We start from the raw sequence: 57671 nt of genomic DNA, 5'->3' as shown, positions 1-57671 counted from the left end.
TTGAGTGTTTCATAAAAATACTGCAAAGGTATGGAAGATGAAAATTATTCATCAACAAATAAACAGTAAATAAATGGAAGGTAAGTCTTTGGTCAAATTTAGTAATGAGGAATGCCAGCTTTACATTATTTTTTTTCTTTTCAGTAAATAAGCCTTAAGAATGGTATGAAATTCTTTGCGGATGTCTGCTTCAACATAATCAATCGCAAATTGTCCGCACAAAATCTCTAATTCTGTAAAGAACTCTTTCTGCTTTTGACTGTATAAATTTCTAATATCCGAAGGATTTAATTTTATGCTTTCTCCTGTTTCCAAATCAATAAACTGACTGGGGTGATTTGCAAAATTAAACTCATTTTCGAATTCTTTATCCCGAATAGAAAAGAGTAAAACCTCGTGCTTATTGAAGCGTAAATGCTGTAACGATTCCAAAATCTCCTTAGGCGTTTCATCCCCCATAAAATCAGAAAAAACAATTACGAGTGAACGCTTATGCAATCCTTCGGCAAGCTTGTGTAATGTATCCGAAATTTTGGTTTCCCTATTTTTATCAATTCCTTCTCTGTTATAGAGTTTGCCTAAATGAGCATAAAGCAAATGTGCATGAGTATTAGAAAGTTTTGCCGGAGTAAGGATATCTATTTTATCGGAGAAGGTACACAAGCCAACTGCGTCTCGTTGTTTTCGCAATAAGTGAACCAAAGCGGCCGCACAAAGTACCGAAAATCCCAATTTGGTTTGGTGTTTTTGCTGATAAGGAAACAGCATTGAAGAAGAGGTGTCTACAACAATATGAGCCCTAAGGTTCGTTTCTTCCTCAAATTGTTTTACAAACAGCTTATCGCTTCGTGCGTATAGCTTCCAATCGATGTGTTTGGTTGACTCCCCTTTATTGTAAAGTCGGTGTTCAGCAAACTCTACCGAAAATCCATGATACGGACTTCGGTGCAAACCAATTAAAAATCCTTCAACAATCTGCTTGGCCAAAAGCTCCAGATTATCAAATTCTTCGAATTGTATCAGGTCTGAGAGTTGCTTCAAAAAAATCTATTTTGAATGTGAACAAAGAAAAAAAAGGCATAGAAAGAATCTCTCTATGCCCAAATATTTTGCAATCAACACTTACAATAAAGCGTCAATTTTTTCAGCAAGACTTGATTTTGGAACAGCACCAACTTGTTTGTCCACAATTTCACCACCTTTAAAGAAAAGAATAGTAGGAATATTACGAATTCCAAATTTTGCAGAAGTAGCAGGACTACTGTCAACATCCATTTTTGTAACTACAACTTTACCGTCGTAATCATTAGAAAGTTCGTCTACAATTGGGCCAACCATTCTACAAGGGCCACACCATTCGGCCCAGAAATCAACCAATACAGGCTTATCTGATTTCAACACAACCTCTTCGAAATTAGCATCGTTTACTGCAATTGTCATGGTAATCTATTTTTAATTGTTTTGAATTTTATTATTTACCCGTGCAAGTTAATTAATTTTGAATTCAATATCAGAATTATTTTTAAAATATTCGATCAATTCATTGGAAAGGTTTACCCTACAAGTTCTTGAGAACATTTTCACCCTCACATTTCTATCATCAGTGATTACAAAATTCACTTTCAAATTCCCCTTGTTCCCCTCCATACAACTTGCCATTTCGGTTACTAATTCATCTGAGAGACTGCTTACCGGAATCTCAATGGTAACCTCTTTCACCCGCTTCTCCATTACCTCGGAAAGCAGGTTTATTCCTTTAACTTTAAACTCCAATTCGGTAGAACCTCGTGGCCAGGACCGGGTTTGTACCCTCCCGTTTATAAATACCGATAAACCTTCAATAAAATAATTGCTGTATTCCACAAAATCTTTAGCAAAGAAAGCCATTTCAAACGAGCCTGTGAAATCTTCAATGTTAACAATTGCAAAAGGATTGCCGTTTTTTGTAGTTCCCCGACGAATGGCAGTTACCATTCCTGCAATATTTACATCCTTATCCTTAAAATTTACAATATCCGCTGACAACTGTGTTAAAGATGCATTACAGAAGGAATCAATTTCCAATCTGTAATCATCAAGTGGATGAGCGGACAGGTAAATTCCAATTAACTCTTTCTCCTTATTCAAGCGCTCCAGCTTATTCCACTCTGCACATTCAGGAATTTTTGGCGGTGTAACCACATAATCTTCTACATCGCCGAATAAAGTTTGCTGCGAATTGTCTTTTTCTGCCTGAAGTTTGTTTCCATACTTCACCAAATATTCCATAAAGGTAACATCGGTTTCATCTGGATGAAAGTATTGACTCCGCTTTAATCCGAAGCTATCGAAACCTCCCGACATGGCAAGATTTTCAAGAGTTCTCTTATTTACCGATCTTAAGTTTACCCGCTCTATAAAATCAAAAATATTTTTGAACGGACCATTTTTTCTTTCTTTAATAATATCATCAACAGCTTGCTCTCCAACTCCTTTCACCCCAGCCATACCAAAACGAATTGCACCTTCTTTGTTTACTGTAAACCGGGCATAGGATTCATTCACATCAGGTCCTAACACAGGCATTCCCATTCGCCTGCACTCATCCATAAAAATAGTCACTTTCGTGATATCAGATAAGTTACGGCTAAGCACCGCCGCCATAAATTCAGCTGGATAATGCGCCTTTAGGAAACCCGTTTGATAAGCGATATAAGCATAACAAACCGAGTGAGACTTATTAAAAGCATATTTTGCAAATGCCTCCCAATCGGACCAAATTTTTTCAATCAGTTTATCTGCCTTAACGTTATCGCCGCCAACGCCTTCCATAAACTTAGGATTGTCATGACATCCATTAATAAACTCTACCTTCAGCTTATCCATCATGGCAATCTGTTTTTTACCCATCGCCTTACGCAAAGTATCCGACATGCCTCGGGTAAATCCACCCAAAGCGCGGGATTGAAGCATCACCTGCTCCTGATAAACCGTAATTCCATACGTATCCTTCAGGTAATCCTCCATAATTGGATGATCGTAAGCAATCTCCTCTTCCCCGTTTTTCCTTCGGGTAAACGAAGGAATGTATTCCATTGGTCCCGGACGATATAAAGCATTCATCGCAACCAAATCTTCAAAACGGTTCGGTTTTAGAGCCCGAAGGTGTTTCTTCATTCCCGGAGACTCGAACTGAAATATAGCCGTAGTTTCTCCCCGGCTAAACATCTGGAAAGTCTCTTCATTCTCAAGATCTACATTGTTGATATCAACATCAATACCCTTAGACAGCTTTACATTGGCCAGTACTTCTTTAATGATGGATAATGTTTTCAGTCCAAGGAAGTCCATCTTTAGCAGACCAATATCTTCCACAAAACGACCATCGTACTGCGTTGTCAACAGATCTTCTCCTTTGGTAGGCATAACCGGCAAGTGCTCGTCCAGAGGATTTTTTCCAATCAAAATACCGCAGGCATGCACTCCGGTTTGTCTTACCGATCCTTCCAGAGACTCGGCAAATTTGATTGTTTGGGCGATGAGCGGATTCGGAGAATTTTTTTCATCCAAAAGAGCAGGCTCTTCTGCGTATGCTTTTTTAAAGCTCATCTTGGGCGCTTCGGGCACCAGTTTGGTCAGGCGGATGGCTTCTGCTAATTCTAAACCCAATACACGCGCTACATCCTTAATAGAACTTTTGGTAGCCATTGTACCAAAGGTGCAGATATGAGCTACTTTATCGTGTCCATATTTATCCGTTACATAATCCAACACTTCCTGTCGACCATCGTCATCAAAGTCAATATCCACATCGGGCATCGAGATACGATCGGGATTTAGGAAACGCTCGAACAGCAAATCATATTTTATGGGATCAACATCAGTAATACCAATGCTGTAAGCTACCACAGCACCGGCGGCCGAACCACGTCCCGGACCTACGATCACACCGTTATTTTTTGCCCAATTAATAAAATCCTGTGTTATCAGGAAATATCCGGGGAAACCCATTGTTTTAATGGTGTTCAACTCAAAATTCAGGCGCTCAATTATATGATCTTCCAGAGTATCGCCATAACGTTTTTTCGCACCTTCGAATGCAAGATGTTCCAGGTAGTCCGCCTCTAACTTAATTGGCAGCACCTTATCATAACCTCCAAGCTTCTCATAACGCTCCTCTTCAAACTCCTTAATAAGTGTTGTTTCGTCGTATTTCTCTTTATAGTCTTCCAGAGTGCCGAATTCTTCAGGTATGTCAAATGAAGGCATTATGGGATTGGAATTTAATTCAAAAGCCTCCACTTTTTCAGCAATCTCCATGGTATTTGCAAGTGCATCCGGCACATCAGCAAAGAGCTCATTCATCTCTTCGCTTGTTTTAAACCATTCCTGCTTGGTGTAACGCATGCGTGTACTATCATCGTAATCACGCCCTGTATTTAGGCACACAAGTACATCGTGAGCTTCGGCATCTTCGGGATTAACAAAATGGGAATCATTCGTGGCAATCACTTTAACACCAAGTTCTGCTCCCAATCTACGAATCACTTTATTCACTCTCACCTGATTTTCCCAAACATCGCTCTTTAAGCGTGGGTCATTGTTGGGATGACGCATAATCTCAAGGTAATAATCCTTATCAAAAACATCCTTAAACCAAAGAATAGTTTCTCTTGCCTTATCAATATTACCGCCCATGATGTGCTGCGCAACTTCACCACCCAGGCAAGCACTACTTACAATTAGTCCTTCGCTGTATTCTTCAAGTAAATCCTTGTCGATACGTGGTTTGTAATACATCCCGTCGATGTGGGCAATAGATGTTAACTTTAAAAGATTCTGATATCCTTTATAGTTTTTAGCCAGTAAAATAATGTGATAACCTGACCCATCCCCTTTATTTTCTTTTATTAAATGTCCCCGTCTTGCCATATAGGCTTCAACACCAATAATTGGTTTGATGCCAACTCTGCCACAGGCAACGTGAAACTCTTTTACTCCAAACATACTGCCATGATCGGTAATTGCAACAGCCGGCATACCGTCTTCCTTGGCTTTGGCTGCAATATCAGCTGTTTTGGCTGCTCCATCGAGTATGGAATACTGAGAATGAACATGCAAATGAACAAAAGCCTGTGGAATGATATTCTTTGCAGCCTCGTGTCTCTTGCGCTCTTCTTCTTCAATGGAAATTTCGTCGAAAGCAGTATTGACCTTAAAAGATTCGTATTCGATACCTACCAACTTAATAGCATCGGGATTGTTGAGTTTAAAGGCTTGAATCTGCTCCAAAGACATTTTCAGAAGTTCGGATCTTAGTCCGTCGACCCGAATCAACTCCAGAAAACAACGGGAAGTAGCCTCCACATCGGCAGCAGCATTATGAGCTTCAGCAAAAGGAACACCAAACAGCTTCATATGAAGTTCGGTAAGAGTAGGATTTTTTAGCTGGCCTTTGCGTTTCAAATCACAATATTCCTTACTGCCGGTCATTGTATCAAGAGCAGACACCGAAATAAGCTCCTGTTCGTTCATCTCACAACGCAGCAGTTCACAGCCTGCTATATTTATATCGAAGGAAACATTGTGTCCGACAACATACTTCGATTTCCTGACATCCTCCATAAAGTCAAGCAGGGCTTCATTGAGCGGAATTCCTTTTTCCAGAGCTATTTCAGTTGAAATACCATGCACCGCCACTACATCTTCAGGAATAGTAAAGCCTTCAGGTATGATAACATGATTTTTAGCAAAGAGAAATTTCCCCTCCATATCATGACATTGCCAAGCCAGCTGCACCATGCGCGGCCAGTTGTCAAAATCACTTAACGGTGCTTTCCATTTTTTTGGTAAGCCTGTAGTTTCTGTATCAAATATTAAAAACATCTCAGTATCAGAATTATTATAGTTATGCCTTTAAATGAGTGGCGATTTGCGAAGATTTAAGGAATTCATCCAAGCAAAATTAGTAAATATAGACGTACTATTCTTTCTAAATTACCAACATCTGTATAATATGGTAAAGGGCTTGTATGCAACATTCTTATATACATGAGTATTAGACTATGAAATAATCTTTTTAAGCGCTGTTTTTAATCAAAAATAAAATAGTATCTTTGTCGCGCTTATAAATCGTGGTATGTATACCACAACTTATTCATTTATTAAAATAAAGTTATGCCAGTAAAAATCAGACTAGCTAGACACGGTCGTAAAAGAAACGCATTCTACCACATTGTGGTAGCAGATAGCAGATCACCACGTGATGGTAAATACATTGAGCGTATTGGATCTTACAATCCAAACACCAATCCTGCTACAATTAACCTGGATTTTGACAAAGCTGTTAACTGGCTTGGAAACGGTGCTCAGCCTACTGACACTGCAAGAGCAATTTTATCTTACGAAGGTGTAATGATGAAAAGACACTTGCTTGCCGGTGTGAAAAAAGGAGCTTTTGATGAAGCTGCTGCTGAAGTAAAATTCGAAGCTTGGAAAAAAGAGAAAGAAGCAAAAATCAACGCTAAGAAAGAAGGTCTTTCGAAAAATGCTGATGATGCATCGAAAGCTCGTTTAGAAGCTGAAGCTAAAATTAGCGCAAACAGAGCAGAAGCTATCGCTAAGAGAGCTGCTGATGCTGAAGCTGCTGCCAAAGCTGAAGAAGCTGGAGCAACTAGCGAAGAGGCTGCAACTGAAGAAGGTTCAGAAGAAACTGAAGCTTAATATTGAATGCATGCTTAAAATAGAGGATTGCTATCTTGCCGGAACATTTACTAAAACTCATGGAGTTAAAGGCGAATTAGTTGCCAGGAAAAACAGCAACCTTCTTGAAAAAAATAAATTGGAATCAGTTTTTGTCGATATCGACGGAGGACTGGTTCCTTTTTTTATTCCTAAAAACGGAATTACTCCCCGAAATCATTCTACAGTTCGTATTGTTATAGAAGATCTGGATTCGGAAGCGAAGGCACAGCGATTTATTGGCTGTGATATTTACATTCCCATGAAGGATGCTCCGGAATTTATTGAAGAAGCGGATGATCTTGATCCGAATTTGCTGATTGGTTTCCTGTACATTGATGAGGAAAAAGGTGAATTGGGGGAAATTGAGGATATTCAGGATTACTCGGGAAACATTGTTTTGGTTATTTCGGTTAATAACCAGGAAGTTTTGATTCCTTTTGCCGAAGAAAACTTCATTGAAATAAATGAGGAAAATAAAACCATCACTATGGAAACTCCCGATGGTCTTATCGATATGTATCTTAGTGAATAAATCACTTCATGTTCTACTGCATTACAAAACTTATTTTCCTGTAACCTGCTAATTAAAAATCTGTTATCTGTATATTATTTAATTAACAGCTCTCCTTCGAACTCAAGAATTCTAATTTTTAAGGTTTCCGGAACTTTTATGCTTTCTCCTAATTTTTGACTGTAGGCTACCATTACCTGTGATGTTTTGGTTTTAATCTCGCCTGTTTTTAAATCGACAATATTCTGGTACATTCCTACACTTTTATTGCCAATCCGAAAAATTTTTGTTTGCACTTCAATTTTATCACTCAGGGTGATGGATGACAAATAATCTATCTCCAAATGAGCTACGATTAATGCTGATTCGTTCCAATCAATTACTTCCCCATATACTTGCTGAAAATAATCCATTCGTGCCAAATCGAGGTAGCTTAACTGCACTCCGTTATTCGCATGTCCGATTAAATCGATATCGCCAAAGCGGATTTGTATTTTCTTTTTGTGCTTGAATTCCATTGTGCTAATTTTTATGCGAATGTATATACAAATTGTGAAAAGAATCAATGAGATGCAGGTTTTTATGATTTTTTTAAGGTGCACTACTGTTCCTAAGTATACTTTGTATGTTTTAAACTTAGTTACTCGAATATTTAAAGCATTAAAATATTTCTTAGTGCAACTTTTCGCCAACTTGTTCGTCATTTATTAGAACATGATTTTTTATCTAAAACTAATTTATATGAACACAAAACGTATTACTTCCCTGCTGGCAGTTTTTGCTCTTGTTTTTAGTGGTAGTTTAGCCTTTGCCCAAAAAACAGAAACCCGGAATATTGGATCATTCGAATCAGTTAGTCTTGCCATTCATGCCAAGGTATTTATCACTCAGGAAAATTCTACTTCGGTAAAAATGAAAGGCGATGCTGATGATTTAGAAGAAATTATTACTGAAGTTGAAAATGGAACTCTGAAAATTAAGCGCAAAAAAAATAAAAGCTGGGGCTGGAACAATTCATTCAAAAATATTGAAGTGCATATTTCTTCCTCGCAAATAAAAAATTTAAGCATTTCCGGATCGGGTAACATTGTCGCCAAAAGCCCAATAGAAACTACCAATGCGAAATATGCAATCAGCGGAAGCGGCAATATTTTTATTGAAGATTTATCTGCCGAAAATGTTGAGTGTCATATTTCCGGTTCGGGAGATATTAATCTAAAAGGTAATGGATTGAAAGAACTTGAAATTCACATTAGTGGTTCGGGTGATGTTGATGCAGGTAATTTGAAATCTGAAAACGTAAGCGTTCGCGTATCGGGCTCGGGAGATTGTAAGGTGTATGCAACAAAAAACCTAAATGCAAGAGTAGCTGGCAGCGGTGACATTTACTACCGCGGAAAACCGGACTCCCTGGATTCAAAATCCGCAGGTTCCGGTCACATAAAATCAATTGGAATGTAAAAAATATATTCGTAGGGAAACAGAATACTGTATCCCTACGGTCTTATAATTTGAATCTCGCCTCCCAATCCAATTTTAATGATACTGGAAGCTTTGCATTTTTCCATATCCTCTTGCCGGTATTCCACAATATAATCCACCGCTTCTTTTATTTCATCACCAATCTCGTAAAAGTTGGCAGGCGAAACGTCTCCACTTCTATTTGCTGAAGTAGAAACAATGGGTTTCTTAAATCGTTGAATCAAATTTTGTGTAAACTCTTCATTGGTAATTCGAATACCAATGGTTCCATCTGAATTAATCAGATTTGGCGCCAGATTTTTCGCACCGGGATAAATCAGAGTCATCGGCTGATCATTCGTATCAATTAAATCCCAGGCAATTTCCGGAACCTCATCAACATAGGAATTCAGGCGATTGGGATTCTCCATTAAAACCAGCATGGCTTTGGAATCTTCCCTGTTCTTAATTTCATAAACTCTTTTTACCGCTTCAGGATTTGTTGCATCGCATCCTATTCCCCAGATAGTATCGGTAGGATATAGAATAACTCCACCAGCGTGAAGTACTTCCAAAGCTTTTTTAATGTCGTTGTGCATTTCTAATTTGTTAGTATTCTTTCAAATCATTAGAAACAAATGAGTAATCAACTTTCATTGATTACTCATTATTGATTTATTCATCATTAATTAAACTATACCGCTACATTGTATTCACGCAATGCATCGTTCAACGAAGTCTTTAAATCTGTTGATGGTTTTCTTTTTCCGATGATCAAAGCACAAGGAACCTGATAATCCCCTGCAGGAAACTTCTTGGTTCTTGTTCCTGGAATCACTACCGAACGAGCCGGAATAAATCCGCTGTACTCAACAGGTTCTTCGCCTGTTACATCTATAATTCTTGTTGATCCGGTAAGCACTACATTAGCTCCCAAAACAACTTCTTTTTCTAAATGAACTCCTTCAACAACAATGCAGCGTGAGCCAATAAAACAATTGTCTTCGATGATTACCGGAGCAGCTTGAATCGGTTCTAAAACACCGCCAATACCAACACCACCGCTAAGGTGAACATGTTTTCCAATCTGAGCACAAGATCCTACTGTTGCCCATGTGTCGACCATGGTTCCTTCGCCCACATAAGCACCAATATTAACGTATGATGGCATCATTACCACATCTCTGGCGATAAAAGCTCCGTATCGTGCCACTGCATGAGGAACAACCCGAACTCCCAGTTCAGCATAGTTGGTTTTCAATGCCATTTTATCGTGGAATTCAAATGGACCGACTTCAATAGTTTCCATTTTACGAATTGGGAAATAAAGTATTACGGCTTTTTTCACCCACTCATTTACTTGCCATCCATCTGCCAGTGGTTCTGCAGTGCGAAGAACTCCTTTGTCCAACAATTCAATTACTTCTTCTATGTTTTTTTGTACTGCAGGAGTACTCAAAAGTGACCGGTCGTCCCATGCAGCTTCAATGCTTTCTCTCAATTTCTGGTACATAATCAGTTGTATCTTATCTATTTTGGTTAATTAGCTAACAAAACTAGTCAAAAAGAATAAAAGTAGAAAGGTCTGCAAGAGCCTAAAAAGTCGAAAAGTAAAACAGTCTAACCAATTGTAAAATTGACTGTTCCAAAAATGAATCAAAATAAGATCTAAATTTACGCAGTCACCTGAAAAACAGCCAATATTCCTGCTGATGCAATTTTTAACTTATTATTATTAATTAATAATTGCATTTACTATTTTTGAGACTACAAAAACAATTATCAAAATGCATAAATCTACTTTCCTTTCTCAACTGTCAATACACCAAAGCTGGACTACTTTTCTATCAGAAGAAATTATTTGCTTGATTAAGGACATCGAAAAATCAATTCACATTGAAAAATCCACTCCAAAGTCAAATTTAACGCTGCGCTTTTTAGAAATGGATTTGAATAAAATACCGGTTGTAATTTTAGGACAGGATCCATATCCTCAAGCAGGAGTTGCTACCGGAAGAGCTTTTGAAGTGAATGGATTAAACTCGTGGCATGATAAATTTCGTAATGTATCGTTAAAAAATATTCTGCGCTGCATTTATAAGGCTGCAACGAATGAGGAACGTAAATATTCCGAAATTAAGAGTCAGCTTAACGAAGGTGACCAATTGGTGATGGATAATGATTTTAAGATACTCCCCCCCAATCAACTGTTTAAATATTGGTCGGAACACGAAAATGTACTCTTGCTAAATACAGCCTTTACCTGCGAAATAGGCAAACCAAATTCGCACACCAAACTTTGGGCTCCGTTTACTCAAAAATTACTGCAATTTATTGCCGCATCGAATCCTGAAATGGTTTGGTTCTTATGGGGTAACAACGCTCACCAAGTGGTAAAAAACATTAAAATTTCCAATAAAATAGAGACCACTCATCCAATGATGTGTTATCAACGTGAAAATGATATTCTTTATGGTCATATAAATCCGTTTCAAAAAACCAGCCAACTAGTCAACTGGACAGGCAGATAGATCGTTATCACAATATTAATTTGGGTTAAAGTCTGTTAAAAAATGTAACAATTTCAGCATTCATTAAGATTGAAACCTATCTTTAGCGTTAAATAAAAAAATCGACCCAATTGAAAACAAGTTTACTAACCCTATTTCTCACATTATTCTTTGCCTTCGGAGTCTTTGCTCAGGAAGAAATGAATGATGAAAGTTTTATTGTATCCGGAAAGGTAATAAATGCTGAAAATCTGGAAGGTGTTTCCTTTGCTAACGTAAATCTTCAAGGAACTAATTGGGGAATTGTATGTGACAGCGCCGGTTTTTTCCGCTTACGAATTCATCCCGATCAAAATTTAAGAATATCTGCTCTCGGATTTAAAGAACAATCTGTGAGTATTACTCCTCCACAAGCTGAAGAAGAGGAAGTTTTTCAAGAAATATTCATGGAACAGGGAAGTATTCTGCTTAATGAAGTAAGCATTTACTCATTGGGAACCTGGAGCCAGTTTAAAGAAAATTTTATTAAGACCGATGCCCCCGAAGAAGAAAATATAGCTGCGTCGTTTGATTTTGGAAACTTGAAACTTGCACAGGCGGAAGCCAATACGTTGAGCAGACAGGGTTTTGGATTCAATCTACTCGATGGAATTAGTGCAATAAAATCTATTGGACAGAAAAGAAGAGCTCGAAAAGGAATTGTAGAAATGACTGATTGGCAACTTCGGATTCTTCAGCAAAAATACAACAAAGAAGTAATTGCTGAATTAACTCACGAATCTGGTTTTAGATTAGATCAGTTAATGGAGTATATTAATTCGAAGCAGAATTTCACATATCAAACCAGTGAAATGTATATAGGAGTAAGAATTCAACAACTTTACACAGATTTTTTACAGGAAAAACCACAGTTTGAGAACGATCTGAGCTTTACTGATTCTTTAGGTACCATAAGAAACCATCTGCGCCCTTAAACAATGAATTAAACTCTTCTCATGAAATTAAAGAGGGTATTGTACATTTCATTAGTTCTAGTTCTTAGCTCCCGTTACTGCTCTTTTTCGGAAGACTCTAAAAGAGATTCCATTATCAGCATTTCCGGGCAAATTCTCCATTCGGAAAGTTTAACTCCTATTCCATTGGCCACCGTTAGTATAGAAAGAACACGCAGAGGAATTATCTGCGATAGCCTTGGCGTTTTTCATCTGCAAATTCAGCAGTACGATACACTTCGAATTAGTGCTTTAGGGTATAAAGCAATTGATTGGGCGGTTCCATTCATTTTTAATGTCGATTTTCCTCCATTTTTTCAAATTAAATTGGAAGACATTTCCTATTTATTAGATGAAGTGAATATTTATGCATTGGGAACCTGGGATGAGTTTAAGGAAGATTTCATCAAAACCAAACTGGAAGAAAAGGATCCAATTAATAAAAGCATTATGAAACAATTGGCTCCCTACAATACGAAAAAACCAAATATTGTTCCTGCTCAATACCGCCCCAAAAGAGATGGTAAAATGGGCGTTTTAGGTGCAATTTTTGCACCCACAGATTTTTTGTACAGCAAATTGAGCAAATCAGAAAAATCGAAAAAGCAATTATCCAAAATAATAAGAAACGAAGGCAAGACAAAAAAGATCAGTTCGAAATACAATGCTAAGATAGTGGCTGATGCAACAGGTTTAGAGGGGGAAGAATTACTGAAATTTATGGAATATGCAGGATCGGAGATTAAAGTGACTCCAAATTCTTCAGAGTACTACGTGATGAAACAAATCCTGTTTTTATTTAAAAGATATCAGGAAGAAACTACAAAAGTGGAGTAAATAACCGGGCCATTGATTCTTTCACTCTTTGACGTTTGGATCGATTCTGCCATTCCTGCAAATGCAATTCTTCGCTGTCTTCCAAATCAGCCAAAAAGCGCGCCCGCAATTCCAAAGTGGTCTCCTCATCGTAAATCAAGGCATTTACTTCAAAATTTTGTTCAAAACTCCTTACATCCATATTTGCTGTTCCAACCGTTGCCATTATTCCATCCACCATCATTATCTTGCTGTGATTAAACCCTCCTTTGTAAAAAAAGATTCTCACACCTGCCTCCAGCAATTCTTCAATGTAGGAAAGTGTTCCCCAATAGGTCATGAAAGAATCTGATTTATGAGGAAGCAATACACGCACATCAACCCCACTCATTGCAGAAGTTTTTAGTGCCATCAAAATACTGCCGTTCGGCATAAAATATGGCGATGAAATGTACACATTTCTCCTTGCCGAAGTAATGGCCGAGAAATACGCCTGCATGATACTTGCCCAGTCGGAATCGGCTCCGGACGCGGTAATTTGTAACAAACACTTTTGCTTTACTTTCTTGTAAGGAAGATATTTTTCGTCGAGCAAAACCTCTTGTCGAACAAAATACCAATCGATTAAAAATACAATTTGCAAACTGGTAGCTGCTTCGCCGGTAATTTTTAAGTGAGTATCGCGCCACGAGCCAATTTCAGGCAGACCATGAAGATAACGATCAGCAAAATTCAATCCGCCAACAAAGGCAGTTTTCCCATCAATCACAATTATTTTTCGGTGGTTTCGGTAATTCACCCGACTGGTTAAAATAGGGAAACGAACAGGAAGAAAGGCGTGTATCTTCACACCTGCATCTTGTAATAATTTCACATATTCCTTACTTAATTTCCAGCTTCCAACATCATCGTAAATCACACGAACCTCAACCCCTTCTCTTGCTTTTTGCATTAATATTTCGAGCAATTCCGATGCCAACTCTCCATCTTCAATAATATAATACTCCAAATGGATGTGATCCTTCGCTTTCCGCAGAGCTTTGAAAATAGATGGAAATGTTTCCTCACCATCGTTCAGAATTTTCACCCTGTTGTAACCGGTAAGCAATGCTTTTGAATTGTTCAAAAGCAAGGTCATCAAATTCTTTTTTTCATGAATCCGCTCATCCTTCAACCAACGGCTTTTATCCAAATGAAGTTTTTGATCCTGACTCATTACCTGCAGCCACTTCATATCACCCAACTCTTTCATGTTGAACATTTTTCGCTTCCGAAAACTTTGTCCGAAAACCAAATAGGAAATTAAACCAACAACAGGCAAAGAAACTAAAACGAGAATCCACGAAATAGTTTTTAGAGGACTTCTGTTTTCAAGAATTACAATAATTACCGTAGAGATAATGGTGATGACATATAAAACAGCCAACACCTCGAAAAAGTGCATCCAGAATTCTGACCAATTAATTGTTAACAGCATATATCCGACTACTTCAGAAGATTTGTATCTTTGTTAATTTAATAATTTTGAGATATTAGATGTGAGAAATAAGACGGTGATTTACTATTATAAGTAATCAATTACTAATTTTCAATTCCTCTACATTTAAAAGATTCAATTTTGAACCAATATTCTTACGTCAGATGACTCCATCAAACACAATACAATCTACAATAAATTACATAAAAAAAGAACTCGCGGAGTTATATCATGCCCGAGAAACAGAAAGTATGGCATACATTCTTCTTGAGTACGTTCTAAACTATTCAAAATCTCAAATTCAGTTGAATAGATCGGAAAATATTAGCGATGATGATTTTAAACAAATTGCTGTCTATACACAAGAACTTAAAACCAATAAACCAATTCAGTATATTTTAGGTGAAACTGAATTTTACGATCTTACTTTTAAAGTAAATGAGCATACCCTAATTCCCAGACCAGAAACTGAGGAGCTGGTTCATGCAATCATCAATGAGAACAGGCAAGAAGGTTTACACATTTTAGATATAGGAACCGGCAGTGGCTGCATTCCCATTTCACTGGCAAAAAATTTAAAAAATGCTCACGTTTCATCTGCTGATATTTCGGCAGAGGCAATTGAAAAAGCTAAAGAAAATGCCAAATTCAACCAGGTTGATGTTCATTTTTTTCATCGCGATATTCTAAACTGGAAGAATTTTGATTGGGACAATTTTGATATTATTGTGAGCAATCCTCCCTACGTTACCGAAGCAGAAAAGAGTAAAATGGAGAAAAATGTTCTGGATTATGAGCCACATACAGCACTATTTGTAACAGATCACGATCCTTTACTATTTTACAGAACCATCGCAGAACTGGCTCTTCTGCATTTAAAAAAAGGCGGGAAACTTTATTTTGAAATCAACGAAAGTTTGGGAAACGAAATGGTGATACTTTTGAAACAAAAAGGATTCAACAGCATACGTCTAAGATCAGACATCAACGGAAAAACCAGAATGATATCAGCTATAAAACCGCAATGATGGATTACAAAAAGAAGAAAAGGGAAGTCAGCGCCGAATCTGCTTTATCAAAAGTCATGTTTATTTGCAGCAGACAAGAAAAATGCTGCTTTGATATTCGTAAAAAGCTTTGCGAATGGGAAATCTCATCTGCCGATCAGGATCAGATTATTCAAACCTTAATTGACGAGAAATTCCTTAATGATGAACGTTACACCAATTTTTACGTTCGCGATAAATTCCGTTTTAACCGATGGGGACGAATAAAGATCGCTCATCATCTGAAACAAAAACAAATTCCGGAATACATTATCTCTGATGCAATAGATCAATTGGATGAAAGAGAATACACTCAAAATCTTCAAGACATATTATCCGGCAAAATAAAAACCATCCGGGAAGAAGATCCTTATCAACTAAGAGCCAAATTATTCCGGTTTGCACAAGGAAGAGGTTTTGAATCTCAGCTTTCACTTCAGATAATTGATCAATTAATTTCGAAAAAGGACTAAATTTTAAATTAACTTTGGCATCCTTATTGTTTACAATTATTATCTTTAAACTACAAAATTTCAAAATCATAAAAATGATTAAATCTTTACGCACCTTATTGCACTTTTCCATTATTCTTACACTTATAATGAGTTGCTCGCCAAATACGACAGCAGCCAAACGCAGACCTCCGGAATGGGTAAAAGAGCGTCCAATTTCATCAGAATATTATATAGGTATAGCTGTGGTTAAAAAAGATGCCAATGAAACAAGCTATATGCAACTAGCTAAAAATCAGGCTTTACAGGATTTATGTTCTGAAATTTCTATTTCTATTTCGTCCAATTCTGTTCTGCATCAATTCGAAAACAACACGAGTTTTAAAGAAGAGTTTGAAGCAGATATCAGAACATCTCTTGTTCAGGATTTGGAAGGATACGAAATAGTCGCTTCCTGGGACAATAAAAAAGAAGGAGAATATTGGGTTTACTATCAATTGTCAAAAAATCAGTATGCTCTGCTAAAAAGAGTGAAACTGAACAAAGCAAAAAAGCTGTCGCAAAGCTATTTTGAAGAAGGAAAACAATACGAAAACCAACTCGACCTTTTTCAAGCATTAAATTACTATGCCAAATCTCTGAATGCAATAAAAAATCATTTGGATGAAGATCTTAGCGTAATGACATTGGATGGAACTATCAATTTAGGAACAGATATTTACAATTCCATCCAAAACATTTTTAACAGAACTCAACTTACTCCTGAAAAAAAGGCAATTCAACTCGAAATCTCAACTTCACAAAAGGAACCTATTCTGGTAAAAGCTGTTTGGCTGGCCGACGAAGGTGAAAAATTAATTTCTCAATTGCCCTTAAAACTTGAATTTACAGAAGGAGAAGGTATTTTGAATGGAAACGTTTCTACAGACCAATTTGGTTATGCAACTTCTCAATTGTCTAAGGTAACTTCGCGCCAAAAACTGCAGGAAATTACTGTTTCTCTTGATCTTTCATCAATTTTGGATGAAAGCAACGAGAATTACGAATTAAACAAACTCTTCTTCACTGAAGAATCAGCACCTAAAAGTAAAATCATTTTAAATGTAGAGCGACTGAAGGCTTACCTGAATTTTAGCGAAAAAATATTTGGAGAAGATTCTAAACGAGGAATTTTAGAGAACAATTTAAAGAAAGAATTATCTGAAAATTTCTTCTCATTTACAAACAATAAAGATCAGGCCAAAGTTATTCTTGATATCAATACCAATGTAACAAAAGGTGAAATTAAAGAAGGCCGCAACTACAAAGTATATATTGTGTATCTGGATTGTTTTTTCTCGCTTACCGATGTTAAAACAGGCATGGAAATTTTTAACGATGCCATTTATGAAGTGAAAGGCATGAAACCCATTAGCTACGATTATGCAGTGAAAGAAGCTTACGAACAAGCTGTTGATGAAATAAACAACACGATTGTTCCCAAACTAAATCAACTTGATTTATAAGAATAGATTTGAGAGATCACATCTCCATTGAAATAAATTAAATAGTAAAATAATTTAAAAGATAGATATTGAGATTTTCAAAAGAGAAGCATTTGTCAACAATAAAAATCATCTCACTTCTCCCGTCTCATTTCTAAAATCTAAAGCAGAAAAATATGAAAACAAAAAAATTACACAAAAACTTATTCCTTGGATTAGGAATTTTACTGATTGCAGGAATGAGTTCTTGCGGATCGGCTGAAAAAGCAGTTAGTACTAAAGCACAAGGCGAAGAATTGATTGAAGTTTATTGCACCGGACCAGATTACCAAAGTGATAAAAACAATTTTAGAGCTTCTGCTATTGGCGAAAGTTTAGATCAGATGGTATCTAAAAAGAAAGCCGGCACCAATGCACGTGCCGAACTGGCGACACTAATTCAGTCGACAATTAAAGGAACTATTGACAACTACGTGAACTCAACGGAATTAAATAATGTTGAGCAAGTTGAAGAACGTTTTGAAGGTTTAACCCGCGAGGTGATCAACCAACAATTGAACAACATCAAAGTAATTTGCGAAAAGCAAACCAAAACCGGTGAAAACAAATACAAAACATACATTGCCATGGAGATGAGTTCAAAAGATTTGGAGGAAGCAATCAACCAAAAATTATCGCAGGATGACAAGTTAAAAGTTGATTACGATTACGAAAAATTCAAAGAAACTTTTAATGCCGAAATGCAAAAATTAGAGGCTCAGCAAAGAGGATTTTAATAATGAATAATGTTTAAGGATTAATGACTTAAACTTGTTAATACAAACAGCGTATGGATAATTTCATGCGCTGTTTTTATTTTACTAAAACAAAGGTTACTGTAATGAATGCATATAAACAACAACTGATCATTGCTAATTGCTAATTGCTCACTGTTGACTACCTTTACACTTTAATTAATAAATTTCAAAAATGATCACATCAGACCAGCTAAAAAGTTTAGCGGAATGCACAGAAGCGTCGAAAAAAGTGATCTGAGGTATCTTTGACATTGATGCCAAAACAATTCTGATTCCCTCCAATAAATCGGAGCCTTAAATCTTCATCTAAGTATTATTTCTTTTTCCTGAAAACAACATTACACCTTGTTTTCAGATTGTTCCTTCCTCTTTGTTTATTACCTTTACACTTCAATTAATAATTTACAAAAATGATGACATCAGACCAGCTAAAAAGTTTAGCGGAACGCACGGAAGCGTTAAGGAGGTATCTTTGACGTTGATGCCAAAATAATTCAGATACAGGAAGAGGAATTGAGAACCCAGGCTCCCGGATTTTGGGATAACCCCAAAGAGGCTGAAATTCAAATGCGAAAAGTAAGAGGGCTTACATCCTGGGTAGATTCTTACAAGGAAGCAAAAGAAGCAATTGACGACCTGCAGATATTATTCGATTTCGCCAAGGAAGACGAAGCATCACCTGAGGAGGTAGACGAGCAATTTGCAAAAACCCAAGACTTAATTGAAGCTCTTGAACTAAAAAATATGCTCCGGAAAGATGAAGACAAACTGGGAGCCATTCTAAAAATAAATTCGGGTGCCGGTGGAACCGAAAGTTGTGATTGGTGCGAAATGCTTTACCGAATGTATTTAAGGTACGGAGAAGCTCATGGCTACAAAGTAAGCTCTTTGGAATATCAGGAAGGTGACGAAGCCGGAATTAAATCGGCGACTCTCGAATTTGAAGGTGATTTTGCTTACGGATATTTAAAATCGGAAAACGGAGTGCACCGCTTGGTGCGTCTTTCTCCCTTTAATGCGGCCAACAAACGAATGACCACTTTTGCATCGGTCTATGTTTATCCTGCCATTGACGATACCATCGAAATAGAAATAAATCCTGCTGATATCAGTTGGGATACTTTCCGTTCGGGCGGTGCCGGCGGACAAAATGTAAATAAAGTGGAAACAGGTGTGCGGTTACGACATGCTCCTACGGGAATCATTATTGAAAATACCGAAACCCGCTCCCAATTTGGAAACCGTGAAAATGCACTTCGATTGCTGAAATCGCAGCTATATGAATTGGAACTAAGAAAACGTCAGGAAGAAACTGACAAGATTGAAGGTTCTAAAAAGAAAATTGAATGGGGTTCACAAATTCGTTCCTATGTAATGCAACCTTACAAACTGGTTAAGGATGTAAGAACAGGCCACGAAACCTCTAATGTGCAAGCCGTTTTAGATGGTGATTTGGATGGATTCATTAAAGCATTCCTAATGGAATTCAGCGAGGAAGAAAAAAAATAAAAGTAGGGATCTTGCATGCAAGATCCCTACTCTTTTGTTTGCTTTGGTTTAAACATCCCTCCTATCAGCACACCAAAAAGCAATCCGTAAGGAACCATGGTATACCAGTTGGCCTGAATGGGGCAAGTTCCTGAAACACAACCAACATATTTCCAATAAAGAAAGCCACCCAGCAGACCAAATAACCCTCCTATAATTTCAAATTTTCTTTTTTTTATCAAATTCTTCATGCTATTTTATTTGAATCTGTGCCAATGAATTTGAAATAGCCCAATGGTTTTACAGCCACCAAATAGATCAACACCTTAAAACTAATAAAGAAAATTAACTAATCATGTCTGCTGGATAACAAATAGATCACAAAAAAACCACCTCATTACAAGGTGGTTCTTTAATTAAAATATGTATGACCGCAAACACTTATTCACTAAATCTAAATTTTATCTCACCAATATCTTTAAAATTTCAATAAAAGCATCGTATTTTGATCATTATAGAAATGAATCCCATTCGTAGTTGTAACATTTAAACCTTCGGCAAAACTCCAACCGTCATAATCTTCATGAAACGTGCTTTCTTTCCATCCCCAATTTAGATGAATATAATTTGTTTTAAAAGCTGGATCAACAGGTTTCACGCCATCACTTATCATATAAGTTCCTACCGTTTTATATCCATCACAAACAAAAGCATGTCCCTTAATACCATCTCCCAACTTATCAACTCCCTGAACATAAATTGGTCTATTATCTTTTAATTCTACTTTTGCTTTTGCATAATCGAACAGATTTACAACTTCCGTATTGTATCCAACTTGCCCCATAAATGTTACTGCTTTTGAGAAGACTCCAGCAGAAGCGGCATCACTTGTTGATGTCATTATTTCAGGAAAAATTTTTGCTAACAATAAGTTTATTTCGATATAATTATCAGCAATAGCAGCACTTGCTGATTCCATTTTTGTCCAGTCAAAGCTCTCTTGCGATATCGGATCTACATAATACTTCTCGTAAGCTATTATCTGACCTAAGGCAATAGTCATACATCCCGCAGGATGCCCCTTATACAAACCATTTTTATACCAATCTAAAAAATTATTATAAGGAAAATACTGATGCCAAGTGAAATTGACAAGCAAAGAATTTACTTGTTCTTCAATAACATCCTCAAAAGAAATAGGGTCAGTTCCCCTCGATCCAGATTTTAGATTACTTTTTAAGTTTGACACTTCGTGAAATTCATCGTATTTTACAACAAACTGGTCTATAATATTAGTTAAAATCGGATTAAAATTGCTTTTATTTAGTTTATTGTCAGAATAAAACAAAACAGCAGGTGTAGAAACATCCTCCAGTGTATGCAATAAAACATAGCCCTTAGGTTTAAAACAGATTAATTTTAAAACCGTTTCGTCATCAGCATTTTTAATTTGATAAATCGTATCTGTATTTTGCAATGACAATATACTTCTTGTACTTTTTGTTTTAGAACTGTTTTCTACAAAAGTTTCATTAACAAAACCAATAGCATTTTCTATTCTCTGGTCGTTACCAGAATCTAATTTTTCATTTACAACTGTAGTATCAATTTCTTTTTCGCAGGAAAAAAGAAAAAATAATAACGAAATAAACAATGTAATTTTTCTCATAATCATTTAATTTGTAGTTTTATTTATCATCAACAATATAATTTATACGGTCATTTAAAATTAACTATAATAACGCAGGATGAAAACAGCAACCACTTTTTTATTAGTATTTTTTTTATGCTCACAATCAAATCTCTTTGCACAGGAAAACAGACTAAACAAAGAGGGAGAAAAGGAAGGCAGATGGAAAGAATATTTTAAGGATGGAAAACTAGCTGGAACTGGAGTATATGAAAACGGAAAAAAAGAAGGAAAGTGGACGGAATATTCCGATTGGCATCATATCACTATTAAAGTAAGGTATAAAAACGGAAAAAAAGAGGGAAAAGAAATTTGGTGCAGAAACCAAAAATTCTTTAAAACCCGTTTAAAACTTAAAAAAGTTAGTAAAATAGCAGGCAAAATAAGATTTAAAAATGGAAAAAGAAATGGGCGATCCATAAGTTATCATAAGAACGGAAAGCTGTCTTCCACAGGCGTATATAAAAATGGAACGCTAGAGGGAGAACACAAAATCTACTGGGAAAATGGAAACATAAATAGAAAGGAAATTTATAAAAATGGTAAACAAGAAGGAGAATGGCACTGGTACTCCAAAAACGGAAAGCTAGAGGAAAAAGGGACTTACAAAAATGGTGTGAGAGAAGGAGAATGGACTACCTATAATGAAGATGGAAGTGTGAATCAAAAAGCCATGTTTAAAAATGGCCGTACAAAAGATGAATATCCTATAGAGGTCATTAATACAGATAACACAAACCCCTAAATGTAAAATGGGAGAGTGTTCACGAAATAGTTTGATTTTTTTTAGTAGAATGACCTTGCCCTTGCAACAAAAAAGTGCATCCGGCTGGTCAAACGGACATTTCCAGTACAAGAAAAGCCCGTCCTGTTGATCGAAGGGGGTTTTCTGCAACTGGAAAATGGCATTTGAATGATCATACGCTGCTTTTTACCAAATGAAAAGCTCACCGGATGAGTCAAACGGCATTTTACTGCACCCGAAAAGCCTTCTTTTTAGTCGAACGGCATTTCCCGGATTCAGGAAGTGCGAACCGATTAGAAGAATGTAAATTTCCAGACTAATGGAAAGGGATTTGCGTGCTCTTACAAATAATCCGGCAACAGGAAGCAAGCCGGTTTTCAAATTTTCACTCACCTAAAGCCAGGTATTGCAATAAATAGGTGAATATCTTCAAATCTGTCTTTCCATTATCTGTAAAGCCGTATATTTGTATCACATTAAACAGTAAATCAGAAATAAAAATGTTGAAAATCTATCACAATCCGCGTTGCTCCAAAAGTAGAGCAGGTTTAAAATATTTACAAGACAAAGGCCTTGAACCTGAAATTCGTTTGTATCTAAAAGATGAGTTTACTGAAGCCGAACTTGCTGATGTATTGATGAGAATGGCGAAACAACCCTGGGAAATTATCCGCACTCACGAGAAATTATACAAAACCGATTTTAAAGGGAAAAATTTCAATGCCGATGAGTGGATCAAAATCTTAATTGAATATCCAAACCTGATTCAACGCCCTATTGTTGTAAAAGACCACAAAGCAATTTTTGCTGTGCCTGCTGAAAATGTAGAAGAGATTTTGTAGTTGATTTATTTCTGATTAATCAGTCAAAATTTAGATCATGAAATACCGGATAGAGTCTGACACAATGGGGGAAGTTAAAGTTCCTGCCGACAAATACTGGGGAGCACAAACACAGCGCTCTCTTGAGAATTTTCAGATAGGCCCTGTAGCTTCTATGCCTATTGAGCTGATCAGAGCCTATGCTTATCTGAAAAAGGCGGCGGCCTTTACAAATCACCAGTTGGGAGTGTTAAATGCTGATAAAAAGGAAATTATTTCAAGAGTATGTGATGAAATTTGCAGAGGCGAACTCGATGAACATTTTCCTTTGGTTATTTGGCAAACCGGATCAGGCACACAAACCAACATGAATGTGAACGAAGTAATTTCCAATAGGGCTCAGGTACTTATGGGCTTACAAACAGGAACAGGAAGTGCATTCGTTCACCCCAATGATGATGTCAACAAATCACAATCGTCTAATGACACATTTCCAACGGCAATGAATATTGCCGGTCTTATAAAATTACAGGATCACACCATTCCTTCCATAGAAAATCTTAGAAATGCTTTGGCCCGCCATTCCCATGCAATGAAAGATGTTGTGAAAATAGGAAGAACTCACTTAATGGATGCAACGCCGTTAAGTCTTGGACAAGAGTTTTCGGGATATGTTTCGCAATTAGATCATGCAGCGAAGGCAATCCGAAACAGTCTGGAGCATTTAAGTGAAATTGCTCTTGGAGGTTCTGCGGTGGGCACAGGCATCAACACGCCGCACATGTATGCTGAAGTAGTGGCTGATTATATTGCAGAATTTACTAATTTACCTTTTACATCAGCAAAAAATAAATTTGAGGCCATAGCCTCTCACGATGCAATTGTTGAATCGCACGGTGCATTAAAACAAGCTGCTGTTTCGCTGCTGAAAATTGCCAACGATATTCGCTTAATGGCATCAGGACCACGTTCGGGGATTGGTGAACTCATTCTCCCTGCCAACGAACCCGGATCTTCAATCATGCCGGGAAAAGTAAATCCCACACAGGTGGAAGCACTAAGCATGGTTTGTGCGCAGGTAATGGGTAACGATACAACAATTACCATTGCTGGATCAAGCGGTCATTTCGAGTTAAATGTTTTTAAGCCGGTAATCATTTACAACTTTTTGCAATCGGCTCAATTACTGGGCGATGCCTGTAATTCCTTTGCCAAAAACTGCGTGGAAGGAATTCTCCCCAACAAGGAACGAATCAAACAACATTTAGACAATTCGCTAATGTTGGTAACCGCTCTAAACACTCATATAGGATATAAAAAATCAGCCGAAATTGCTAAAAAAGCCTATTCGGAAAACAAAAGTCTGCGCCAGACTGCCCTTGAACTTGGCTACGTAAGCAATGAGGAATTTGACAAGTGGGTGAATCCAAACAAAATGATTCACCCTGATAGAGAATAATTAACAAAAGAAATTTTTCACCCATGCTAATTTCAACAATCACTAATAAGATGAAGCTTTTAGGCAAAATTTATTTGATCGTGGTATCGCTGCTATCCAGTGCCTGCGATCCTTTTCACACCAAAATAGGAACCGAAGTATCCTTATACGAAAGTTTGGAAAAACAAGAATCCGCCTTCCCGGATACCTTAAAAGTAATGACCTGGAACATTAAATTTGGTGGGGGAAGAATCGATTTCTTTTTCGATTGTCATGGCAATCGGGTCATCATGGAAAAATCAGAAGTGCTGGATAACATGAGCATGCTTTCTGAAAAAATCCGTGAAGTAAACCCCGATATCCTGTTTATTCAGGAAGCCGATGTGAATGCAAAACGAAGTGCTTTTGTTGATCAGGTTCAGTATTTGCTTGACAATACCGATTTTAATTATGCGGCTTACGCCTCACAATGGAAAGCCAAGTACATTCCCAGCGACGGCATCGGAAAAATGGATTCGGGTAATGCCATTTTATCCAAATGGAAATTTACCGATGCGAAACGAACTCCTCTGCCCCTTATTCAATCGCAAAATTTCATTGTTCGTTATTTTTATCTCAAACGAAATATTCTGGAAATAAATCTGGAACACAAGGGTGAAGCAATTAAACTTTTAACAACTCATCTGTCGGCCTATGCCAAAGATGATACCAAGAAAATACAGTTGGAAATTTTGAAGAATTACGTCGATTCTTTAAATCAAAAAGGACAAAAATTTATTTTAGGCGGCGATTTTAACTCTCTTCCTCCATTTAGTAAGCAAACCAGTAATTTCGAAGATTCAGCATGCACCGACGGCGATTTTGAAGCGGATAATTACAGCTCCGAAACAGAATGGATGATGCCTTTTTACGAAAGTTATACAGCAGCAATACCTTTGGAAGAATTTAAACAAAACAATTCGAAACATTTCACACACACAACAGATAAAAACGGGTACTGGAACCGAAAAGTGGATTACCTGTTTACCAATGGTCACTTTGTTCAAAATAGCGGAAATACACTTCAACAATGGATGCAGGCATCTGATCATGCCCCTATTGTTGTGAATTATAAATTCTGAGTCAGCAATTATTAATGGGTAAGTCATAAGACCTTAACTCATCATATAATTCCAGACAATTCCATTTTTAATTGACCGGAAATCCTGTTTTATTCATAAATCTTAATTAATAATTCCTAATTCGAACGTGTTTTAAAAGTATGATTAAGAACATTTTTTAAACCTTCCTTAAATGATAAAAAGGCCTTATTTTTAGGCTCTAATTTTTAAACAGTTACAGTTATGGCAGATAATAAACTTTTTAGTGACTTTGCTCCTCAATCTACACAAGAGTGGATTGACAAAATCACTAAAGATCTTAAAGGTGCTGACTTTGATAGAAAGTTGGTTTGGAGAACTAATGAAGGATTCAATGTGCAGCCTTTCTACAGACTGGAGAACATGGAAGACAAAGCCTTCATGAATACCTATCCTGGAGATTTTCCTTATGTTCGTGGTAATAAAAAAGACAATAACGACTGGTTAGTTCGTCAGGATATTATTGTTGAAGATGTAAAAGCAGCTAACGAAAAAGCTCTTGATGTTCTGAACAAAGGTATCGACTCAATTGGATTCGTATTGAATTGGAAAGACCTAAGCAAAGATGAATTAGCAACTTTGTTGGATGGTATTTTTCTGGATTGTGTAGAAATCAACTTCGAAAAATCTCACGGTTCTGTTGAATTAATTAAAAACCTACAGGCAATTGCAACTGAAAAAGGTATCGCTCTTGATAAATTAAATGGCGGGGTTTCTATCGATATTCTTTCAGGATTCAGTACTGTTGGCAACTTCTGTCAGTCAGAGGAAAGTTCTTTTAATTATTTAAAAGAAGCTATCGAAGCAGCAAAAGCTCTTCCTAACTATAAAGTTGTTGCAGTAGGCGGAAGCCTTTTTAACAACTCAGGATCTTCAATTGTTGAAGAATTAGGTTTCTCTTTAGCCGCTGGTGCTGAATATCTAAGCAAAATGATTGATGCAGGTCTTTCAGTTGATGAGGTAGCTCCAAAAATCCGTTTCAACTTTGCAACAAGCTCTAAATATTTTATGGAAATTGCCAAGTTAAGAGCCGGACGTATGGTATGGGCAAACATCGTGAAAGCATTTGGTGCTTCAAACGAAGAAGTTTGCAAAATGAATGTTCATGGCGAAACATCAGAGTGGAACAAAACTGTTTACGATCCTTATGTGAACATGCTGCGTACTCAAACAGAATCAATGTCGGCTGTTTTAGGTGGTCTTGATTCATTTACAGTAAAACCTTTCGATTCTGCATTTGCTGAATCTTCTGTTTTCTCTGAGAGAATTGCCCGTAACCAACAATTATTACTAAAAGAAGAATCGCACCTGGCTAAAATTGCTGATCCAGCTGCAGGTTCATACTATATTGAGTCATTAACTGAATCAATTGCTGACGAAGCCTGGAAACTATTCCTGACTGTTGAAGATAAAGGTGGATACCTGGAAGCTTTCAAAGCAGGATTCGTACAGTCTACAATCAAAGCAACAGCTCAGAAACGTGATTTCCAAATCGCTACACGTCAAGAGAATTTCTTAGGAACTAACCAATTCCCAAATTTTGGTGAAGTATTGGAAGCTCTTCCTGAATCAGTTCTTACTCCTGCAGATAAAACTGCTGCCGATGCTGTTTGCGAAACGCTTAAACCATATCGTGGTGCTCAGGCTTTCGAAGCACTTCGTAACAAAACCGATATTTACAGCAAAACAAATGGTCGTCCTAAAGTGATGATGTTCCCAATCGGAAACTTAAACATGCGTAAAGCCCGTGCTCAGTTTGCTTGTAACTTCTTCGCCTGTGCCGGATTTGATGTTGAAGATCACAACGGTTTTAAATCAGTAGAAGAAGGTGTAAAATTCGTAACAGAAAAAGGTGCGAAGATTGTTGTTGTTTGCAGCTCTGATGATGAATATGCAACTATCGTTCCTGAAGTTTACGAAGCTCTTAAAGGAAAAGCTGTTACCGTTGTTGCAGGTGCTCCGGCATGTGCTGATGAACTAAAAGCTAAGGGTGTTGAGAACTTTATTAACGTGAAGTCGAACGTTCTTGAAACTTTAAAACAATACCAAGCCGAGTTAGGAATTTAGTAAAGACGTAGCATGCTACGTCAGTACAGGTTAAAAAGAAAGAAAATGAAGCCAAATTTTAAAGATATAAATATCAAATCATCTTCAAGATCAACTGCTGCTGCTCAGGAATGGGAAAAAGAAAACGGCATTGAAAAATCGTGGATGACACCAGAACAAATTCCTGTTAAAACAGCTTTTAACAAGGAAGATTTAGAAGGTATGGAGCACCTTAACTATGTTTCAGGTTTACCTCCATTCCTACGTGGACCTTATTCAGCGATGTATCCTTTGCGTCCCTGGACTGTTCGTCAGTATGCAGGTTTCTCTACTGCTGAAGAATCAAATGCATTCTACCGTCGTAACCTTGCTGCTGGTCAGAAAGGTCTTTCTGTAGCATTCGATTTAGCTACTCACCGTGGATATGATTCAGATCATCCCCGTGTAATAGGTGATGTTGGAAAAGCGGGAGTTGCTATTGACTCAATTCTGGATATGGAGATCCTTTTCGATCAAATTCCATTGGATCAGATGTCAGTATCCATGACAATGAACGGAGCAGTACTTCCAGTATTGGCTTTTTACATTGTTGCAGGTTTAGAGCAAGGTGCTAAACTGGAAGAACTTTCAGGTACTATCCAAAACGATATCCTAAAAGAATTTATGGTGCGTAACACATACATTTACCCACCAAATTTCTCAATGAAAATTATTGCTGATATTTTCGAATTTACTTCGAATTTCATGCCTAAGTTCAACTCCATTTCTATCTCGGGTTACCACATGCAGGAAGCAGGTGCTACTGCAGATATCGAGTTGGCTTATACTCTTGCTGATGGTTTGGAGTACTTGAAAAAAGGTGTAGCTGCAGGTATGGATGTTGATACATTCGCTCCTCGTTTGTCTTTCTTCTGGGCAATCGGAATGAATCACTTCATGGAGATTGCTAAAATGAGAGCTGGTCGTTTACTATGGTCTAAGATTGTAAAACAATTCAATCCTAAAAATCCTAAGTCGATGGCATTGCGTACTCACTCGCAAACTTCAGGTTGGTCGTTAACCGAACAAGATCCATTCAACAATGTTGGACGTACTTGTATCGAAGCAATGGCTGCTGCATTAGGTCACACTCAATCTCTTCATACCAATGCATTGGATGAGGCAATTGCATTGCCAACAGACTTCTCTGCACGTATTGCCCGTAATACTCAGATTTTCATTCAGGATGAAACTACCATCTGTAAAGCTGTTGATCCTTGGGCTGGTTCTTACTACGTTGAGTCGTTAACTCAGGAATTAGTAAATAAGGCTTGGGCTCATATTGAAGAAGTTGAGAAATTAGGTGGAATGGCAAAAGCGATCGAATCCGGTATTCCAAAACTTCGTATCGAAGAAGCTGCTGCCCGTACTCAAGCTAAGATTGATGCGAACACTCAAACTATTGTAGGTACCAACAAATATCGTTTGGAGAAAGAAGATCCATTGGATATATTGGAAGTAGATAACACTGCTGTACGTATTGCTCAGATTGAACGTTTGGCTAAGCTTCGTGCTAACCGTGACGATAAAGCTGTTCAAGCTGCTCTTGAAGCCATCACCGCTTGTGCAAACGGAGGTGAAGGTAACTTATTGGATCTTGCTGTTAAAGCTGCACAATTACGTGCTTCCCTTGGTGAGATTTCAGATGCATGTGAAAAAGTTTGTGGTAGATATAAAGCTGTAATTAGAACCGTGTCAGGAGTATATTCATCAGAATCAGGACAAGATGCTGATTTCGCTGTAGCGAAAGAAAAAGCAAATCAATTTGCAGAAATGACAGGACGCCGTCCTCGTATCATGATAGCAAAAATGGGACAAGATGGTCATGACCGTGGTGGTAAAGTTGTTGCTACCGGTTTTGCTGATATAGGATTTGACGTGGATATGGGACCTTTGTTCCAGACTCCGGAAGAATCTGCTAAGCAAGCTGTAGAAAATGATGTACACATCGTTGGTGTTTCTTCATTAGCTGCTGGTCACAAAACTTTAGTTCCTGCCGTTATCGCAGAATTGAAAAAATTGGGCCGCGAAGATATCATGGTTACTGCAGGTGGTGTTATTCCAGCTCAGGATTACGATTTCCTATACGAAGCTGGTGTTGTTGGTGTATTTGGTCCTGGTACCAAAGTATCAAGATGTGCTATCCAAATGTTGGATATCCTAATTGAGCAATACAAAGACTAGTTCTTTTATTATCATTATATTTAAAGACAGGAACAATGTTCCTGTCTTTTTTTTGTGCTAAATTTCAGCTTAAACTAAAACTTCAAATCTTATGAAAAGACCAGCCATTCTTCTTCTTCTCTCATTAATCATAGGGAATATTTCGGCTCAAAACCAAACCAAAGAAGATTCCAGAATCAAAATGAATATTCTTTACGGACAAATTACTTTAGATGCATTTGACATGGATATTTGTTCCCCTTGGTACACGCCTGAGCACGATTCTTATCTTCCGGACACAACGATTCTAAAAGAGCTTCGGGAACAAAATCTAACGGATATTTCAATTCTCCTGATTATCGGTTCATGGTGTCACGACAGTCATAGAGAAGTGCCTCGTTTCATTAAAATACTGGAAGAAATAAATTTTCCGTTTGATCAATTAAATATGAATGCTTTAGACTCCGGAAAATCTTCACCGGATTTTGATGCAAAAGCCAATAAAGTTACCAATGTTCCAACAGCTGTCATCTACCGAAATAGTAAGGAAATAGGTCGGATTATCGAAAGTCCGAAAAAAACTTTGGAAAAAGATCTTTTACTAATAATCTCAAAAAATTAGTACCTTTATCCTTTAGACTAATCAACTCAATCATGGAACAAGAGCGCACAAATGCCGGACAAACGTTAGGAATAATTGGATTAATACTTGGTATCATAACTTTCATGATAGGATTTATTCCCTGTGTAGGAATTATTGCAATTGTTCCGGGAATTATTGCGATCATCTTAAGTGCAGTAGGACTAAGTCAGGCAAACAAAGATAATGGTGCCCGTGGAATTAATATTGCAGCTTTAATCGTTTCTATTATCGGGGTTTTAGTTGCATCGCTTTGGCTGATATTTGTTGTTGGGATTGCTAACCTAAGCGAAGATCAAATAGAGGGTTTTGTAGAAGATGCAATTGAAGAAGTGATTGATGAGTCTACTCAAAATGCTGACTTACAAGATGCTCTGCAGGAATTGGAAGAACAACTTGATGAAGTTTGTGTGGATTCAATTCATATTAAAACAGACAGCATCAACATCGAAATAAAAATTGATAATGAGTAATTCTCAATATTCGGCTAAACAGAATTACAAAATAATTAACCTCTCTTTAGCCGGAATTATTCTTTGCATTTTTATTTATTCTGCTCTGTTTTCTCCTAAAGAATGTAATCATCCCATACCCTCTTTTTACACCCAAATTACAAACGAAATAAGTCCGTCTACCGGTCTGTCCCGAAGCTTCTCAGCTATTGTCCGTGGCAATCTGCAACAGGCTCTGGCATTTAACCCTTTCGGCTTGCAAATATTTCTCTTTTTCGCTTTTCAATTCATTTTTAGGATTTTATCATTTTCTTTGATTAACGATAAATTTCAGTTGATAAAACCTACTATTTTAATGGATATCATACTGTCGCTAATAGGCTTTTATCTGGCCTTCAGACCATTAATCCTTTTCACATTAAAACTTTTTCAAAAATCCATCGTAAACTACGGGAGTTAATCTTTATTAAACAAATCCTTACACTATGTCAGCACTACTCGTGATTGTATTCCTTGCACTTCTGACCAGTATTATGGTTTTACATATCCACAATGAACTCAATCTTTCCAAAAGGATTATTCGAGCAGGATATTTTGTGCAGGAATTAATGGATCAACATGGAATTAAGCATCTTGATCTGGAAAAGAAATTTGAAACTTCGACTCTTACCACTCAACTTCGTGTACTGGAGTATTATTTGCACTCACTCAATTCATCCTACAAGGATTTTGGCACAAAAAAAACCATCTTTCAAAGGATAATAACTATCGAGCAGACTTTGGCAAATTACGGATACCAGAGCGAATTAAGTATTATTTAATATCAGTAAGCGAAAAACATTTGTCAACTTTTACACCTTTTGTAGTTTGCACCAAGCTGCAACACTCGTTTATTATATCGTGCTGAAAAAATAAGATATAATTATTCTCCACTGCTTCCTTCAGAAAAACCTCCTTCTCATGCAAAGATGCCTTTGGATTTAAATCGTAGCTGGCCAACCATTTTACAGGAACATTAGCTGTTGTAGGAATAAAATCTCCGGCAAATACAATGGTATAGTTTTCATTTTTAATAATAGAAACCATCAGACCTGGAGTATGACCATTAACCAACCGCACTTCAAAATCAGGAAACAACTCTCCATCTTTCTCAACAAACTTCAATTTTCCAGCCTCCTTTATTGGAACAATATTTTCCTGAAAATAGGCATCTGCTTCACGAATATTTGGATTTCTGAAATTGTCCCATTGCAATTTACTCACCCAATGTGTGGCATTCGGAAAAACCAATTCGAAACCATCTCCCTTTTCATTATGCTTTACGGCACCACCACAATGGTCAAAATGCAAATGAGTAAAAACTACATCTGTAATATCAGTAGGCTGAAAACCAATATTCGCAAGAGAAGACAATAAATCAGCCTCTCCATTTAAATGCTGGTGTTTAAAAAATTCAGCACTTTGCTTGTCTCCGGTACCATTATCGATCAGTATTTTTCGCTCCCCGTCAACAACAAGCATGCTTCTCATTGCACAATTGCATAAATTATCTTCATCGCTTGGGTATTTTCGACTCCAAAGAAGTTTTGGAACCACACTGAACATAGCACCTCCATCGCACTTAAAATTGCCTGTTTCTATATTATATATTTCCATTATTTTTAAGTAAATATGTTATCTTTAATCTTGAATCGCGCTGTAAATACAGCTTTACAGACCAATTCATTTAATACAGATCAAAAATACAATTTTTAAAAGCGAATACCAATGAGAGTACATTTTATAGCAATTGGCGGCAGCGCCATGCACAATCTTGCAATAGCACTGCATTTAAAAGGTTTTACTGTTTCGGGTTCCGATGATGAAATTTTTAATCCCTCAAAATCCCGTTTGGAAAAACACAATATACTGCCAAAAGAATGGGGCTGGTTTCCTGAAAAAATAAATACAGATCTCGACGCTATTATTCTTGGAATGCACGCCCGTATTGATAATCCTGAGCTTTTAAAAGCTCAGGAATTAGGCTTAAAAATCTTCTCTTATCCTGAATACATTTACGAGCAAACAAAAGACAAAACCAGAATTGTAATTGGTGGCAGCCATGGAAAAACAACTACAACATCAATGGTTATGCATGTTCTTAAAGAAAATGATATTGATTTTGATTATATGGTTGGTGCCCAAATTGAAGGTTTCGAAACCATGGTTAAGTTGACCAAAGAAGCTAAAATTGCAATCTTCGAAGGTGATGAGTATTTGTCTTCTCCAATTGACAGAAGACCCAAATTCCATCTTTATCATCCACACATTGCCTTACTTACCGGTGTAGCCTGGGATCACATCAATGTTTTTCCAACTTTTGAAAACTATGTTGAGCAGTTCGGGATATTCACAAATCTTATTCAGCCCAATGGGAGTTTAATCTATTTTGAAGAGGATGAACACATTCAAAAAATTCTCACTAAAAGAAGAAATGATGTGAACTACATTCCATACAATACGCATCCATTCAGACTGGAAAACAACCAAACCATTTTAACAACAGATGATAATGAATTTGCTCTTGAAATATTTGGGGAGCATAATTTACAAAACCTTATGGGGGCTTATCACATCTGCAAAAGTATTGGAATAAAAGACCTTGATTTTTACCAATCGATTCAAAATTTTTCCGGAGCTGCCCGTCGCCTGCAAAAGTTGGCTGAAAGCGATAACTGTAGTGTATTTCAGGATTTTGCTCATTCTCCTTCTAAATTAAAAGCAACGACCGAAGCTGTAAAAAAGCAATATCAGAATAGAAAATTGATTGCCTGTATGGAACTTCACACTTTCAGCAGCCTAAAGAAAGAATTTCTGCCTCATTATAAAAATACAATGAGTATGGCTGATCAGGCTTTTGTTTATTTTGATCCGAAAACAATTGAACACAAAAAACTGGAACCAATAACCAGCAAACAGGTGGAAGAAGCGTTTGGAGGAACTAATCTTAAAGTATATATTAATTCAGATCAACTAATTTCAGATTTACTTTCAATAGATTTTAAGAATACAAATGTTTTATTGATGAGTTCGGGAAACTTTACTGGTGTAAACCTCCCTCAGCTTGCAGAAAACATTATCGTAAATACAAAGTAAGCTAAAGTGCACTATTTCAAATCTCTTTATGTTGCCGAGAGATAAATTAATACTATTTTTACGGTATGATGAACCCCAAAGTCAGGACTGTTATGCTTTGTAAGCTTAAATATATTTTTTTAATTCTTCTTTTTTTCCCTATAACTTTGGTGTTGGGCGAATCTCAGGATCGAATTCTGAAGGTCGAAGAATTATTAAAAAGTACTGAAGGTGGTGAAAAAATTGCTTTACTTAAAGAACTATCGAGCTTATATATTGATATAGATCCTGACAAAAGTATCGACTACGCAAAGGAAGTTGTCATTCTCAACTCTGCAGATCCTGCTGAAAAATCAGCTTCATTATACAATCTGGGAAATTTATATCGTCGGGTTAACAATTTTAGACTGGCGCTCGATTGCCACAAACAGGCTCTGGAAATCCGAAAAACGATTAATGACCTGAAAGGGACTGCCAGTTCGTTGAATAACATTGGAGAAATATATAAAATACTAAATAAATACGACGAAGCCCTGATTCACCTTAACCGGTCGCTTGAAATAAGGGAGAAAAATGGAACTCAAAAAGAAGTTGCTTACACCTTAAATAATATCGGAAGTGTTTTTTGGCTAAAAAAAGATTACGCCAGCTCCTTAGAATTTTATCTTAAATCGCTGGAAATAAGATCTGATTTAGGCGACAAATCAGACATATCATCCTCTCTAAACAATCTTGGGAATGTATATAAGAACCTTAATAAACCGAACAAAGCACTCGATTATTACACCAAGGCTCTTGAAATTAGAGAAGAAATAGGTGACAAAACCCTTATTGCGTTTTCGCTAAATGATATTGGAGGAATATATTGGAGATTGAACAATTTCAATGAATCTTTGGCCTACTACAACAGATCTCTTGAAATAAGAAAAGAAATAGGAAATAAAATATTTATTGCCGCTACTCTCAAAAATATAGGAACGGTATACAAGGATCTAAATGAATTGGATTTTTCTTTAAAGAACTACAATGAAGCTTTAAAAATTTACGATGAAATTAATGATCAAAAGGAACAGGCAAATGTCTTTTCGTTAATTGGGAATCTATACGAGAGCTACAATAATTTCGACAAGAGTCTGGAATATCATAAAATATCACTTAGTCTTCACCGCAGAATTGGAAATAACAAAGGAATAGCATATTCCTCGAACAGCATTGGAGAAATATTAATGAAATATTACCAAAGCGAGGAAGCCAAAGACTATTTGCTTTCAGCATTCGATCATGCTAATCTGTGCAAAGACAGAAGCCTGCAAAAAATTGCATCGGAGAATTTGTTCGAGTATTTCTCTAACCAAGGAGATTATAAGAAAGCATTGGAATACTTCCGTGAATACTCGAGCACCCAATACGACAGTATTATAGATCAGATTGATAAAGATAAAATATCTGAATTTGAGGCTAATTATCAAATTTCAAAAAATAAAGATGAAATCAAGAGCTTAAAAGCGTACAATCGCCAGCAAACCATTGTAATCTATCTTTTTGTAGCCTTAATAATACTTGCAGGAATAATAGGTTATGTCGCAAACAGGAACATCAAAATAAGAAAGGAAGCTACGCAAGCCTTAACGGATAAGAATGATGAACTGGAAGAAATGAACTCCAGATTAAAAGAAACCGAAGTAACACTCAAGGATTTGAACCTTACAAAAGATAAAATATTCAATATTATTTCGAACGATTTACGAACCCCTTTTATTGATATGAAGCTTATGAGTTCAAAACTTCTTGATAGTTTTAACCAGGCTAAAATTGAAGAACAAAAGCATTTATCGAAAAACATCAGAGACTTGTCTTTCCAAACTTATGATCTTGTTGAAAATATTTTACTGTGGTCTGCCTCTCAGTCCGGCAAAACAAAATTTTCACCTCGTCTTTTTAATGTGAAAGAACTTTTAGATTATAGTTTAACAAAGCTTTCAGAACAACTTATTGAGAAAAATGTTAAGGTTATTTTTAATTTAGACAGTACCTCCAAAGCATATGCAGACACAGCGGCTATCTGCGAAGTATTTAAAAATCTGCTCTCCAATGCAATAAAATTCTCCTATCGGGAAGGAAAAATTACGGTTTCGACCCGTGAAAAGAAATATTGGATAGAATTGGATATTTCTGATGAAGGAGTGGGAATGAGTAAAACCAATCTTCACAAGATATTCCGTTTGGATAATAATTACCTTGCATTAGGAACTGCCCAGGAAAAAGGTGCTGGAATTGGTTTATTGCTTTGTAAAGAATATATTGAAAAAAATGGCGGAAAGATATGGGCAGATAGTGAAGAAGGAAAAGGAAGTAGTTTTTACATTACCATTCCTAAGTCAGATAAATTGATGGGCTCCGTTCCTAAGATAGAAGATCAATAACAAAGTACAACTCCACCAATACAAACCAATATTTCTTTTTTTTTAAGGACGGACAAAATGCAAAACGAGGCCTCAAGTGAAGCCTCGTTTATTTTGATCAGAATATCTGAACTATTTTAGTATTTTTTAGCAACAAAATGGTAGTGACTACCGAATCTTTCGAAAGCTGCCTGATCCAATTCTTCTCTAAAATTAGGATGTGCAACAGAAATAATAGCTTTAGCTCTTTGTTGTAATGTTTTTCCAAACAAATTAACTGCTCCATGCTCAGTTACAAACCATCTCATGTTGTTACGGGTAGTCACAACACCAGATCCCTGCAGTAGTGTTGGAGTGATTTTTGAAACTCCTTTTCCAGTAACAGAAGGCATCGCAATAATCGGCACACCACCTTCTGAAGCAGAAGCACCACGTGTAAAGTCAATTTGTCCGCCAACACCAGAGTAGTGTCTTGTTCCGATTGAATCGGCACAAACCTGACCTGTAATATCAATAGATAATGCAGAATTAATTGCACACACTTTAGGATTTTGCTTGATGATACCAACTCCATTAGTATAAGCAACATCCATCATTAAAACTCCGGGATTATCATCAACAAAATCGTAAAGCTCCTTTGTTCCCATTAAGAAACCAGCAACAATTTTACCTTTATCCAATTTCTTGTTCATTCCGTTAACAACACCGCTGTAAACCAAAGGAAGAAGACCATCAGCAAACATTTCAGTGTGCACGCCAAGATTCTTGTGATTGCCTAATTGAGCCAAAACTGCATTTGGAATACCTCCAATACCCATCTGAAGACAAGCTCCATCAGGAATTAAACCTGCAACATTTTTACCAATCTGAATATCAATCTCGGTTAATGGTGCATTATGGTGCTCGATCAGTGGAGTATTATCCTCACAAAATACATCAAAATAACTCAAAGGCATCAAGGCATCACCAAATGCACGAGGTACATTAGGATTGATTACCGCAACAACAGTATCTGCTGTTTCAACAGCTGCTTTTGTAGCATCAACAGAGGTACCCAATGATACATATCCATGCTTATCCGGCACACTTACCTGAACCACAGCTACGTTCACTTTCAAAATTCCTTCACGAATCAACTGCTGCGTTTCGCTCAAAAACACAGGAATATAATCTGCATAACCTGCCTGTGTTTGCTTCCTTACGTTGGCACCAACAAACAACGACTCCAAATTAAAGATACCTTCAAATTCAGCGTCTGCATAAGGAGCCGGACCTTCTGTATGGAGGTGCTGTATTGCCACATCGTAAATTTCGCCATTACGACCTCTTTCACACATTGCATTTATAAACTTCTGCGGAGCCAAAGCCACGGAATGTAAATGTACTCTATCCCCAGATTTAATCACCTTCGCTGCTTCCTCAAAAGAAACTATTTTGATCTCTTTGTGCATCTTTTAATCGATTTTATGATGTTTTTTAATAATTCCTAAATCGCCGACTAAAGTAGTATATTTTTTGAGTCCAATTTCTGCTATTCAGCATTAATGCTACAAAACATATCTGCATTATCAGTTCATAACTAAGCTTTTGCGATTCGATTTCCAGAAATAATTGAGAATAAAATCAGTACCACTTAAATGGAATTTAAAAATGTATCCTGGAATAGGTGACAAATTCTTACAGGAGTAATTAAAACGTAGAATCACATAAAAAAAGAAGCCGGAAATAAATTTCCGGCTACAAAACCCAAACATCTAATAAAACTTAAATAACAAAAACTATCAAACTATTATTTTTGTAACCCTATTATTTCGCAAAGTATGCTGCTTTAGCTCTTTATAACTTTCTGCCGAAATAAAAAATAATCGTTGTTTTGTATTAGTATTACCAAATGTACCATACTTTTCATTATCTATCAAATCAATAATGCTTATAATCCGATAGATAATCTTTATATTTGAGCTTAAATCCAAATTCAATAAACATGATTACAATTACCCAGTTGGAATATATCGTTGCAGTTGATACATACCGTCATTTTGCCACTGCTGCTGATAAGTGCTTTATTACACAGCCTACGCTTAGTATGCAAATTAAAAAATTAGAAGAATTTCTGGACATTACCATATTTGACCGCAGCAAACAACCAATCATCCCAACTGATGTTGGTAAATCTATTATAGAACAAGCCCGAATCATTTTAGGAGATACAAAAAAAATCAACGACATTATACATGATCATAAAAATACAATTGTAGGAAGTCTTAAAATAGGTATCATTCCAACCCTTGCTCCATTCCTCCTACCCATGTTTATTGGAGACTATATCCGAAATTACCCTGCTCTTAAAGTAGAAGTGGAAGAAATGGTATCTGAAGATATAATAATGAGTTTAAAAAAAGACAAAATAGATGTCGGCATATTTGTGACACCAGCCAAGGAAGATAAAATAAAGGAAAAACCGCTGTTTTACGAAGAGATGATGATTTATGCACACAAAGATCATGAGCTTCTTAAAAAAGCAGTTATTGAGGTGAAAGATATTGCCACTCCGGAAATATGGATGCTTGGTGATGGTCACTGTTTTCGAAATCAGGTCATCAACCTTTGTGAAATGCACGATTTGCAGCATCAGGAATTGCCTTTCGAGTTTGAGAGTAATTCTTTAGAAACTTTAATGAAAATTGTGGATAAAGAAGGTGGTTTTACGTTGATTCCCGAATTAGCCACTCAGTATTTACCCAAAGACAAGTTAAATCAAGTTAAGAGATTCACAAATCTACACCCTTTACGAGAAGTTAGTTTGGTGTATTCCCGTCATTACTCAAAGAATAAATTACTCGATCTTTTGGCTGTAAGTATTCAAAACATCATCCCTAAAGACCTTTTAAATAGTACAAGAGGAACAATAGTTGAATGGCGCTGATTACTCTTTATTCTAAGAAAGAAGCAGTTAGGAATTTCTGATAAAAAAAGTCTTGTTTTTTTTCAAATAAAGTATTGTCAATTCAAAGAATTATCTCTTTCTTTGCATCGCTAAAGAAAAAAATAGTGATCACGATTGCTTCTTTTAGTTCTTCAGCTTTTAAAAAGAAAAAATACAAAAATGTATTTGCAAAATTAAATTTTTGATTTACCTTTGCATCTCTTTAAAATAAATGGTCCGTTCGTCTAGGGGTTAGGACGCCAGGTTTTCATCCTGGTAACAGGGGTTCGATTCCCCTACGGACTACGAAAAGTTTGTAGCAAGTTGTTTTTTAACTTATCTTTGCTACGCAAAAATAAAGATAATGGTCCGTTCGTCTAGGGGTTAGGACGCCAGGTTTTCATCCTGGTAACAGGGGTTCGATTCCCCTACGGACTACCAAGATAAATAAATTTAGATAACTTTAAGAGATGGCAAATCATCAATCTGCAATTAAAAGAATAAGACAGTCTGAAGCAAAACGAGTACACAACAAGTTTTACGCTAAGACTACTAGAAATGCTGTAAGAAAGTTACGTGCTACTACTGATAAAGAAGCTGCTAACGAATTATTACCAACGGTTACTGCAATGTTAGATAAACTTGCAAAAATCAATGTAATTCATAAAAACAAAGCGGCTAACTTAAAATCTAAATTAGCTTTACACGTTAACAAACTGTAGGTAAGAAATTACTACTCTATAATAGAGGGTTCTCAATGAGAACCCTTTTTGTCATGCAATAAATTCTCATTTGATTATTTCGTATATTTTCATAACTTTAATTAAGTTATAACACATCGCGAAATGGACGAATACAAGAAATTAAGCATTAAAGACTGGGCTATTGAAGATCGCCCCAGAGAAAAATTAATGTATAAAGGCGTTAAAAGTTTATCTTCTGCCGAGCTTCTGGCAATTATTATTGGAAGTGGTAACCGAAAGCAATCTGCGGTCGAATTATCAAAATCAATTCTATCTGATTGCGACAATGATCTTAATCTGCTCGCAAAAAAAAACATTCATGATTTAGTGAAAATCCCAGGTATTGGGGAAGCAAAAGCTATTAGTATCATTTCAGCTTTGGAATTAGGCCGGAGACAAAAAGCTTTTCCCTCCAAACAAAAACAAAAAATAAACTGCAGTCAGGATGCTTTTGAACTCATATCTCCCTATGTTGAAGATTTAGGCCATGAGGAGTTTTGGGTCGTTTTTCTTAATCAAGCAAATAAAATAGTCGAAATTAAAAACGTTTCATCAGGAGGTATCACCGGAACCGTTTTTGATGTAAGATTAGTATTTAAAGATGCCCTGCTTTTAGGTGCAACCAACTTAATTCTTTGCCACAATCATCCGTCAGGCAACCTTCAACCTTCCAATGCAGACAAGGATGTAACCTCAAAAGCCAGTGAGGCAGGTAAACTAATGAATATTTCGGTGTTGGATCATTTAATAATTGCAGACAATCAATTCTTTAGCTTTGCAGACGAAGGACTAATTTAGAATGAATTAGTCTTATCAATTTTTTAAGGAATTCCTTGTTTAATATTTTTGAAATATGGCTATATTTGCGCTCAGCTAAATTTTAAATAAATAATCATGGTGGTCAATACTTTAGGAGAAAAAAACTCTCTTTTTAATCAATTCATAGCTGAAATCAGAGATATAAATATTCAAAAAGATCCTCTTCGCTTTAGAAGAAACCTGGAAAGAGTGGGCGAAATTTTTGCTTACGAAATCAGTAAGGAATTGGATTTTACTGAAAGCTCAATACAAACTCCTCTTGGAGAATCACTTACAAACCTTCCATCCTGCGAAGTTGTAGTAGCTTCCATTCTTAGGGCAGGCTTACCTTTACACACTGGTCTTTTAAATTACTTCGACAGATCGGAAAATGCCTTTATTTCTGCTTACAGAAAATATTCTGATGATGGCGAGTTCAAAATCAATTTTGAATACATTTCATCTCCATCGATAGATGGCAAAGTTGTTATTCTTGCCGATCCGATGCTGGCTACAGGTTCTTCAATGGAATTAGCGTATAAAGCAATGCTAACAAAAGGAACACCTAAACACGTTCACATTGTTGCAGTTATTGGTAGTGAAGAAGGTGTTGAGTTTATAAAAAGTAAACTTTCTAATGAAAATATCACTATCTGGATGGGTGCTGTTGATAAGGATTTAAATTCAAAATCATATATTGTTCCGGGATGCGGCGATGCAGGTGATCTTGCATTTGGTGCTAAACTGGGATAAATAAAATATTTATCAGAAAAGGGTTGTTTTTTAGGAACAACCCTTTTTTAGTGCTTGAATTTTTTCACTTCCATTTTATCCGGACAAACCGCGTGCAATTCTCTTATGCTTTTTATTTCGATCGGATGCATTAATTCAGGTGCAACATCGAGCATTGGAACCAGTGCAAATAATCGTTCCTGAACCCTGGGATGAGGAACAACCAAACGGTCGGTAGAAATAATCTGATCCCCGTAAAAAAGAATATCAATATCAATTGTTCTTTCACTGTACTGATCTTTTTTACGAACCCGCCCTAAATCTTTCTCAATTTGCTGGATCACATTCAATATTTCTTCCGCCTCAAGCCCGGTTTCAATTACGACAACCTGATTTAAAAAATTCAATTCGTGTTCAAAACCCCATGGTTCAGTTTCGTAAATAGAAGAACAATCCACCAACTCCCCTATTTCCATTTTCATCTTCGAAATTGCTTCAGAAAGGATTCTTTCTCTATCATCTAAGTTACCTCCCAATAAAAAATATACTCTCGCCATGTAAAATTCTCTTTTTATCGGTAAAAGAAACAAAGAAAACCCCGATATCAAAATGTATATCGAAAATAAGGCATTGCACCAAGCCAGTTTCAACTAAATTAAATATATTTGTTTGTTTCTAATTTTACCATAATTTACAATTATTACTAATTAATTGATTATCCACAAAACACATATAGTTATGAAGAGTTTTTTCAAATTTACTTTCGCCTCAATTCTTGGAGTTATTATTGGAGGTTTTATATTATTATTTCTTGGAATAATAATCATTGCCGGGATTGCGTCAGGTAGTGATAAACCTGTCGACATAAAAGACAAAAGTATTCTGGAAATAAAATTAAATCAGCAATTAGTAGACCGAGGTTCAGACAACCCGATGTCTAACTTCAATTTTTTCACTATGAGTGCTGATGCCAACATCGGGCTAAACACCGTTCTTGAAAATATTGAGAAAGCCAAAACAGATGAAAAAATAAAAGGAATTTACCTTAATGTAACTGATATCCCAGCCAATTTTGGAGGCATGGCGTCTATCGAAGAAATCAGGAATAAACTAAAGGAATTTAAAACAACAGGTAAATTCATAGTTAGCTACAATAATTTTGGTCATTCACAGAAAGCATATTATTTAACTTCTATTGCTGATAGTGTTTTCCTCAACCCTGAAGCTGGTTTATTTCTATTAGGTATGGGAGGTGAAAGAACCTTTTACAGGAAATTTCTTGAGAAAATTGGCGTTGAGGCCCAGGTTATTCGGGTTGGGAAATACAAATCGGCAACCGAACAATATTTTCGTGACGATATGAGTGATGAAAGTCGAGAACAAACCATGGCTTATGTTGGAGCTATGTGGAATCAACTTCTTGAAGGAATATCGGAAGAGAGAAATATTACTGTTGAAAAACTGAATCAGCTGATTGATGAAGTAGCCGTTAGAAAAGCTGCCGATGCAGAAAAATATGGCTTAATCGACGGAGTTATCTATGAAGATGAAATGGAGGATAAGCTAAGAAAACTATCTGATATTAAAGAAAATAAAAAACTAAGATTGGTAAGCACTTCTGATTATGCAAACGCGCCAGATGCAAACTATAAATTTTCGAAAAATAAAATCGCTGTTATTTATGCAAGTGGTGCAATAGGTTTAGAACAAAACGAAAGCTCAATTGGACCCGGATTGGCTAAAACCATTCGTGAGGCTCGTCTTGATTCTACAATTAAAGCAATTGTATTAAGAGTTAACTCTCCGGGAGGATATGCAAATGTATCTGATTTTATATGGAGAGAAGTTAAATTAGCTTCGGATGCAAAACCTGTAATTGCATCAATGGGAAATGTTGCCGCCTCCGGTGGGTATTATATTGCATGTACTGCTGATACAATTGTTGCTGATAAAAATACGATTACCGGTTCGATTGGAATTTATGGTTTATTCTTTTCTGGAGAAGAGCTAATAAAGGAGAAATTTGGCTTGACAACTGATTCTTACGGAACCAATGAACATGCAGCTTTTGGTGGCAGCTATCCATTGATGCTTCCTATTTCATCCAGAAAATTTACTCCAACAGAAAAAGAAATTGTTCAGAATATCATTAATAACGGTTACGATACATTCGTAAGTAGAGTTGCTGAGGGACGTAACATGACTGTTGAACAGGTGCACGAAGTTGCTCAAGGCAGAGTTTGGAATGCAATGGATGCACAGAAGAATGGTTTGGTTGATGTTTTGGGAGGATTGGAAACAGCCATTCAAATAGCCAAAGAAAAAGCTGGAGTTGAAGATTACCGAATTGTTTCTCTTCCAAAATTAAAAGATCCTTTTGAAGCAATTATAGAAGAATTAACCGGTAAAGCAAAAATCAAAATTCTTAAAAACGAATTGGGAAACTTTTACAGTACTTATGAAAAAACACAAGACCTTATACAACTTGGTGGAATTCAGGCCCGTATTCCCTACGAAATTGACCTGCACTAGGAAAAATTAACTTTAAATAATTAAGATCCTCATGTTATTCATGAGGATTTTTTTTCTCAGGAATCGATATATTTCAGAAAAACACATTATTTAATTATCAATTCAACTACTGATTCCCTATCTTAAAGATTTAGCAGAAATGATTTTTATTGGCTGGAGCAAGAAAATTATTATCATTTGAATTATTTCAGTAATTTTAGGCAATATAATCTACTAACCAAAAAACATGTCTGGGAAAGGCCGATTCCCTTTTTCAAACCCAAAATCAAATGAATAAACTATCTCCCATCCTGAAAAGTCTGCTTTTCCCTTTTAGTTTACTATATGGGCTGATTGTATCTGTACGGAATCTACTTTTTGATTTTAATATATTACCTAGTACCGAATTTAAAATTCCCATTATATCTGTAGGCAATATTACTGTAGGTGGAACCGGTAAAACTCCTCATATCGAATACCTGATTACCTTACTAAAAGATGATTATAAAATAGCCACATTAAGTCGGGGTTATAAACGAAAATCAAAAGGATATATCCTTGCTGATGAAGCATCAACATCATATCAGATTGGTGATGAACCAATGCAGATTAAAAGAAAATTCCCAGATATTTTAGTCTCAGTTGATAAGAAAAGAGTGAATGGAGTAAAAAACCTGCTTCAATCGGAACATGGTACCGATTTGGCTGCAGTACTGCTTGATGATGCTTTTCAACACCGATCTATAAAAGCCGGTTTATCGATTTTATTGATAGACTACAACCGGCCAATTACCCAGGATTATATTATGCCATATGGCAGACTGCGCGAAAGTGCAGGTGAAAAAGACCGGGCCAACATTATTATTGTAAGTAAATCGCCGGAAAATATGACTCCTATTGATAGAAGAATAATTGTTAAAGAACTTGATCTTCTTCCCTTTCAGTCCTTATATTTCACAAGCCTTGATTACGGAAATTTAGAACCTGTTTTTAGAGATAACGCTATCAATATTATTAACGAAGATTGGGATAAAGATAATTTTTCTATTATTTTGGTAACTGGAATTGCCAATCCTAAACCTTTAAGAGAATACCTTGAGAATTTCTCCGATTTGGTAGAAGAATTGAAGTTTCCGGATCATTATTCATTTGGAACAAAAGATATTGATTTAATTCATTCGAAATTTGAACACCTGAAGGGTGAAAATAAAATAATTGTTACAACGGAAAAAGATGCGACTCGATTTTACGATATGGATATCAATCATGAATCAATAAAAAAGCATTTGTTCTATATTCCTTTACGGATAAAATTTTTGAATGAAGACAAGTCAAAATTCGATGTGCAGATTATGAACTATGTGCAGAAAAATAAGCGTTCAAGCAATCTGCATAACATCAAGACCGACTCAATATAAAATAAAAGAGGAATCAAATTGATTCCTCTTTACTTTACCATTAAATTAACCACTACATTAATTAACAGCTATCACTAAAAGCAGTTTGAGATACATTTAATTTCAAAAGCATTCAAACACCCTATGCATCATTAAGTTACAAAAACAAACATAAATAATCAACAGTTAATTTCATTTTTTTGAAAAAACTCTATTGCCGTTCAATTAAATGCTGTCTTAATTAAATTTTCCACCCAAAACACAGGACTCTTTAAAAATTTTACGTTTTCCATCCGGACTAAATAATTCGATATACACCAAATAGATTCCTATTGAAGCTCTCTCTTTTTGTGAAGTTAGTCCATCCCAAAATAAAGAATCCTCATTGGCTAAATTCAAATTGTTCGCTAATTTCCTAATTTCAATCCCCATCGAATTATAGATTCGAACCGTAGCTAGATAACCATCCATTTCCAGATTAAAAGTAATCAGCAGGCGATCATCAAAACCATCATTATCTGGAGTAAATATTTTAGGAGACAAACCTATTTCGGAATTTGAACTGCTGAGATCATTGTAAACTGAATTTTGAATTCCCGGAGTACCAAATCCGATATTTTGAGCCGCCGATTGCCAATTCGATTTACTATTCGTTTCACCTTTTGGATTTATCCTTTCCAAGGATACACCTTCAACCGAAGCCAATAATTCAAAATGCATATTTTCAGTGTATGCAAAATCATCAATAAGTTCATTATTGGAAATAAGAACGACTCTTCCTGCATCATCTGAAAAGGATGGAAGAGATTTAATTTGACAAAAAACATCAGGATTGGATGTAAAATAGTTTTGTTGAACATTAAGAGTATCTTCTGCCACTAATATATATTCATTGGGAAGCAGGTATTTGTCTGAAATTGAAACTTCATTGTCTAATTCAAAATTATCTGTTCGCGCAGCCAATTTTATGCTTGACAAATCAATTACTTTTTCCGATACATTTACAATTTCCACATAATCCGATCCATCGGGATAAGGATTGAACAATACTTCATTTATCACCAGATCACCTTTCGTGATAATTCCCGGTACCCAGAACTCAAATTCTTTGGTTATCATGGAATTGCCTGCTAAATCTTTAATTTCATCAGATAAGATGAGTTGACATTGACTGTTCCTAACAAAATCCTCATTAAAAATCAATTGAAACTTTTTACCTGTTAAATCAGCCTGAATCACTTTCTTAGGATATACTAAATCAGGAGAAAGTTGAAAATTTGATAAAACACGACCTGTATTTTCAATTGGCTCGCTAAAAACAAGTTTTAAACAATTTGCTGAAATACACCTGCAGGATTCGATACCTGGAGCAATCAGATCTTGATTTATTGAATAAATTGAATTCACTTTACCCGGAGTTCCTCCCAATTCGTTTTCAGAAGCCTTCCAGTTATTTTCCTGCCAAGATGTATTTGCCGGATCGATTCGTTCCAATGACCAGCCTCCGTTCGATTTTTCAGCAGACCTGTACCATGAATCAGAATAGGAAACCTGATCAATAACGATCTTCTCTGCAGATTGTATTTCAATTGTTCCTCCTGAATTTGTTAATCCAGGAAAACCGGAAACACCTAACACATCTCCAAAAGAAGTAAATTCCTCTACCGCAGAATTTGCGCACAAAACCAGATAAGATTTAGCGGGGATTGTGTACTCAGCTAAAACAGTCTCCTTCTCTCCTGATTTTAAAATCCAATTCTCAATGGATATCGGATATTCACTGGAATTGTACAATTCAATAAATTCATATTCCGGCAACCCAACTGCAGGAGTTTCATCTGCCATGATTTCATTGATCACAATATCGTTGGAATGAACCTCATACCAAATAAAACTCACAACTGTATCCAACACATTGCCACACTCATCCTGCAAGCTGGTAATATTTAGTTGCTGTTCATGACCATCTTCAAAAGAATTGGCAAACTCAAGGTAAGCAATCATTGGCGTTTCCACCTTAATTGTAGAAACAGGATTATCAGCCAACGAATAATTCTGGAGACTAAGCAAAGAAAATGAGTCAATTTGCTCACTCAGCTCTATAGACAGGTGATTTTTGGACAATACTCTTAAATGAGAAACTTCTGGAGCCAAATTGTCAATATTATTCCCATAAATGGAATTTTCCTTCCCGGGAGTTCCTCCTGTTTCACTATTCGAAGCAGACCAGTTACCAGCGGTACTGCAGGTATTTAAAGGATCGATTCGTTCCAATGACCAGCCTCCATCCGATTTTTCAGCAGACCTGTACCATGAATCCGAATAGGAAACCTGATCAATAACTATCTTCTCCGCAGATTGTATTTCAATTGTTCCTCCTGAATTTGTTAGTCCAGGGAAGTTACTAACTCCAAGCACATCACCAAACGAAGCAAATTCTTCTACTGCAGAATTTGAACACAAAATTAAATAAGATTCGGCGGGAATTGTGTCCGCAGTTAAAACGGTCTCCTTCTCGCCTACTTTTAAAATCCAATTCTCAATAACTATAGGATATGTACTGGTATTGTACAATTCAATAAATTCATATACCGGCAACCCAACAGAAGGTGTTTCGTCGACCATAATTTCGTTAATGACCAAATCATTACTTTTTGCAGGAACAAAATATCCGAAATTAATTGACTCCTTTTCCTGCACTGCCCCCTTAGCATCAGTAATATTATACAGATCTAATAAATAATTCCCGGTTTTTAATGCATCATCCAAAACAAGAAGTAAGCAATTATCTTCAACTCCAGGCAAAACTTTCATTCCCAAATATTCTCCATTGGTTCTTGTCAATTTAAAATTTTCGATTTCAGCAGATTTTGAAAAATCAAGCTTCTCCGAATATTCCAAAAGCAAAGAATCCGCTGCCAAAATCTTATAAGACTTAAAAAACGGCGGTGTATTAATGGATTTTATTTCCAAATCATCAAACCAAAGATTTCCTGCTCTGGAGGCTGTTTCATAGGTAAAATCCAAACCCGAAAACCATTCCTTTGCATCTGGCATAACTTGAGATTGAATTTTTCCAGCAACTAACCAGTTTTCTTTTTTTCCCAATCGGTTGTATTCCATTTTCCATAAACCATTTGGGTAATAAGTGATCTGAATGGCAACGGCCTCATTTTCATTCCAGTTAAATTCTGATTCTAATAAAACTTTCAATTTCTGATCTTTATTCAAAGTACACAAACTCAAAATATCATTTGATCCACTTTGATTTACACCAACAGAATATTTAGTAGTAGCTGCACTCGGATCAGAATCATCCATGAGCAAATGAAAGACAAATTTATTTCCCGAGGATGGATCCCAATCACCATTTTGAACAATAAAACGCCAATTAATTGCACCCGATTTGGGGTTAAATCCCTTCAAAGGAGTACAAATATAGCTTGAACCTAATTCTTCTGACAAATTGTGTTTCAATGAATATTCACCTGCAATTGGCCGGTAAGACGAAACACTCCAATCCTTCGTATTTATCCAATTTTCAAGATTCCCAGTTTCGAAATTTTCATCAATACCTAATTCATCTTCTCCTAAAAGAATTTGAATTGAATCAGGTTCTAAACTGGATTCAATCTTCAGGATAAAATCTTCATTTCCATTGTATTGAACGGAATCGTAATCTACAATCCCATTTACTAATTCCAGATTGTCATCCGCAACAATTAATTCTCCATTCCCATCCAACAAACTGAGATGCACTGCTCCAATTGCATCTTTATCTATACTCTTAAAATGATCACAGGCTGCAATTTTCAAAGAAAATTTCTCATCCGAATTATTAATCCCGAAAGGGTATGAAGAAAAAGAGAGTTGACTAGCTTCAACCTTAATAAAATGGATTTCAGATATAATGTCATCCGGTAAGATCTCCTGTATCTTCGAGCCACTTTCCAAACACTTCCACTCATGAACCTTTGGTATTTCTACCTGAAAAGTCGCATTATCAGGAAGCTGTCCCTTGCGAAAAAAAATCGCCAAAGATAAGTTCATCTCCGAATTGTTGGGCAGTTCCAATACGCCTTTCGATGAATTAAACTCAATCCGATTATCACTAATGTTTGATGATGCAGCAATCATCTCTCCTTTTGATAATAGAACCGCTCCGGAAATATGTTTTGCCCAGGAAAAGTAATGCTCGGGATATTTGTTGTAAAACTTCAAATTTGAAATTATTGTTGGTAACTGATCGTGTGCAGCTAAATCTGATATTTTAAAATTGAGAACAGATATGGTATCATCTTGAGTTGTTGCCAATGAACTGAGTGGTTTTGCTAAAATTGGATCCGCGGAGCCGATTACAGAGGTTTTGTCAACACCTGATATATTATCACTCAATATTGTTGGGAAATGATCGCATTCCGCCTGAAGAGTAAAATTTTCCGCTTCACTATAAATTAAATCCTCCCATCGAAAATCTCCATCCTCACTTGTAAGCTTTAAATTTTCGGATGAAAGCTCTCCATTCCCGGAAGCCAGAGAAAGTTCTATTTCAAACTCAGAGTTTGTATCACTGTTTCCCAAACTATCAACAAGCTGAACAAGAACAGTAAATTGTTCCTGATAATTTACTGATTCAGGAACAGTTTGAAACAACATTTCTTTGGCCTCTACTTCAAGGGTAAACTCTTTCCCTACCAAATTACCGCCAAAATTAGAACTAAGACCACTGCTTCCATCAGAAATAATCCAACCCGCATGCAAAGAATCTATTTTCATTTGAAATAATTCTTCATCAATGGTTTTTCCTTCTTTTAAAAAGCAAAAAACAGAATACCCGACACTTTCTTCACTTAATATCTCCTTATTTAGCTCAGACTCTAAAAAATGAATATCTACTTGTTTATCTTTTATAGTACATTCAACATCCAATACCTCCCCATCCACTTTTACAAAGAACTTTTCAATTGATTTCTTCCAATTCACTTGGTTTTTCTCCGATCCGATCAATCTTATCTGCTCAAGAATAGTTGAAGCATTGTCATTCCCCGAATCCGTCACCGAAAATCGAAAAACTTCAAACGCATCCACTTCCCGAATGCAAAGGGAAGAGATGATAGAATCTGAAGAATATGAATCATTCACATTTACAAGTGATTCATATGTATTCTCAACCTTTATATTTTCTGAAATTGCCTTGGGCAGCACATCATTGCTTACAGCCAATTTTATGAATTCAGGATGGGAATATTTTAATGATTCAAAATTCACCTCACCTTTAACAAATGAATTCTGGAATCCATTCAACGATTCCAAATTTCCGGTTCCGGTTTCCAAGGATAATAAAACCGCATAATTTACATCAAGATCCTTATTATTAAAATCATCTACAGCAGTTACTAAAATGGAAAAATCATTATTGCGAATAAGGGTATCCGGACACCCAGAGAAGATCATTCGTGTGGCCTCAACCTCAATACTATGAATTGCAGAGGGAAGCTCTTCATTGGCAGGATTAAAACCAGAGCCCGACACAAAAGTTTCGAAGCTTTTCGCGGAATCTTTACAATACAATTGAAATGTTTCACCATCTGTTAAAGGATGATCTGAGTTTAAATAACAGCGCAATTCAAATTCCATTTTTTCTGCATCGGGAATACTTATTTGATTTTCTTCAAAATCCATTAAAATAGAATCTGATTCAATGATGAGATTTTGAGGAATAATCTCCTCATTATTTGTAAACAGGCAAAAGCCACCCGAACAATCTTTCCAATTTATCCCATTATCCGGCTTTGAATTGTAAAAGATCATTCTTGATATTTTAGTTGGAAGGCCATCTGCAGCTTCTGCTGTTTCGTCAATAACAAATCGAAAGCAGGTTAATGCCTTTTCTTTTTCATTACAATTTGTGCTGAGAAGTTTCGACTCAACAGGATTGTCAGAAGCCCTAATTTGAGTCAGGTTATCGGTCTTGGGAACAACAGGACTTCCCGTAACGACCACATTATCAAAATAAACTTTGTTATCGCCGGCCAATTCGTTATTCAGTCGTACCACCACAACCAATTGACTCCCGTTCAGTCCTGATTGTTCTACTTCCGAACTCCCCCAATTTCCTATGTTCTCGCCATTCACACCGAAAAGAACTTCTGCTCCTCCATCCAACTGGTAATACACTTTCACATATTTTTCAACATTTGCCGAAGATCCCGTTTCAGCCACCAAAAGCGAAATTGATACATCTGTAAAACCTGAGATATCTATTGACTTACTTTTCCAAACAGCTTCCCCATCAATATCCTTAGCTTCAAATCTGCCACCTCCTGTTACAACCACCTTCACATAATCCTCATCATCAGAAAGAGTGCAGTTAGAAACATCCAAAGACCAATCCGTAATTCCGGTTAAATCTGAGTTACTACCCCAATAACCTTTGCCTATGTCACTGGTAAAATCAATTTCCCAAATATCATCGGCATATAAACAATTACTATTCAGCAGAAACAGCAATAAAAACAATTTAATAGAAAGAGTTTTTTTCATGGAAAAATCCTTTTAAATTTGACTTGGCTTTTGAACAAAAAGCTAATTTAACTATAATCCAATTTATAATCAACAATTTAAACCACATTATGTTATGAGAATTGCAGTTGTTGGCGCCACAGGTTTGGTTGGTCAGAAAATACTGGAGGTTCTGGAAGAAAGAAATTTTCAGATTAGTGAGTTGTATCCTGTAGCCAGTGAAAAATCTATAGGAAAAGAAGTTGTATTTAATGGAAAAAAATACAAGGTTATCAGTATGACAGATGCAATTGAATTAAAACCACAAATTGCAATTTTTTCAGCTGGTGGAGACACCTCTTTAAAATGGGCTCCTGAATTTGCAAAAGCAGGTACTACAGTTGTAGATAATTCATCGGCTTGGCGAATGGATAAAGACAAAAAATTGGTTGTTCCGGAAATAAATGCTGTGGATTTAACCACTGAAGACAAAATTATTGCGAATCCGAATTGCTCAACCATACAATTAGTTGTAGCCCTTGCTCCTTTGCATAAGCGATACAAAATGGAACGTTTGGTGATCTCAACCTATCAATCAATCACAGGAACAGGTGTTAAAGCAGTTTCGCAATTGGAAAATGAGAGAAATGGGATTGATGGAGAAATGGCTTACCCATACGAAATTGATAAAAACTGTCTGCCTCATTGCGATGTATTTACCGAAAACGGCTACACCAAAGAAGAGATGAAATTGTCCAACGAGACTAAGAAGATCTTAAAAGATGACAGCATTAGGGTAACTGCTACTGCTGTTCGAGTACCTGTAGTTGGGGGGCATTCAGAATCTATAAATATCGAATTTGCCAATGATTTTGATCTTGACGAAGTAAGAAAAATTCTTTCGGAAGCAGAAGGCGTAATTGTTCAGGACAATTTGGATACAAACGAATACCCAATGCCAAAATATGCTCATGGAAAAGATGAAGTATTTGTTGGAAGAATACGTAGAGATTTTTCTAATCCGAATACTTTAAACCTTTGGATTGTTTCAGACAACCTGCGAAAAGGTGCTGCTACAAACGCAGTTCAAATTGCAGAGTACCTTACAAAAAACAATCTTGTATGAGACTATAAATAAGGACAATGGAAATAATTCCATTGTCCTTCATTTTATTTGCGAACGGCAATCCTTTAAGTTACATAAGAACAGTTCGCATGTTAACTATGTATCAATTTCATTCTTATGAATTAATCCATTAAATTAGAATAATCCTGATATAAAAAGTTATTATACGGGAAACGCGCCGAATGTATTTCCTTTACTGCATTGTAAACCACCTCACGAAACTCCTCAACATTTTGCTTATGCACTGCAGAAATAAACAAACAAGGGGTATCTCCTTTGGCAATCCACATTTGTTTTAATTCCTCCAAACTGTAATTCTCTCTTGTTTTTGGTAAAAGATCATCCTCATCTTTTTTCACATAAGTAAAAGCATCAATTTTATTAAAAACCAAGAAGGTTGGTTTTTCACGTTTGTCAATTTCAAGCATTGTTTCATTCACAACCTTAATTTGATCCTCAAAATTAGGGTGAGAAATATCAACCACATGCAAAATTATATCAGCCTCGCGCACCTCATCCAAAGTTGATTTAAATGACTCGACTAAATTATGAGGCAATTTCCGAATGAATCCAACAGTATCAGCCAATAAAAATGGTACATTTTGAATAACTACTTTGCGAACAGTAGTATCTAATGTTGCAAAGAGCTTATTCTCAGCAAACACCTCCGATTTACTAATCATGTTCATCAAAGTTGATTTTCCAACATTAGTGTATCCAACCAGTGCAACACGAACCATTTTTCCCCGGTTTTTACGCTGGGTTGCCTTTTGCTTATCAATCTTAATCAAATCTTCCTTAAGCTTGGATATTTTATCAAGTATTATTCTACGGTCGGTCTCAATCTGGCTTTCACCCGGACCGCGCATACCGATACCTCCACGCTGACGTTCAAGGTGAGTCCACATTCTTGTTAATCGAGGAAGAAGATATTGATATTGAGCCAACTCAACCTGGGTTTTTGCATTAGCCGTTTGAGCACGACTGGCAAATATGTCCAAAATTAAATTTGTTCGATCCAAAATCTTACGCTGCAATGCCCGCTCAATATTTCTAAGCTGTGATGGTGAAAGTTCATCATCGAAAATCACCAGTTTAATATCATCATTCCTTTCCAGGTAATCAAGAATCTCCTCGAGCTTTCCCGTCCCAACAAACGTTTTTGGATGAGGATAGTCCATCTTCTGAGTGAAACGCTTAACCGTTTCTGCTCCAGCAGTTAAAGCAAGAAAGTCCAGTTCGTCAAGATACTCCTGAACTAAGCTTTCAGTCATGTTTTTTGATTTATCGATAACACCAATCAAAATTGCTTTTTCTACTTCTCTATCTAATATTAGGTTCTCTCCCATTTAATCAATTTGCAAAAAAACAAAGGCTTAGTTGCCTTTATCAATAATATTTCCTTTTTAGAGATAGATGTAAGAAGACTACCTTAAAACAAATACCAATAACAAAGTACGTAAACTACAGGGCAAAAATAAACAATATTCGAGAAAGCAACAGTGCTTAAGTCATAAAAAAAAGGCTCTGAAAAATCAGAGCCTTTACTATCTAAAAAAATTATAGATTTGTTTTATTGTAATTGGAAGTTAATAGGTACAGTATAAGATACTTTCACAGCTTTACCCCGCTGTTTACCAGGCTTCCATTTAGGCATTTCTCCAATTACGCGTACAGCTTCCTTATCCAAAGATGGATCTACTCCACGTACTACACGAATTTGCTCGACCGCTCCAACTTTGTTTACAACGAAAGTTACAAAAACACGACCAGTAATACCATTTTCCTGCGCTATCACAGGATATTTAACCGATTTTGCAATCCATTTTTGTAACTCTAAAGCTCCTCCTGGAAATTCAGGCATATCTTCTACAATTACAAAAACTTGTGCTTCATCTTCTTCTTCCTCTTCCGCTACAACCTGAATTTCAACTTCAGCATCCATGTCAGCATCCGAATCTTCAATCTCTAGTTCATCCTCAATCTCTTCTTCGTTATCTACGATGTTCAAAACATCAGCAACTTTAGGAGCTGGTGGTGGTGGTGGTGGTGGCTTAATTGGTTCTTGTCTGGTAACAGGAATCATTTCTTCCTCTGCCTCCATTTCTTGTTGATCTTGCAGGCCGGTAGCTTCGCTAGAATCTACACTCCATTCAAATGCAAGAAGTACAAAGGCAAGAGTAAGAGCCAGACCAATCTCAAGAAAAAGACCTCTCTTATTTTCAAGATCTGCTTTTGGTGACTTCTTAACTTCCATAATCTTCTTTTAATTTTCTTTTAATTTCAGCGCTTAAAACTAAGTAATTCAATTTTATAATCAAAATCCTTTTCGATTAGAAAATTAATTCGAGGCATAAAGATATAAAAATTAAAAGCAAACTGATTTTCCTAAGCAATAAATTTGATTCTCAGCCGATAAACGATTGAAAATTCACATTTCAGATAGGAAGTTTGCAGTAATTTAAATTAGGATAAAACCTCTGTGTATAAATGAACTATAAACTTAGTCGATTTTTTCTTTATAGCCAATCTAAATTATAATTTACACATAGGAAGAGTGAAGAATCTATTAAGCCCGTACTCATCCTACCTAATACACACACTATACATTGCTACCAATCAATTGTCTATTGATAAACAATTTTCGAACTAAAATAGATTCTTCACTCTTCTTATCCTTACGTATAAAATCAAAAAATGTTTTAATTTCAAAAAAATCATCCTACTTATATTTTGAGATGTGTAATTTTCATTTATATTTGCACTCCAATTGAGGGGATCAAGTATTTTTCTTTTACTCCTCATAAAAATGATGGGGGATTAGCTCAGTTGGCTAGAGCGTTTGACTGGCAGTCAAAAGGTCACCGGTTCGATTCCGGTATTCTCCACACTAAAGATAAGGCGTTTACGGGCTTCCACCGTGGGCGCTTTTTTTGTTTGCAAACTTTCCGGTTATAATATATAGATGATCTATTAATAAATAGTACTCAAAAAGTCTCTAATGTAGCTGTGATCAACCCCATCGTAGCCATCTCCAGCTAACTTATCCATTGAAACAACAACTTTAGAATGATTGTCATCTATCTTAAGAAGATTACCAAATTCTCTTTTAATAGTTTCTTCCTTCTCTAAAAGATATGAAACTTGCACATACTTCTTCTCATTATTTCTTTCACAGACAAAATCTATTTCCTGAGTATTTAAAACTCCCACTTTGACAGTATATCCGCAAAATAGCAGATGATTGTAAACTACATTTTCAAGTATTTTAGCAATATCATTCGTTTTATAGCCCACTATGGCATTTCGAATTCCAATGTTTTCAAAGAAATATTTGTCCCCTATTTCAAAGATTCGTTTCCCTACAATATCATATCGTCTGGCAGGAAGAATAATAAATGCACTTGATAGATATTTGATATAGTTTTGAATCTGTTGTGAGGAAATACTCACCTTCTGTGATTTTAAAAAATCACTAATTTTTTTCGCAGAAAAAAGACTACCTACATTATCTGCTAAAAAAATGACCAAGCGTTCCAAAAATTGTGAATTTCTTAGATTGTATCTACTTACTACATCTCGGTAGATAATAGTGCTGTATATATTTTTGAGGTATTCAAAAATAACATCATCGTTAAGAGGTAAGTTCGTAATATAAGGCAAACCACCATATTTCATAAATAAAGCTAAACTATCATCAGAATTGTCAAGAGTATGAAATTTTAAAAACTCGAGGTATGATAAGCTATAAACAGTGAACTCAATATATCGTCCACTTAAAGTGGTCGCGAGTTCTCCTGAAAGCATTTTAGCATTACTACCCGTAATATAAATATCAATATTATCATTTAATGCCAGGGATCGTAATGCTTTCTCAAAATCGTCGACATCCTGAATCTCATCCACAAATACATAATTAGGATGTGTTGATGATAAATTCTTAATCACATATTCATTCAAATCTTTCGCAGTTTTGATATGATCAAAAGTAAGATCCTCTAAATTTATATAAATGATGTTTGCATTGTTTTCTTTTTCAGAAATAAGATTCATTAACTGAAAAAGCAAATATGATTTACCAACACGCCTTTGCCCAGTTAGTACCTTAATCAATGAAGTATTAATAAAAGGTTCAATTTTCGAGATATAACTATCTCTCGAAATTATATTTTTGGGAATATTCATCACAGAATTATTTAATATACAACAGAAACTTTTACAAAAATACGTAAAAGTTTCAAGTATAACGTAAACTTTTCATCATTTTCATGAAATCTTCAGGTATACCATGAACTTTTCAATGGTTTTGGATGATGTAATTCCTTAAATGATTTCTACACTATAGTAAGTATTGCGATTTTATGTGTAATACGGTTCTGTTTGTTAATTTACTCAAAAAAAAACTTATCTTAGTATATGCCAAAAATTATAGATGTAGAAATCACCGAAAGTGAATCAGAATTACTTTACCTTCTGAGAAAGCAGACAAAA

Annotated in this window: 47 protein-coding genes and 3 tRNA genes; 33 read left to right on the top strand and 17 right to left on the bottom strand. The window is 36.1% G+C overall.

Annotated elements, in window-relative coordinates; translation table 11 throughout:
* Positions 1–120: 120 nt before the first annotated feature.
* From BZG01_RS11730 to dnaE, 3 genes are all read right to left on the bottom strand, one after another.
* Positions 121–1041 (bottom strand): DUF58 domain-containing protein, encoded by a 921-nt coding sequence (locus tag BZG01_RS11730; protein ID WP_218973090.1) that lies wholly within the window; start codon positions 1039–1041, stop codon positions 121–123.
* Between the two features lie 81 nt (positions 1042–1122).
* Positions 1123–1440: a thioredoxin gene (gene trxA / locus BZG01_RS11725; RefSeq protein WP_101310028.1), complete on the bottom strand. Its 318-nt coding sequence runs from the start codon at positions 1438–1440 to the stop codon at positions 1123–1125.
* Between the two features lie 48 nt (positions 1441–1488).
* The gene (dnaE, locus tag BZG01_RS11720) at positions 1489–5865 is read right to left on the bottom strand and encodes a DNA polymerase III subunit alpha (protein ID WP_101310027.1); all 4377 of its coding nucleotides are present in this window, start codon (positions 5863–5865) and stop codon (positions 1489–1491) included.
* A 291-nt stretch (positions 5866–6156) separates the two neighbouring features.
* Here dnaE and BZG01_RS11715 point away from each other — a divergent pair, with 291 nt between their 5' ends.
* Positions 6157–6702, top strand: a complete 546-nt coding sequence (locus BZG01_RS11715) for a 30S ribosomal protein S16 (protein ID WP_101310026.1) — start codon at positions 6157–6159, stop codon at positions 6700–6702.
* Positions 6703–6712: 10 nt separating this feature from the next.
* Positions 6713–7255, top strand: coding sequence for a ribosome maturation factor RimM (gene rimM, locus BZG01_RS11710; protein WP_101310025.1), 543 nt, complete (start codon positions 6713–6715; stop codon positions 7253–7255).
* A gap of 74 nt (positions 7256–7329) precedes the next feature.
* On the opposite strand, the gene BZG01_RS11705 is transcribed toward rimM, so the two are convergent.
* Positions 7330–7752 carry an acyl-CoA thioesterase gene (locus BZG01_RS11705; protein WP_180327299.1) on the bottom strand — a complete coding sequence of 141 codons (423 nt, stop codon included), beginning with the start codon at positions 7750–7752 and terminating at the stop codon, positions 7330–7332.
* Positions 7753–7975: 223 nt separating this feature from the next.
* Between BZG01_RS11705 and BZG01_RS11700 the strand changes: the two genes are divergently transcribed.
* Positions 7976–8695 carry a head GIN domain-containing protein gene (locus BZG01_RS11700; protein ID WP_180327298.1) on the top strand — a complete coding sequence of 240 codons (720 nt, stop codon included), beginning with the start codon at positions 7976–7978 and terminating at the stop codon, positions 8693–8695.
* 35 nt (positions 8696–8730) lie between these two features.
* Here the strand turns inward: BZG01_RS11700 and BZG01_RS11695 are convergent, their stop codons facing one another.
* The gene (locus tag BZG01_RS11695) at positions 8731–9294 is read right to left on the bottom strand and encodes an L-threonylcarbamoyladenylate synthase (protein WP_101310022.1); all 564 of its coding nucleotides are present in this window, start codon (positions 9292–9294) and stop codon (positions 8731–8733) included.
* Between the two features lie 95 nt (positions 9295–9389).
* Complete coding sequence (locus BZG01_RS11690; protein WP_101310021.1) at positions 9390–10208, bottom strand: 2,3,4,5-tetrahydropyridine-2,6-dicarboxylate N-succinyltransferase; 819 nt, start codon at positions 10206–10208, stop codon at positions 9390–9392.
* Between the two features lie 274 nt (positions 10209–10482).
* Between BZG01_RS11690 and BZG01_RS11685 the strand changes: the two genes are divergently transcribed.
* The 3 genes from BZG01_RS11685 to BZG01_RS11675 all read left to right on the top strand — a co-directional run bounded on the left by BZG01_RS11685 (position 10483) and on the right by BZG01_RS11675 (position 13034).
* Positions 10483–11226: a uracil-DNA glycosylase gene (locus tag BZG01_RS11685; protein ID WP_101310020.1), complete on the top strand. Its 744-nt coding sequence runs from the start codon at positions 10483–10485 to the stop codon at positions 11224–11226.
* 110 nt (positions 11227–11336) lie between these two features.
* On the top strand, positions 11337–12179 hold the full coding sequence (locus tag BZG01_RS11680; RefSeq protein ID WP_143470892.1) for a carboxypeptidase-like regulatory domain-containing protein: 843 nt from the start codon (positions 11337–11339) through the stop codon (positions 12177–12179).
* A gap of 21 nt (positions 12180–12200) precedes the next feature.
* Complete coding sequence (locus BZG01_RS11675) at positions 12201–13034, top strand: carboxypeptidase-like regulatory domain-containing protein (RefSeq protein ID WP_101310018.1); 834 nt, start codon at positions 12201–12203, stop codon at positions 13032–13034.
* On the opposite strand, the gene cls is transcribed toward BZG01_RS11675, so the two are convergent.
* On the bottom strand, positions 13018–14490 hold the full coding sequence (cls, locus tag BZG01_RS11670; protein WP_101310017.1) for a cardiolipin synthase: 1473 nt from the start codon (positions 14488–14490) through the stop codon (positions 13018–13020). The two genes, BZG01_RS11675 and cls, sit on opposite strands and share 17 nt — an antisense overlap.
* Positions 14491–14654: 164 nt before the next feature.
* Here cls and prmC point away from each other — a divergent pair, with 164 nt between their 5' ends.
* From prmC to prfB, 5 genes are all read left to right on the top strand, one after another.
* Positions 14655–15518, top strand: coding sequence for a peptide chain release factor N(5)-glutamine methyltransferase (gene prmC, locus BZG01_RS11665; protein WP_101310016.1), 864 nt, complete (start codon positions 14655–14657; stop codon positions 15516–15518).
* Positions 15518–16009, top strand: coding sequence for a regulatory protein RecX (locus BZG01_RS11660; protein ID WP_180327297.1), 492 nt, complete (start codon positions 15518–15520; stop codon positions 16007–16009). Before prmC ends, BZG01_RS11660 begins: the two co-directional genes overlap by 1 nt.
* Positions 16010–16083: 74 nt before the next feature.
* On the top strand, positions 16084–17493 hold the full coding sequence (locus tag BZG01_RS11655; RefSeq protein WP_101310014.1) for an LPP20 family lipoprotein: 1410 nt from the start codon (positions 16084–16086) through the stop codon (positions 17491–17493).
* A 155-nt stretch (positions 17494–17648) separates the two neighbouring features.
* On the top strand, positions 17649–18248 hold the full coding sequence (locus BZG01_RS11650) for a hypothetical protein (protein WP_101310013.1): 600 nt from the start codon (positions 17649–17651) through the stop codon (positions 18246–18248).
* 431 nt (positions 18249–18679) lie between these two features.
* A protein-coding gene (prfB, locus tag BZG01_RS11645) for a peptide chain release factor 2 (RefSeq protein ID WP_143470891.1) occupies positions 18680–19778 on the top strand; the annotation gives its coding sequence in 2 pieces (ribosomal slippage) (positions 18680–18742 and positions 18744–19778; 1098 coding nt in all).
* 26 nt (positions 19779–19804) lie between these two features.
* Here the strand turns inward: prfB and BZG01_RS11640 are convergent.
* Complete coding sequence (locus tag BZG01_RS11640) at positions 19805–20008, bottom strand: hypothetical protein (protein WP_101310011.1); 204 nt, start codon at positions 20006–20008, stop codon at positions 19805–19807.
* Positions 20009–20235: 227 nt separating this feature from the next.
* The gene (locus tag BZG01_RS11635; RefSeq protein ID WP_180327296.1) at positions 20236–21426 is read right to left on the bottom strand and encodes a C10 family peptidase; all 1191 of its coding nucleotides are present in this window, start codon (positions 21424–21426) and stop codon (positions 20236–20238) included.
* Between the two features lie 79 nt (positions 21427–21505).
* Here BZG01_RS11635 and BZG01_RS11630 point away from each other — a divergent pair, with 79 nt between their 5' ends.
* A complete protein-coding gene (locus BZG01_RS11630) occupies positions 21506–22192 on the top strand; it encodes a toxin-antitoxin system YwqK family antitoxin (protein ID WP_101310009.1) in 687 nt (228 codons plus the stop codon).
* Positions 22193–22378: 186 nt separating this feature from the next.
* Here BZG01_RS11630 and BZG01_RS11625 read toward each other — a convergent pair whose 3' ends face one another.
* On the bottom strand, positions 22379–22585 hold the full coding sequence (locus tag BZG01_RS11625) for a hypothetical protein (protein ID WP_101310008.1): 207 nt from the start codon (positions 22583–22585) through the stop codon (positions 22379–22381).
* Between the two features lie 107 nt (positions 22586–22692).
* Between BZG01_RS11625 and arsC the strand changes: the two genes are divergently transcribed.
* The 9 genes from arsC (at position 22693) to BZG01_RS11580 (ending at position 31751) form a co-directional block, all read left to right on the top strand.
* Entirely contained in the window at positions 22693–23034 is a 342-nt protein-coding gene (arsC, locus tag BZG01_RS11620) for an arsenate reductase (glutaredoxin) (RefSeq protein ID WP_101310007.1), read from the top strand.
* A 37-nt stretch (positions 23035–23071) separates the two neighbouring features.
* Positions 23072–24472: a class II fumarate hydratase gene (gene fumC, locus BZG01_RS11615; RefSeq protein ID WP_101310006.1), complete on the top strand. Its 1401-nt coding sequence runs from the start codon at positions 23072–23074 to the stop codon at positions 24470–24472.
* Positions 24473–24552: 80 nt separating this feature from the next.
* A complete protein-coding gene (locus tag BZG01_RS11610; protein WP_180327295.1) occupies positions 24553–25572 on the top strand; it encodes an endonuclease/exonuclease/phosphatase family protein in 1020 nt (339 codons plus the stop codon).
* Positions 25573–25794: 222 nt separating this feature from the next.
* Positions 25795–27657, top strand: coding sequence for a methylmalonyl-CoA mutase family protein (locus tag BZG01_RS11605; protein WP_101310004.1), 1863 nt, complete (start codon positions 25795–25797; stop codon positions 27655–27657).
* Positions 27658–27702: 45 nt separating this feature from the next.
* Positions 27703–29859 (top strand): methylmalonyl-CoA mutase, encoded by a 2157-nt coding sequence (gene scpA / locus BZG01_RS11600; protein ID WP_101310003.1) that lies wholly within the window; start codon positions 27703–27705, stop codon positions 29857–29859.
* A 91-nt stretch (positions 29860–29950) separates the two neighbouring features.
* A complete protein-coding gene (locus BZG01_RS11595; protein ID WP_101310002.1) occupies positions 29951–30460 on the top strand; it encodes a thioredoxin family protein in 510 nt (169 codons plus the stop codon).
* A gap of 32 nt (positions 30461–30492) precedes the next feature.
* Positions 30493–30951, top strand: coding sequence for a hypothetical protein (locus tag BZG01_RS11590; protein WP_101310001.1), 459 nt, complete (start codon positions 30493–30495; stop codon positions 30949–30951).
* Positions 30944–31390, top strand: a complete 447-nt coding sequence (locus BZG01_RS11585; protein ID WP_101310000.1) for a DUF2752 domain-containing protein — start codon at positions 30944–30946, stop codon at positions 31388–31390. The genes BZG01_RS11590 and BZG01_RS11585 overlap by 8 nt, the downstream gene beginning before the upstream one ends.
* Before the next feature lie 25 nt (positions 31391–31415).
* Complete coding sequence (locus tag BZG01_RS11580; RefSeq protein ID WP_143470890.1) at positions 31416–31751, top strand: hypothetical protein; 336 nt, start codon at positions 31416–31418, stop codon at positions 31749–31751.
* Here the strand turns inward: BZG01_RS11580 and BZG01_RS11575 are convergent.
* Positions 31744–32586 carry an MBL fold metallo-hydrolase gene (locus BZG01_RS11575; protein WP_101309998.1) on the bottom strand — a complete coding sequence of 281 codons (843 nt, stop codon included), beginning with the start codon at positions 32584–32586 and terminating at the stop codon, positions 31744–31746. The two genes, BZG01_RS11580 and BZG01_RS11575, sit on opposite strands and share 8 nt — an antisense overlap.
* Before the next feature lie 111 nt (positions 32587–32697).
* Here BZG01_RS11575 and BZG01_RS11570 point away from each other — a divergent pair, with 111 nt between their 5' ends.
* Positions 32698–34065, top strand: coding sequence for a UDP-N-acetylmuramate--L-alanine ligase (locus BZG01_RS11570; protein ID WP_101309997.1), 1368 nt, complete (start codon positions 32698–32700; stop codon positions 34063–34065).
* Positions 34066–34130: 65 nt separating this feature from the next.
* Positions 34131–36467: a tetratricopeptide repeat-containing sensor histidine kinase gene (locus BZG01_RS11565; RefSeq protein WP_101309996.1), complete on the top strand. Its 2337-nt coding sequence runs from the start codon at positions 34131–34133 to the stop codon at positions 36465–36467.
* Positions 36468–36583: 116 nt separating this feature from the next.
* Here the strand turns inward: BZG01_RS11565 and BZG01_RS11560 are convergent, their stop codons facing one another.
* Positions 36584–37897 (bottom strand): acetyl-CoA hydrolase/transferase family protein, encoded by a 1314-nt coding sequence (locus tag BZG01_RS11560; RefSeq protein WP_101309995.1) that lies wholly within the window; start codon positions 37895–37897, stop codon positions 36584–36586.
* 533 nt (positions 37898–38430) lie between these two features.
* On the opposite strand from BZG01_RS11560, the gene BZG01_RS11555 reads away from it, so the two are divergent.
* The 6 genes from BZG01_RS11555 to upp all read left to right on the top strand — a co-directional run bounded on the left by BZG01_RS11555 (position 38431) and on the right by upp (position 41666).
* Positions 38431–39372 carry a hydrogen peroxide-inducible genes activator gene (locus BZG01_RS11555; RefSeq protein WP_101309994.1) on the top strand — a complete coding sequence of 314 codons (942 nt, stop codon included), beginning with the start codon at positions 38431–38433 and terminating at the stop codon, positions 39370–39372.
* A 234-nt stretch (positions 39373–39606) separates the two neighbouring features.
* Positions 39607–39678, top strand: a tRNA-Glu gene (locus tag BZG01_RS11550).
* A 60-nt stretch (positions 39679–39738) separates the two neighbouring features.
* Positions 39739–39813, top strand: a tRNA-Glu gene (locus tag BZG01_RS11545).
* Positions 39814–39842: 29 nt separating this feature from the next.
* Positions 39843–40094: a 30S ribosomal protein S20 gene (rpsT, locus tag BZG01_RS11540; protein ID WP_101309993.1), complete on the top strand. Its 252-nt coding sequence runs from the start codon at positions 39843–39845 to the stop codon at positions 40092–40094.
* A gap of 123 nt (positions 40095–40217) precedes the next feature.
* Complete coding sequence (gene radC, locus BZG01_RS11535; protein WP_101309992.1) at positions 40218–40913, top strand: RadC family protein; 696 nt, start codon at positions 40218–40220, stop codon at positions 40911–40913.
* A 96-nt stretch (positions 40914–41009) separates the two neighbouring features.
* Positions 41010–41666: a uracil phosphoribosyltransferase gene (gene upp, locus BZG01_RS11530; RefSeq protein WP_101309991.1), complete on the top strand. Its 657-nt coding sequence runs from the start codon at positions 41010–41012 to the stop codon at positions 41664–41666.
* 47 nt (positions 41667–41713) lie between these two features.
* On the opposite strand, the gene folK is transcribed toward upp, so the two are convergent.
* A complete protein-coding gene (gene folK, locus BZG01_RS11525) occupies positions 41714–42202 on the bottom strand; it encodes a 2-amino-4-hydroxy-6-hydroxymethyldihydropteridine diphosphokinase (protein ID WP_101309990.1) in 489 nt (162 codons plus the stop codon).
* A 181-nt stretch (positions 42203–42383) separates the two neighbouring features.
* Here folK and sppA point away from each other — a divergent pair, with 181 nt between their 5' ends.
* Both sppA and lpxK read left to right on the top strand, forming a co-directional pair.
* The gene (gene sppA, locus BZG01_RS11520) at positions 42384–44177 is read left to right on the top strand and encodes a signal peptide peptidase SppA (RefSeq protein WP_101309989.1); all 1794 of its coding nucleotides are present in this window, start codon (positions 42384–42386) and stop codon (positions 44175–44177) included.
* A gap of 269 nt (positions 44178–44446) precedes the next feature.
* Positions 44447–45574 carry a tetraacyldisaccharide 4'-kinase gene (gene lpxK / locus BZG01_RS11515; RefSeq protein ID WP_101309988.1) on the top strand — a complete coding sequence of 376 codons (1128 nt, stop codon included), beginning with the start codon at positions 44447–44449 and terminating at the stop codon, positions 45572–45574.
* A gap of 216 nt (positions 45575–45790) precedes the next feature.
* On the opposite strand, the gene BZG01_RS11510 is transcribed toward lpxK, so the two are convergent.
* Positions 45791–52096 (bottom strand): lamin tail domain-containing protein, encoded by a 6306-nt coding sequence (locus BZG01_RS11510; protein ID WP_101309987.1) that lies wholly within the window; start codon positions 52094–52096, stop codon positions 45791–45793.
* A gap of 94 nt (positions 52097–52190) precedes the next feature.
* Between BZG01_RS11510 and BZG01_RS11505 the strand changes: the two genes are divergently transcribed.
* The gene (locus BZG01_RS11505) at positions 52191–53180 is read left to right on the top strand and encodes an aspartate-semialdehyde dehydrogenase (RefSeq protein WP_101309986.1); all 990 of its coding nucleotides are present in this window, start codon (positions 52191–52193) and stop codon (positions 53178–53180) included.
* Between the two features lie 122 nt (positions 53181–53302).
* Here BZG01_RS11505 and hflX read toward each other — a convergent pair whose 3' ends face one another.
* Positions 53303–54529 (bottom strand): GTPase HflX, encoded by a 1227-nt coding sequence (gene hflX / locus BZG01_RS11500; protein WP_101309985.1) that lies wholly within the window; start codon positions 54527–54529, stop codon positions 53303–53305.
* 224 nt (positions 54530–54753) lie between these two features.
* The gene (locus tag BZG01_RS11495) at positions 54754–55437 is read right to left on the bottom strand and encodes an energy transducer TonB (protein ID WP_101309984.1); all 684 of its coding nucleotides are present in this window, start codon (positions 55435–55437) and stop codon (positions 54754–54756) included.
* Between the two features lie 557 nt (positions 55438–55994).
* Between BZG01_RS11495 and BZG01_RS11490 the strand changes: the two genes are divergently transcribed.
* Positions 55995–56068: transfer RNA gene (locus BZG01_RS11490), tRNA-Ala, on the top strand.
* A gap of 85 nt (positions 56069–56153) precedes the next feature.
* On the opposite strand, the gene BZG01_RS11485 is transcribed toward BZG01_RS11490, so the two are convergent.
* On the bottom strand, positions 56154–57365 hold the full coding sequence (locus BZG01_RS11485; RefSeq protein ID WP_101309983.1) for an ATP-binding protein: 1212 nt from the start codon (positions 57363–57365) through the stop codon (positions 56154–56156).
* Positions 57366–57671 lie beyond the last annotated feature (306 nt).

It is taken from the genome of Labilibaculum manganireducens, assembly GCF_002843385.1.
GTDB lineage: Bacteria > Bacteroidota > Bacteroidia > Bacteroidales > Marinifilaceae > Labilibaculum > Labilibaculum manganireducens.
The sequence above is the reverse complement of the archived record's forward strand: the minus strand, read 5'-3'. Positions and strand labels throughout refer to the sequence as shown.

Coding starts and splice junctions, on each gene's coding strand:
- rpsT (WP_101309993.1), top strand. CDS start 39,843: ATGGCAAATCATCAATCTGCAATTAAAAGAATAAGACAGTCTGAAGCA.
- lpxK (WP_101309988.1), top strand. CDS start 44,447: ATGAATAAACTATCTCCCATCCTGAAAAGTCTGCTTTTCCCTTTTAGT.
- BZG01_RS11690 (WP_101310021.1), bottom strand. CDS start 10,208: ATGTACCAGAAATTGAGAGAAAGCATTGAAGCTGCATGGGACGACCGG.
- BZG01_RS11580 (WP_143470890.1), top strand. CDS start 31,416: ATGTCAGCACTACTCGTGATTGTATTCCTTGCACTTCTGACCAGTATT.
- BZG01_RS11595 (WP_101310002.1), top strand. CDS start 29,951: ATGAAAAGACCAGCCATTCTTCTTCTTCTCTCATTAATCATAGGGAAT.
- cls (WP_101310017.1), bottom strand. CDS start 14,490: ATGCTGTTAACAATTAATTGGTCAGAATTCTGGATGCACTTTTTCGAG.
- arsC (WP_101310007.1), top strand. CDS start 22,693: ATGTTGAAAATCTATCACAATCCGCGTTGCTCCAAAAGTAGAGCAGGT.
- prmC (WP_101310016.1), top strand. CDS start 14,655: ATGACTCCATCAAACACAATACAATCTACAATAAATTACATAAAAAAA.
- BZG01_RS11560 (WP_101309995.1), bottom strand. CDS start 37,897: ATGCACAAAGAGATCAAAATAGTTTCTTTTGAGGAAGCAGCGAAGGTG.
- BZG01_RS11700 (WP_180327298.1), top strand. CDS start 7,976: ATGAACACAAAACGTATTACTTCCCTGCTGGCAGTTTTTGCTCTTGTT.
- BZG01_RS11590 (WP_101310001.1), top strand. CDS start 30,493: ATGGAACAAGAGCGCACAAATGCCGGACAAACGTTAGGAATAATTGGA.
- BZG01_RS11685 (WP_101310020.1), top strand. CDS start 10,483: ATGCATAAATCTACTTTCCTTTCTCAACTGTCAATACACCAAAGCTGG.
- BZG01_RS11570 (WP_101309997.1), top strand. CDS start 32,698: ATGAGAGTACATTTTATAGCAATTGGCGGCAGCGCCATGCACAATCTT.
- dnaE (WP_101310027.1), bottom strand. CDS start 5,865: ATGTTTTTAATATTTGATACAGAAACTACAGGCTTACCAAAAAAATGG.
- BZG01_RS11510 (WP_101309987.1), bottom strand. CDS start 52,096: ATGAAAAAAACTCTTTCTATTAAATTGTTTTTATTGCTGTTTCTGCTG.
- BZG01_RS11705 (WP_180327299.1), bottom strand. CDS start 7,752: ATGGAATTCAAGCACAAAAAGAAAATACAAATCCGCTTTGGCGATATC.
- BZG01_RS11675 (WP_101310018.1), top strand. CDS start 12,201: ATGAAATTAAAGAGGGTATTGTACATTTCATTAGTTCTAGTTCTTAGC.
- radC (WP_101309992.1), top strand. CDS start 40,218: ATGGACGAATACAAGAAATTAAGCATTAAAGACTGGGCTATTGAAGAT.
- BZG01_RS11585 (WP_101310000.1), top strand. CDS start 30,944: ATGAGTAATTCTCAATATTCGGCTAAACAGAATTACAAAATAATTAAC.
- fumC (WP_101310006.1), top strand. CDS start 23,072: ATGAAATACCGGATAGAGTCTGACACAATGGGGGAAGTTAAAGTTCCT.
- BZG01_RS11555 (WP_101309994.1), top strand. CDS start 38,431: ATGATTACAATTACCCAGTTGGAATATATCGTTGCAGTTGATACATAC.
- trxA (WP_101310028.1), bottom strand. CDS start 1,440: ATGACAATTGCAGTAAACGATGCTAATTTCGAAGAGGTTGTGTTGAAA.
- BZG01_RS11630 (WP_101310009.1), top strand. CDS start 21,506: ATGAAAACAGCAACCACTTTTTTATTAGTATTTTTTTTATGCTCACAA.
- BZG01_RS11660 (WP_180327297.1), top strand. CDS start 15,518: ATGGATTACAAAAAGAAGAAAAGGGAAGTCAGCGCCGAATCTGCTTTA.
- scpA (WP_101310003.1), top strand. CDS start 27,703: ATGAAGCCAAATTTTAAAGATATAAATATCAAATCATCTTCAAGATCA.
- BZG01_RS11655 (WP_101310014.1), top strand. CDS start 16,084: ATGATTAAATCTTTACGCACCTTATTGCACTTTTCCATTATTCTTACA.
- BZG01_RS11495 (WP_101309984.1), bottom strand. CDS start 55,437: ATGGAAGTTAAGAAGTCACCAAAAGCAGATCTTGAAAATAAGAGAGGT.
- folK (WP_101309990.1), bottom strand. CDS start 42,202: ATGGCGAGAGTATATTTTTTATTGGGAGGTAACTTAGATGATAGAGAA.
- rimM (WP_101310025.1), top strand. CDS start 6,713: ATGCTTAAAATAGAGGATTGCTATCTTGCCGGAACATTTACTAAAACT.
- sppA (WP_101309989.1), top strand. CDS start 42,384: ATGAAGAGTTTTTTCAAATTTACTTTCGCCTCAATTCTTGGAGTTATT.
- BZG01_RS11650 (WP_101310013.1), top strand. CDS start 17,649: ATGAAAACAAAAAAATTACACAAAAACTTATTCCTTGGATTAGGAATT.
- BZG01_RS11565 (WP_101309996.1), top strand. CDS start 34,131: ATGATGAACCCCAAAGTCAGGACTGTTATGCTTTGTAAGCTTAAATAT.
- upp (WP_101309991.1), top strand. CDS start 41,010: ATGGTGGTCAATACTTTAGGAGAAAAAAACTCTCTTTTTAATCAATTC.
- BZG01_RS11485 (WP_101309983.1), bottom strand. CDS start 57,365: ATGAATATTCCCAAAAATATAATTTCGAGAGATAGTTATATCTCGAAA.
- BZG01_RS11695 (WP_101310022.1), bottom strand. CDS start 9,294: ATGCACAACGACATTAAAAAAGCTTTGGAAGTACTTCACGCTGGTGGA.
- BZG01_RS11715 (WP_101310026.1), top strand. CDS start 6,157: ATGCCAGTAAAAATCAGACTAGCTAGACACGGTCGTAAAAGAAACGCA.
- BZG01_RS11505 (WP_101309986.1), top strand. CDS start 52,191: ATGAGAATTGCAGTTGTTGGCGCCACAGGTTTGGTTGGTCAGAAAATA.
- BZG01_RS11605 (WP_101310004.1), top strand. CDS start 25,795: ATGGCAGATAATAAACTTTTTAGTGACTTTGCTCCTCAATCTACACAA.
- BZG01_RS11640 (WP_101310011.1), bottom strand. CDS start 20,008: ATGAAGAATTTGATAAAAAAAAGAAAATTTGAAATTATAGGAGGGTTA.
- BZG01_RS11635 (WP_180327296.1), bottom strand. CDS start 21,426: ATGAGAAAAATTACATTGTTTATTTCGTTATTATTTTTTCTTTTTTCC.
- hflX (WP_101309985.1), bottom strand. CDS start 54,529: ATGGGAGAGAACCTAATATTAGATAGAGAAGTAGAAAAAGCAATTTTG.
- BZG01_RS11575 (WP_101309998.1), bottom strand. CDS start 32,586: ATGGAAATATATAATATAGAAACAGGCAATTTTAAGTGCGATGGAGGT.